Genomic DNA, 43161 nt, shown 5'->3' on the forward strand with positions numbered 1-43161 from the left:
GATGTCCCGTTCGCTGTCGGAGACCTGGCCCCCGGTGACGAAGGCGTGCGCGAGGACGACGGAGCGGGTGCCGGCCGGGCGGGCGGCGAGGTCGGCGCGCACCCGGTCCATGGCGGCGGAGAGCACCGCGGTGTGGCCGCCGCGGGGGGTGGCGAACTCCTCGCGCACCAGCGCCGGTTCCAGGTACGGCAGCCCGTAGCACGCGACGTCCCCGGCGTCGTCCCGCAGCAGGACGGGCTCGCCCACGCCCGCCGGGTCGGTGCGCAGATGGACGCCCGCGCGGTCCAGCAGCCCGGCGCCGACGCCGAGCCGGCGCGCCGAGTCGTGGTTCCCGGAGATCATGACGACCGGCACGCCGAGCGCCCCGAGCCGGTGCAGCGACCGGTCGAACAGCTCCACGGCGGCCAGTGGCGGCACCGCGCGGTCGTAGACGTCCCCGGCGACGAGCACGGCCTCGACCCCGCGCTCGGCCACCACCGCGACGAGGTGGTCGAGGAACGCGGCTTGGGCGTCGAGCAGGCTGACCCGGTGGAACGAGCGGCCCAGGTGCCAGTCCGAGGTGTGCAGGAAGCGCATGAGGCCCGACTGTAGCGGCGGGGTACGACAACCCGGGCGGCCACGCGCCTCTCACCCGGAGCCGTACACCTCGTCGCCGGGCCGCAGTTCGGCGCTCCCGGCGGTGGCGTCGGCCAGCCAGGAGCGGAAGTCGTCCAGTTCGCCCGCGGGCACGGCGACCTCGACATCGACGCTCTCGCCGTACGCCACGCCGCGTACGTCGCGCCCCGCGGCGTGCAGGTGGCCGAGCACCTTGCCGGCCCGCCCGTGGTCGACGGTGACGGTGACCAGCCGCATCCGCAGCCGCGTCACGGTGCCGAGCGCGTCCACGGCGGCGCCGACCGCGCCGCCGTAGGCACGGATGAGGCCGCCGGCGCCGAGCTTGGTGCCGCCGAAGTAGCGGGCGACGACGGCGACGGCGTAGCGCAGCTCGCGGCGGAGCAGCAGTTGCAGCATGGGCAGCCCGGCGGTGCCGCCCGGCTCGCCGTCGTCGCCCGATTTCTGCACGCCGGCGTCCGCGCCGATGACGTAAGCGAAGCAGTGGTGCGAGGCGTCGGGGTACGCGGCGCGCACCCGGGCGAGGACGGCCTGCGCCTCGGCCTCGGTGGCCGCGGGGGCGAGGGTGCAGACGAACCGGGAGCGGTTCACCTCGGTCTCGTGCACGCCCTCCCGGGCGACGGTCAGGTACCCCTCGCGCATCCCGCCACCCTAGCCGCGCTCCCGGGCACCCCCGCCCCGGGCCGCCCGGGGAATCCGGGCCGGGGCCGCGTCGTTGTAAGGATCATGTACGCAGACCAGGAGACCATCCGCAGGATTCTGACCTCGACCGGCGACACCTGGGCGGTGGTCGGCCTGTCCAACAACCCCTCACGTGCGGCCTATGGCGTGTCCCGGGTGCTCCAGCGCTTCGGCAAGCGCATCGTCCCGGTGCACCCGAAGGCGGAGACGGTGCACGGCGAGCAGGGATACGCCTCGCTCGCGGACATCCCCTTCCCCGTCGACGTGGTCGACGTCTTCGTCAACAGCGACCTGGCGGGCGGGGTGGCCGACGAGGCGGTCGCGGCGGGTGCGAAGGCGGTCTGGTTCCAGCTCGACGTGATCGACGAGGGCGCGTACGAACGGGTGCGCGCGGCCGGTCTCGACATGGTGATGAACCGCTGCCCGGCCATCGAGATCCCCCTCCTCGGCTGAGCGGGGGCCCGGCGGATCAGGCGCCGAGGCCGTCGAGGACGACGGCGCCCGGCAGTCCGGCCAGCGCCTTGCCGGGGACGATGAGCTTGCCGCGCCGCCGGCCGCTGCCGACGACCAGGTGCGGCGCGTCCGCGACCCGGGCGTCCACGAGGATCGGCCAGCTCTCCGGCAGCCCGACCGGGGTGATGCCGCCGTACTCCATGCCGGTCTCGGCGGTGGCGGTGTCGGCGGGCGCGAACGACGCCTTGCGCACACCGAGATGGCGCCGGACGGTGCCGTTGACGTCGACGCGCGTGGTCGACAGTACGACGCAGGCGGCGAGGGTGACGTTCCCGCCGCGCTTCCCGGCGACGACGACGCAGTTCGCGGACTGCTCCAGCAGGTCCTGCCCGTAGGTCTCGCAGAAGACGGCCGTGTCGGCGAGCTCGGGGTCGGAGTCGACGTGCACCAGCTCGGCGGCGGGGACGGCACCCTGCCAGCCGCGCAGGGCCGCCGCCACGGGGTCGCCGAGCAGGTCGAGGCGCTCGGTGGCGGGGGCGGCGTCGTCGAAGTCTCCGATGGGTGCGCGCATGTCCGTGACCCTAACCCGCCTCAGCGCGCGGGCGGTACCGAGACCGCCATCACCAGCTCCACCGGGTCCTGGCCCTCGTTCCGGTACGCGTGCGGGGCGCTCGCCTCGAAGCTGGCGGACGTGCCCGCGGGCACCAGGTGCGGGGTGCCGGCGACGACGAGCGTCAGCTCGCCCGCGGTCACGTGCAGCAGCTCGGTGGTGCCCGCGGGGTGCGGGTCGGAACCGCTGCCGTCGCCGGGCATGAGCCGCCAGGACCACATCTCGAACGGGCCGGGGCTCTGCGTGCCGACGAGCAGCCGGCTGGCGCTGCCGGCCTTCGTCGTCCACATCCGCACGGCCCGGTGCGGCGGCACGAGCTGCACCTCGGGGCCGTGCTCGTAGTCCAGCAGCGTCGTGATGCTGATGCCGAGGGCGTCGGCGAGCTTGACCGTCGTGCCGACGCTGGGGTTCGTACGCGCCTGCTCTATCTGGATGATCATCCCGCGGCTGACGCCCGAGCGGCCGGCCAGCGAGTCCAGGGTGAAGCCGCGCTCGTTGCGCCAGTGCTTGAGATTCCTGGCGAGCGCGTGCGTGAGGACGTCGAAATCCGCCAAGGCCCCGTCCCACTCCGTCCATTATTTTTGATGCGGTCGTCCAGTGCACTGAACTACACTGCGGAGAACCGCAGCGTTCATCACAGTGTACTCGGGGGGCTTCGTCGTGACCGCACTCTTCGCCCTGGCCACCAGCATCCTCTACGGACTGGCCGACTTCGGCGGCGGGGTGCTCAGCCGACGCACCCCCGCCCTCACCGTGGTCGTGCTCTCACAGATCGCCGCGACGGTGGTGCTGGGCGCCGTGGTGGTCGCGACCGGCGCCTGGAGCGAGGCCGGTCCGCTGCTCTGGTTCGCGGTCGCGGCCGGCGTCGCCGGGCCGGTCGCGATGATCTGCTTCTACAGCGCGCTGGCCCAGGGCCCCATGGGCGTGGTCTCGCCGCTCGCCTCGATGGCCGTGCTGGTGCCGTTCGGCGTGGGCCTCGTGGCGTACGGGGAGCGGCCCGGCCCGGTGCAGTACGCGGGCGGGGCCATCGCGCTCGCCGGCGTGGTGCTGGCGTCCGGTCCCGTACGGGGTGCGCCGGTGGCGCGGCGGACGCTGCTGCTGACGCTGGGCGCCGCGGCGGGCTTCGGCGCGGTCTTCGCCTTCATCGCCGAGGCGTCCACGACGGTCACGGGGCTGTTCCTCGCGCTGTTCGTGCAGCGAGCGGTGAACGTCGCGGTGGGCGGGGCCGCGCTGTACGCGGCGGTGCGCCGGGGCGGCGCCGCGCTGCCGGAGGGCGGCTGGGACACGATACGGGCGGCGGTGCCGGGGCTGGTGTTCGTGGGCCTGGCGGACGTGGCGGCCAACGGGACGTACGCGATAGCCGCGCAGCACGGCCCGGTGACCCTGGCGGCGGTGCTGTCGTCGCTGTATCCGGTGGTCACGGCGCTGGCGGCGCGGGGCGTGCTGCGGGAGAAACTGCGCGCGGTGCAGGCGGCGGGCGCGGGTCTGGCGCTGGCGGGGACGGTGCTGCTGGCGTCGGGCTGAGGCTGTTCGCGGTGCCGGGCGCGGCTCAGAAGTGGTTGCGGATCGTGTAGAGCAGCAGTCCGAAGGCGTGCAGGGACAGCACGACGGTCAGGACGATCCGCAGCTTGCGGTCCGTGGTCATGCGGCGCCTCTCCTCGGATGTCGGCCGGTCGCGGTCATGTCGCGGTCTCCAGTGTGCCCGGGGGCGCCGGGCGCAACGGCGGGTGCCAGCCGGACTCGGGGTTCCAGCGGCGTACGATCCGGGCGGGCGCACCGGCGACGACCGCGTGGTCCGGCACCTCGCCGCGCACCACGGAGCCGGCGGCGACGACCACGTTGCGGCCGAGCCGGGCGCCGGGCAGGATCAGCGCGCCCGCGCCCAGCCAACTGCCCGCGCCGATCTCCACCGGCGCGGAGCGCGGCCACTGCTTGCCGACCGGCTCGTGCGGATCGTCGTAGCTGTGGTTCGTCGAGGTGACGTAGACGTAGGGGCCGCAGAAGACGTCGTCGCCGATGGTGACGGGCAGGTCGGCGATCACGTGGCTGCCCCGCCCCAGCACCACGCCGTCACCGAGCCGCACGGCGGTGTCCGGGCCGAGCGGGGCGTCGGGCGCGAGGCCGACGGTGAGCGTCACCTGCTCGCCGATGATGCAGTGCGCGCCCAGCTCGATCCGGCGCTCGCCGAAGATCGTGCCCTGCGGGAAGGCGAGGACCGTGCCGGCGCCGAGCCGCCGGAAGCGGTACGGTCCTGGGCGCGCCGCGCTCACCGCGCCGGTGCTCCGCACCCACCGCCAGCCGCGGTGCACGGCGCGCGAGAGCAGCCTGCTCGTCACGGAGTTGCGCTGCGGGTTCGGCACCCGGTCACCGTACCCCTCCCCCCTCTCGCCTACGCTCTGAGCGAGCGCGGCCGCGGTCCCGGACGGCGACGGGCCGCCTGCGGCTCACCAGGACGTATGACGGCGGGCGGCGAGGGCCGCCGCGAGCACCGGGAGCGGACGACATGTCAGGACGGCCGGAGCCGCTGATCGCGGCGGTGGGCGGGCGGGAGCCCGCGGTGGACCCGAAGGCGTACGTGGCCGCGACCGCGGTGGTGGTCGGGGCCGTGACCCTCGGCGCGGAGGCCAGCGTCTGGTACAACGCCGTGCTGCGCGGCGACTGCGAGTCGATCTCCCTGGGTGCGGGCAGCAACGTGCAGGACAACTGCACGGTGCACGCGGACCCGGGCTTTCCGGTCGTCATCGGCGAGCGCGTGACCGTAGGCCACAACGCGGTGGTGCACGGCTGCACCGTCGGCGACGACGTGCTCGTCGGCATGGGCGCGACGCTGCTCAACGGGGCCGTGATCGGCGCCGGTTCGCTGGTGGCCGCGCAGGCGCTGGTGCCGCAGGGCATGGAGGTGCCGCCGGGCTCGCTGGTCGCCGGGGTGCCGGCGAAGGTGAAGCGGCCGCTGACCGACGAGGAGCGCGAGCACATCCGCCTCAACGGCGCGGGTTACGTGGCCCTGACACAGGTGCACCGCGAGTCCCTGGGCGGCTGAGCCGCCGGATCCCGGGGCGCGGCCGCCGGTGCGGTCCCGGCCGCCGGCGGGTACGGCACCCGCGGCGGCGGCCGGGTCCGCGACCGCAGCCCTCAGTCGTTGGGGCGCAGCGTCCACAGCACCGTCATCCGCCCGCTGACGGCGCCGTCCCCGCGGACGATGTCGACCTCGACCGGGAACTCCGGCCGCTTCCCGGCGTCGAGTTCGGCCACGACCTCGGCAACCGGCCGGCCCAGCCGCGCCTTGGCGGTGACGTCGCCCCTGGCGACCTTCAGGAAGTCGATCTCCGCCCGCACCGGCAGCGGCACGGCCCGCCCCATCTGGTCGCCGAACGCGGCGAGTACGACGGCGCCCGTCGCCGACTCGGCGAGGGTGAACATCGCGCCGGCGTGCGGGCCGCCGACGTGGTTGCGGTACTCGGGCCGATCCGGGAGGCGGAGGGTGGCGGCCTCCGGGGTGATCTCGTCGTAGATCAGGCCGAGCGTGCGGACCATGGGAACCGATGCCTGAAGGAGCTCGCCCAGCGGCGGCATGGTGTCTGACATGCGGCCACGTTACCAACGGGTAATAAGTGTGGCCACTCCCCGTCGCCAGCTATGTTGTTCCGCATGTGGCCAGGACAGCAGCCCGGGGGCGAGCAGCACCAGCAGCAGCCGAACCCGTATCAGCAACAGCCCGCCCCGCACGGCCCGCAGGGCTACGACGGACAGCAGCAGTACCAGCAGCAGGAGCAGTGGGGCCAGAGCGCGCCGCCCGGTGCGCCCGTACCCGGCAAGAGCGGCACGAGCCCCCGCGTGGCCGTCGCCATAATCGGCGCCGTCGCCGTGATCGCCGCGGCGGCCGTGACGGGCGTGGTGCTCCTCAACGAGGACGACGGCGGCGGCGGCCAGGCGAGCCCCGGGGGCGGCGGCGGTTCGCCCTCCGCCTCGTCCTCCCCGTCGCCGTCGGAGAAGCCCGTACTGCAGGACGACCCCGACAACCCGCGCGGCGTCGCCGACGACCAGAAGATCGAACCCGTCGTCTCCGGCTGGAAGGCCGTCTTCAACGCCAAGCGCCACAACGTCTACGACGTGCCGCCGGAGTGGGAGGTGCAGTCCCCGACCATGACCATCGGCTTCGAGGACGACTCCGGCCCGCTGGTGTCGATGACGGGGGCCGCGCTCTACAAGGACGGCATCTGCAAGTACGCCAGCCGCGCGGGCGCCGGCACCAAGGGCGGCATCGGCGCGAAGAACACCAAGGAGGCCGTCGAGAACGAGGCGGGCGCCTGGGCCGAGGCCGCCTTCAACACCAGCAAGAAGGCGACCGTCAAGCAGACCGAGCCGGTGGCGTTCTCCAGCAAGCACGGTCTGAAGGGGCACATGGCCACCGCGACCGTCACCGGCGTGCCGCGCGAGACCAAGTGCTCGGCGGACGGCAAGGTCGTCGCGTTCACCTACACCGACGTCAAGGGCGAGTTCGCCACCTGGGTGCTGTACACCGACACCGGCGTGGACGACGAGGTGCCCGAGGACACCATCGCCAAGATCATGGACAGCCTGCGCCCGCTGGAGGGCTGAGCGCGGCGAATTCCGGTTGCGGCGGTCCTGTGGGCCCGGCATAGTCCGCGGGTGACCCGTCCCCCCGCGCCCGACGCCGATTCCCCGCCGGATCCCGTACGGGCCCCCGCAGCCGCCTCCGGGCCCGCGCCCCGCCGCCGCTGGGCGGGGCGCAACTACACGCTGCTCTCCCTCGCCGCGGTGATCACCAACCTCGGCGCCTCCGGCGCGCTGATCGCCTCGGCGTTCGCGGTCCTCGAAGCCGGCGGCTCCGCCACCGACGTCGGCCTGGTCGCGGCGGCGCGGACGACGGCGCTCATCGTCTTCGTGCTCGTCGGCGGGGCGGTCGCCGACCGGATCCCGCGGCACCGCGTGATGGTCGTCGCGAACACCGTCAACTGCACCTCGCAGGGCGTCTTCGCGGCGCTGGTCATCACCGACCAGGCGCACGTGTGGCACATGGTGCTGCTGTCGGCGATCGGCGGTACGGGGCACGCGTTCTTCGCCCCCGCCGCCGAGGGCATGGTGCTCTCCTCTGTCACCGGCGAGCAGGCGGGCCGCGCCTTCGCGCTCTTCCGCGTCGGCATCAACGGCGCCGGCATCGGCGGGGCCGCGCTCGGCGGCGCCATGGTCGCGGCCGTGGGGCCGGGCTGGGTGCTGGCCGTGGACGCAGGCGCGTTCGCCGTCGCCGCGGCGCTGCGGGCGTTCCTCGACGTCAGCGGCATCCCCGAGCGGGAGCCCGGCGGCAGCATCGTCGCCGATCTGAAGGTCGGCTGGCGGGAGGTGACGGGACGGCCCTGGCTGTGGTCGATCGTCCTGCAGTTCGCGGTCGTCAACGCCGTGGTGGCCGCGGCAGAAGCGGTGTACGGGCCGCTGGTGGCCCGCGAGCACCTGGGCGGCGCGGGGCCGTGGGGCCTGGCCATGGGCGCCTTCGCCGCCGGGACGCTGGCGGGGGCGCTGGTGATGACCCGCTGGAAGCCGCGGCGGGTGCTGCTCGCCGGGGTGCTGTGCGTCTTCCCGCTCGCGCTCCCGCCCGCGGCGCTGGCGGTGCCGCTGCCGGTGTCGTGGCTCGCGGTGGTGATGTTCGTCTCCGGCGCGTGCATCGAGGTCTTCGCGGTGGCGTGGATGATGGCGCTGCACCAGGAGATCCCCGAGGACAAGCTGTCGCGGGTCTCGTCGTACGACTGGCTCGGCTCGATCGCGCTGATCCCGGTCACCACCGCGCTCGCCGGGCCGATGCAGGACCTGGTGGGCCGGTCGGCGGCGCTGTGGGGCTGCGCGGCGCTGGTGGTCGTGCTGACGGCCGCGGTGCTGTGGGTGCCGGACGTACGGCAGTTGCGGCGGCGTACGGAGCACACGGCGGCCGGATCCGCGGGCGGCGGGGACCGTACGGACGCCGGGGACGGCGCGGGCGGCGCCGCGGACGCGGAGCAGCCGGCCGGTCAGCCGATCGTGAAGGCGCCGTCCGGCGGCTCGGGCGACGGCACGGCGTCGGCGTCCCCGACCGGCTGAGCGCCGGCCATCAGCCGCCGCAGCGCCGGCCCGTACTCGACGCGGGCGGGGAACGGGTCCGCCGCGGTGCGCCGGGCCAGCTCCGCGAGGGGCAGCCCCCAGCCTGCCTCCGCGCCGTGCTTCGCCGCCACCACCAGGATGTTGCCGAAGCGGCGGCCGCGCAGCACCGAGGGCTCGGCGATCAGGCACAGTTCGGGGAAGACGGCCGCGGCGGTGGCCAGTTGGGAGCCGAGGAAGCGGAACGGCGCGCTGTCGGCGAGGTTCGCGACGTACAGCCCGTCCGGGCGCAGCGCGCGGGCGGCGGCGCCGACGAACTCCAGCGACGCGACGTGCGCCGGCACCCGCGCGCCGCCGTAGACGTCGGCGATGACCAGGTCGCAGCTCGCCGCCGGGCGCCGCTCCAGCGCGGCGCGGGCGTCCAGGGCCCGTACGGTGACACCGCAGTCCCGCGGCAGCGGCAGGTGCTCGGCGACCAGGGCGATCACCCCGCGGTCGGACTCGGCGACCTCCTGCCGGGAGCCGGGCCTGGTCGCCGCCACGTACCGGGGCAGGGTCAGCGCGCCGCCGCCGAGGTGCACGGCGTCCAGCGGGCGGCCCGGCGGGAAGCCGAGGTCCACGACGTGCGCGAGCCGGCGGGCGTACTCGAACTCCAGGTGCGTGGCGTCGTCGAGATCGACGTACGACTGCGGGGCGCCCTCGACCGTGAGCAGGTAAGCGCGCGGGCGGTCGACGTCCGGCAGCAGCCTCGCGGTGCCGCCGTCCACCGCGGCGACGACGGGGACGGGCTCCTCCACACCGGCCATTGTGGCGGAGGAGGCCCGCCTTCCGTACCCGGATGCGCGGATGCGCGGGTACGGAAGGCGGGCGGCGGGCCGGGCCCGGCGTGCGCCGGGTCAGTCCACGCCGGTGACGGTGCCCGCGCCGACGGTGCGCCCGCCCTCGCGGATCGCGAAGCCGAGGCCCGCTTCGAGCGGCACCTCGCGGCCCAGCTCGACCGTCATCGCGACGGTGTCGCCGGGCCTGGCGACGGCCGTACCGCCGAGGTCGACGTCGCCGACGACGTCCGCGGTCCTGATGTAGAACTGCGGCCGGTAGCCGGTCGAGACGGCCGTACGCCGGCCGCCCTCGGCCGCGGACAGCACGTACACCTCGGCGGTGAACCGCCGCCGCGGCACGACGCTGCCCGGCGCGGCGACGACGTGACCGCGGCGCACCGCGTCGCGCGCGACGCCGCGCAGCAGCAGCGCGACGTTGTCGCCGGCCTGCGCGGAGTCCATCGGCTTGCCGAAGGTCTCCAGGCCGGTGACGACCGTCTCCACCTCGGCGCCGAGCACCTGCACCCGGTCCCCGACGCGCACCGTGCCGCGCTCGACGGCACCGGTGACGACCGTGCCGCGTCCCGTGATGGTGAGCACGTTCTCCACCGGCAGCAGGAACGGCGCGTCCAAGTGCCGCTCGGGCATGGGCACGTACGTGTCCACCGCGTCGAGCAGGTCCACGACCGCCTGGGTCCACGCCGGGTCGCCCGCGAGCGCGCGCAGCCCGGAGACGCGGACCACCGGAACCTCCTCGCCCGGGTAGCCGTGCTTGGTCAGCAGCTCGCGGACCTCCAGCTCGACGAGGTCGGTCAGCTCCGGGTCGCCGGCGTCGGCCTTGTTGAGCGCGACGACCACGTGCCGGACGCCCACCTGACGGGCGAGCAGCACGTGCTCCGCGGTCTGCGGCATGACGCCGTCGATCGCGGAGATCACCAGGATCGCGCCGTCGAGCTGGGCCGCGCCCGTGACCATGTTCTTGACGTAGTCGGCGTGGCCCGGCATGTCGACGTGCGCGTAGTGGCGGGTCGCCGTCTCGTACTCGACGTGCGCGATGTTGATGGTGATGCCGCGCACGGACTCCTCCGGCGCCCGGTCGATGCGCTCGAACGGGACGAAGGTGCCGGTGCCGCGGTCGCTGAGCACCTTGGTGATCGCGGCCGTCAGCGTGGTCTTGCCGTGGTCGACGTGCCCCATCGTGCCGATGTTGACGTGCGGCTTCGTGCGCACGTACGCCTGCTTGGGCATGGTTCTTCCTCGCGGATCGCAGTGGCTGCGCGGACCCCGGGCCTGGCCGGCCCTCCCCCGCTGGGGTCCGCTGGAGCGATCACGGGAAGGGGCGGATTCGGGCGCCGTCGGCTGCGGCTGCCGGCACTGCCGCGAGTGCGGCCGGCACAGCCTTCGGCGCGTCCGCTGCCGCGGACGTGTGCGCGAGGAAGGCGTACCGGAACATGCCCACCATGATCGGGTACGGGTCCCCCGCACGTCGACCGGTTTTTTCCGCCCGCGGGCGCGGAACTCGGCGGGCGGTGCCGCGGTCTCAGAAGTGCTTGAGCGCCTCGCGTACGGACAGCGGGGACAGTTCGGCGCGGTGGGCGTCGACGAAGACGCGGACGGCCCGCGGATCGGTCTTCGCGTACTCGCGCAGGCACCAGCCGATGGCCTTGCGGACGAAGAAGTCGCGGTGGCCGGCGCGGCGCAGGCAGTAGCCGAAGAGCCGACCTTCGTCGGTGGCGTCCTTGAAGCGCAGTTGGTGCAGCAGGGCGGTGCGGGCGACCCACAGGTCGTCGTCCTCGATCCACTGGTCCATGGCGCCGGCCAGCGCGGGATCGGCGGCGACGAGACCGCCGACGACGTGCGCGGCGAGCGCGTCGACGGTGTCCCACCAGGAGGTCGTGACGATGAGGTGGCGTACGGCGGGCAGCGACCCCGGGGAGCAGCGGCGCACGTGGCGGCGGAGGTAGTCGACGGCGAAGTAGTGGTACTCGCGCTCCGGGAGCCGCCAGCAGCGCAGCGCGATCGCCACGCAGTCCGCCTCGGCGGGACGCGCCGTGCCGGCGAGGACGGCGCGGGACAGCTCGCGGCGGCGGGGCGCGGGGATGCCGAGGAACGGGGCGACACCGCGCAGGTAGGCGGCCGACCGCGCGGCGCGCTCGGGGTCGGCGGCCGCCGGGTAGGCGGCGGTGAGGCGGTCGAGAACGGTGTCGGCGAGGCGACTTCCGGGGACCACCGGGACGCCCGCGCCCGCCGCTGCTTCCGGGGCTGCCGAGGCGTCCGGGGCTACGGCGGCGCCGGGGTGCTGCTGGGCCATGACGCCCACGATAGCGACCGCAGTTGAGGGGGACGTCACGGTGCGGTGACGGCCCCGTCGGTTAGGCTCCCACCGTGCCCGAAACCGCCGAGGCGCCCGTCGTCGGCCGCGCCGTCCGCTGCGGCCGGGCTCTGCTGTCCCCCCGCTCCCGGCTCGCCCTGCTGCTCGCGCTGCTCGCCGGCGCGGCGGTCGTGGTGATCGTGTGGCGACCGCACCGGCTGCTGGTCGACGGCCTGCCGCCGCAGTTCACCGGCCTGTCCGCGGTGCTCCTCTTCGCCGTCGCGTACGGGCTGTGCACCGCGGCTCTCGTACCGCGGCCGCTGCTCAACCTCGCCTCCGGCACGCTCTTCGGCGCCCAGGCGGGCCTGGCCGGATCGGTGTCGGGCACGGTGCTGGGCGCGGGCGTCGCGTTCGGGATAGGCCGGCTGCTCGGCCAGGACGCGCTGCGCCCGCTGCTGCGCGGGCGGCTGCTGACGGCGGCGGACCGGCAGCTCAGCCGGCACAGCTTCCGCTCGATGCTGGTGCTGCGCACCTTTCCCGGCGTGCCGTTCGCGGGCGTGAACTACGCCGCCGCGGTCTCCCGGATGAACTGGACGCCGTTCCTGGTGGCCACCGCCGTGGGCTGCGTGCCGAACACCGCCGCCTACGTGATCGCCGGCAGCCGGGCCTCCGACCCGCTCTCCCCCGTCTTCCTCGGGGCCCTCGGCTTCATCGTCGCCAGCATGGCGGGCGGCGCCGCGGTCGCCATGCGCCGCCGCCGGCGCGCGGGCCGCCGGGCCGCACCGGGCGGAGTGACCTCTTCCGCCACGCCCGCGGAAGAGCCCGCCGCCGGCTCCGCGGGCATGGCCGCAGCCGACCCTGGGGCCACGCGTCTCATGTCGGGGCCTTAACATCTCCTCCAACCCGTCGGCCGAACTCAAGGACATGTGCAGCCCCGTATGAGCTGGATCGAAGCAGTCATCCTCGGACTCGTCCAGGGGCTGACGGAATTCCTGCCGATCTCCTCCAGCGCCCACCTCCGGCTCACGGCGGCCTTCGCCGGCTGGGAGGACCCGGGCGCGGCCTTCACCGCGATCACCCAGATCGGCACCGAGACCGCCGTGCTGATCTACTTCCGCAAGGACATCGCGCGGATCGTCTCCGCGTGGTTCCGCTCGCTGACGAACAAGGCGATGCGCTCCGACCACGACGCCAAGATGGGCTGGCTGGTCATCGTCGGCTCGATCCCCATCGGGGTGCTGGGGCTGACGTTCCAGGAGTCGATCGAGGGCCCGTTCCGCGATCTGCGGCTGATCGCCACCACGCTCATCGTGATGGGCCTGCTCCTCGGCTTCGCCGACTGGCGCGCCTCGACCGGTGGCGGCCGGCACCGCGCGGCGGTGCAGCGCAAGGAGCTGACGGACCTCAACACCCGCGACGGCCTGCTCTTCGGCTTCGCCCAGGCGCTGGCGCTGGTGCCCGGCGTCTCCCGGTCGGGCGCGACGATCACCGGCGGCCTGCTCCTGAACTACAACCGCGAGGCCGCGGCCAGGTACTCGTTCCTGCTGGCCATCCCCGCGGTGCTCGCCTCCGGGCTCTTCGAGCTGAGGAAGGTGCCCGGGGCGACGCACATGAACTGGGGCGCGACCGTGGCCGCGACCGTTATCGCGTTCCTTGTCGGATACGCCGTAATCGCGTGGTTCATGAAGTTCATTACGACCCGGAGTTTTGCACCCTTTGTCATCTATCGCGTGCTGCTGGGCATCCTGATTTTCGCCCTGGTCGCGGCCGGCGTCCTGGAGCCGGACGCCGGCGACGCGCCCCACTGACCCGCGCGGGCCGGCGGGCCGCCCCGCGGCGTCAGAACGACGCTTCCGTCAGGCCGTCCTCCGCCGCGCCGCGGCTGAGGACGGCGGCCCGTACCCGCGCGTGCACGTCCGGGTACGTCTCGGGCGTCGCGGGCACCACGCGGAACGGCGGCCCCGTCTCCGAGTGCTGGGCCAGGAACTCCGCGCGGGTCACGCTCCAGCCGTCGCGGGCCGGGGTGAAGGTGAAGCGGGCCGCGGAGCCCTCGTTGCCGCGGTACATCGACGGGATGAAGCTGGCGACCTGGTCGCCGAGGCCGTAGACGACCCAGGTGCCGTTGACCTTCTCGTACGGCTGCGGCACGTGGTTGTGGGTGCCGACGATCAGGTCGATGTCCTTGCGGCCGCCGCTGCGCGAACGCGTCAGCCGGTCGGCGAGCCGACGTTGGGCGAGGTCGGGCTCCTGCTGCCACTCGGTGCCCCAGTGCAGGCTGACGACGACCACGTCGGCCCCCGCCCGGCGGGCGGCGCGGGAGTCGGCGACGACCTGGCGGGGGTCGAGCATCGCGAGGGACCAGGGCGCGTCGGCGGGGACGCCCGCGTTGCTGCCGTAGGTGTACGAGAGGTGGGCGACCCGGGCGCCGCCCGCGGACATCAGGGCGGGGCGGCCGGACTCGGCGCGGGTACGGGCGGTGCCGGCGTAGTGCAGGCCGGCGTCGTCGAAGGCGTCCAGGGTGCGGCGTACGCCGTCGGTGCCGGAGTCGAGGGCGTGGTTGGAGGCGGTGGAGCAGCCGTCGTAGCCGACGTCGCGCAGCGCGGTGGCCAGGCCCGGCGGGGACTGGAACGACGGGTAGCCGGTGAACGGGCCCTCGCGCGGCCCGAGCGGGGTCTCCAGATGGCACAGCGCGAGGTCCGCCGCGGCGACGGTGGGCGCGAGGGCGGCGAACATGGGGCGGAAGTCGTACTCCTCTCCCCCGGCGTCCGTGGCCGCCTGCGTCATGATCGAGGGGTACGGGATGACGTCGCCGGTCGCCAGCAGCGTGAACGGGCGGGCGCCGGGCCCGGGTCCGGCCGCGGCGGACGCGGCGGACGGGCCGGCGGGCGCGCAGCCCGCGGCGAGCAGCGCCGCGGCGGCGGCGAATGCGGTGGCGGAGCCTGCGGCTGCGGTGAGCCGGGTACGGCGCCGGGGCATGGGCGCCCCCTTCGTACGGTCGGAGCACGAACGGAAGCAGCTTGCCCTTTTTGTATGATTAACTGCTTATCACTTCGGACGTGTCCCGCATACGGGTGGCGAAATCAACCCGCCCGGCCCACCTCGCGGACGATCCGCTCGCACAGCTCGTGGGTGGCGAGCGCGTCCCGCGCACTCAGCACCTCCCCCGCCCGTACCGCGTCCAGGAACGCCAGCACGACCTGCTCGATGCCGCGCTGCCGGGCCACCGGCACCCAGTCGCCGCGCCGCCGGACGCTGGGCTGGCCCTTGTGGTCCACCACCTCGGCGAGGTTCCGCACCTCCCGCTTGGTGTCCTGCCCCGACACCTCCAGGACTTCCTCGGTGGAGCCGGAGAGCCTGTTCATCGCGCCGACGGCGGTGAAGCCGTCGCCTGACAACGTCAGGACGACGTGGTGCAGGAGCCCGTCGCGGACGCGGGCGCGCACGTCGACCATCTCGACGGGGCCGGGGGCGAGGAAGCGCAGCGTGTCGACGACGTGGATGAAGTCGTCGAAGACCATCGTGCGCGGGTCCTCGGGCAGCCCGACGCGGTGCTTCTGCAGGATGATCAGCTCGCGCGGGTGCTCCAGGCACTGCGCGTAGCCGGGTGCGTAGCGGCGGTTGAAGCCGGTCATCAGCGAGACGCCGCGCTCCTCCGCCAGCCGTATGAGACGTTCGGCGCCCGCGAGGTCGTACGCCAGCGGCTTGTCGACGTAGACGGGGATGCCCGCGTCCAGCAGCGCGGTGGCCAGTTCGACGTGCGCCTCGGTGGGGGCGTGCACGAACGCGGCGTCGAGGCCGGCGGCGAGCAGCGAGCCGAGGTCGCGGTGGCGGTGCGCGTGCGGGATGCGGTGGGCGTCGCCGACGCGGTCGAGGGTGGCGGGGGTGCGGGTGAGCAGGTGCGGCTCGACGCCGGGCAGCGAGGCGAGGACCGGCAGGTACGCCTTCCGCGCGATGTCGCCGAGCCCGATGACGCCGGCCTTCAGGGGCGTGGCTCCCTCGGTCATGTCCGCTCCCGTCCCCAGCCGTCGGCCCGCGGGCCGCGGCGCAGGTGGACCTGCGTCAGGGCGCCGCCTGTGCGGGGGAAGCATACGGGCCGCCCCGGTCGGCGCCGCCGCCGGGCGGCCGCCAGTCCGCGATGCCGTCAAGGCCGCGCAGCACGACGCGGGGGCCGAGCAGTCCCACGCCGCGGATGAGGGCGTTGCGGGTGCGTACGGCGAGCGGTCCCGTCACGTTGATCAGCCGGCCGGCGCGGGCGGAGCGCAGCGCCACGGCGCGGGTGCGCGGGAGGCGGTCGCGGGTGTAGCGCTCCAGGGCCTCCGGTACGGCCGCGGGGTCGGCGGCGGCGTGGTGGGCGAGGACGACGCCGTCCTCGACGGCCTGGTTGCCGCCCTGGCCGAGGTTCGGGGTCATGGCGTGGGCGGCGTCGCCGAGGAGCGCGACCCGGCCGCGGTGGAAGGCGGGCAGCGGCTCGGCCAGCCAGCGCACGTCGTGGTGGAGCACCCGGCCGGGTTCGGCCGCGTCGAGGACGGCGGGCACCGGGTCGTGCCAGCCGGCGAAGCGGCGGCGGAGTTCGGCCAGTTCGCCGTCCGGGGCACGGCGGCCCGCGGGTGCGAGCGCGGCGGCGTAGGCGTACACGCGGCCGTCGGCGAGCGGCTGCGTGCCCCACAGCTCCCCGCGGCCCCAGGTCTCGTGCGGCGCGAACGCCACGGGGCGCTCGGGCAGGACCAGCCGCCAGGTGGTGAAGCCCGCGTACGCCGGGCCGGGGTGGCCGGGGAAGAGCACGCGGCGGGCCGGGGAGCCGATGCCGTCGGCGGCGACGACGAGTTCGGCCTCCAGCACGCCGTCCGGCACCGCGACGCGCGCCGGTCTGCCGGGGCCGCCCGGGTCCTCGATCTCGGCGGCGGCTTCGGTGCGGATGGCCCCGGCCGGCAGCCGGGCGGTGAGCAGCGCGGCGAGGTCGGCGCGGTGCACGAGGGCGATGCCGCCGCCGAACCGCTCGGCCACGGCCGCCGCGTCGGTACGGGAGAGCCAGCGGCCCTCGGGCGTACGCAGCCCGCCGCTCCCCTCCCAGGCGGCGAGGTCGCGCACGGCGTCGCCGGCGCCGATCGCGTCCAGGGCGCGCTGGGCGTTGGCGGCGAGGGAAAGGGCGGCACCGACGGGCTCGATCGAGGCGGCCTTCTCCAGGACGGTGACGGACCAGCCGCGGCGGTGCAGCGCGGCGGCGGCCGTGAGCCCGCCGGGTCCTGAGCCGATGACGAGGGCGCGCGGCTGCTTCAAGGGAGCCTCCCGGAACTACATCTGTAGTTACGCGGCCGAGGGTAGCACGCGTGCGACTACGGGCGTAGTGAGGACCGGCGCGGGCGATAGGTTGAGGCCGTGCCCGACCCGAACACCCCTGCCCCTGCCGCCGGTCCGCCCGCGCCCGCCGCGTCTGCCGCCTCGCCCCCGTCCCGGCAGGAGGTCATCGCCGACGCCGCCATCGCGCTGCTCGCCGAGCGCGGCATGCGGGGCCTGACCCACCGCGCCGTCGACGAGGAAGCGGGCCTGCCGCAGGGCTCCACCTCCAACCGCGCCCGCACCCGGGCCGCCCTCCTCGAACTCGCCGTCCAGCGCCTCGCGGAGCGCGAGGGCGGGGTGCTGCGGGTCGGCGAACTGCCCCCGCCGGGCGCCGACCCGGGACCGCTCGCCGACGCACTGGCCGGACTGCTGCACCGCTTCCTCACCCGGCACCGCACGCTGCTCGTGGCCCGCTACGAAGTCGCCCTGGAAGCCACCCGGCGCCCCGAGCTGCGGGCGATCTACGACCGCGCGGGCACCGCGTTCGCCGACGCCGCGCACGCGCTGCTCGCGGCCTGGGGCTCCGCCGACCCCGAGCGGCACGCGCAGGAACTCATCGCCTGGACCGACGGCATGATGTTCCTGCACACGGCGGGCCGGGTGAACGGGTCGCGCACGCCGACCAGGGCGCGGCTGCGCGCCGGGTACGAGGACCTGCTGCGCGGCATGCTCGGCTGCTGACCGCCGGGCGGAGGCGGCAACTCCGCGGGGCGGGCGTCACCCTTGCGGGGAGTACCGGGGCGGCGCCGGGCGCAGCAGTGTGGCCGGGTGCGCTCCACTCCCGCGGCCGGCGCCCTGCTGACCGGCCTCACGACGCTCGCCGCCGTCGCCGGCTGCGTCGCCGTCTCCCCCGACCCCGGCACCGGCCCGGGCGCCCGGCACGGCCCGGGCGCCGGGTGGCCCGCCACGGCCGCGCCGGGACTTGTCGCGCCGCCGCCGCCGGGGCGCGAGGAGCTGGCGACGATCGGCCCGGCGCCGCGCCCGCGGCGCACTTCCGCGGCACCCTCACCGGCACCGTCCGCGGGCAGGGACACGGACACGGTGCGGCCTGACGTGTCCGCCCCGGACGGCTCCCCGCCGGCGCCGCAGGCACCGGCCCCCCGTACGGCGCGGGACCGCCCGGCCCGTACGGCACAACCGGCCCCGCCGCCCCCGGAGTCGGCCGACTCCGGCGGGGCCGTCGATCTGTGCGCCCTCGCCGGGGACTACGGCCGGTGGGCGCCCGGCAGCCGGGAGGAGGCGGCCTGCGCGGAGTACTTCGAGCGCTAGGCGCCGCGCCCCGGCCCGGGACCCGCGACGCCCGGCCCCCTACCCCCGAGGACGAATCCCCGGCCGGGACTCAGCCCCCGGCCGCGGCCAGGTCCGGGATCCGCCAGTCGATCGGCGCGTGCCCGTGCGCCGCCACCGCCTCGTCGATCTGCGAGAACGGGCGCGAGCCGAAGAACTTCTTCGCCGACAGCGGCGACGGGTGCGCCCCCTGGACCACCACGTGCCTGGCGGTGTCGATGAGCGGCAGCTTCTTGCGGGCGTACGCGCCCCACAGCACGAACACCGCCGGATCGGGCCGCTCCGCCACGGCGCGGATCACCGCGTCGGTGAACTCCTCCCAGCCCTGGCCCTTGTGCGAGTTCGCCTCGCTCTCGCGCACCGTCAGCACCGCGTTCAGCAGGAGCACGCCCTGCTCGGCCCACGGCATCAGATACCCGTTGTCCGGGACCGGGTGGCCGAGGTCGTCCCGCAGTTCCTTGAAGATGTTGCGCAGGGAGGGCGGGGTGCGCACCCCGGGACGCACCGAGAAGCACAGCCCGTGGCCCTGTCCCGCCCCGTGGTACGGGTCCTGGCCGAGGACGAGCACCTTCACGCTCTCGTACGGCGTGGCGTCGAGGGCGGCGAAGACCTCCTCCCGCGGCGGGTACACGGGGCCGCGGGCGCGCTCCTCCTCGACGAACGACTCGAGGCGCGTGAAGTAGGGCTTTTCCAGCTCCTTGCCCAGGGCGTCCTGCCAGGACGGGGGCAGCATCGGGGACACGGGTGAGGGACCTCCGGGTCGGTGCAGAAGATCGGTTCAGTGGGTCGTTGCGCAGTGGACAGTACCGCCGGGCACTGACAACTCCCCTACCAACTGGTCTTCTTGTACAGCTCCCACATCCGCATGATCGTCGAGGCGTCCAGGCTCCACTCCACCCCGGCCACGTCGTCGTCCGCCGCGATGTACTGCCGGGCCTGCCACAGCGGCAGCAGCCGGGCGTCCTCGGCGAGGATGTCCTGCGCCCGCGAGAACTGCTCGTTGACCCCGGCCCGGTCCGCCTTCCGGCGCGAGGCGGGCAGCAGCTCGTCGGTGATCTCCGCGTTCTCGTACGGCGTGCCGAGGGCGTTGCGGGCGCCGGTGAAGGGGGCGATGTAGTTGTCCGGGTCGGGGAAGTCGGGGGACCAGCCGCGGCCGAAGACCGGGTACTCGCCCTTGTTGTACGCGGCGGCGAACTTCTCCCACTTGCGGCCCTTGACCGTGATCTCGAACAGCCCGCTGTCCTCCAACTGCCGCTCCAGCTCCTCGAACTCCCGCGCGGTCACCGAGCCGTACCGGTCGGTGGTGTACCAGAACGTGAGCGGCACGGGCTCGGTGACGCCCGCCGTCTGCAGCGTGACCGCCGCGGCGTCGGGGTCCGGCTCGCCGTAGCGGTCGAAGAACGGGGTGGTGTGGCCGGTGATGCCGCGCGGGATCATCGAGTACAGCGGCTCGGCGGTGCGGCCGTAGACCTTGCGTACGAGCGCGTCGCGGTCGATCACCTGGGCGACGGCCTGGCGTACGGCGAGGCTGTCGGCGTACTCGTGCTCGGGGTTGAAGACCAGGTAGTGGATCTCCGGCATGACCACCCGGCTGAGTGCGATCGACCCCTTCTCGTCCGCCGTCTTCTCCAGCTCCGGCACCCGGTCGGGCGGCAGCCCGCGGTACGTGACGTCGATGTCGCCCTTCTTGAGCGCGTCGGTCATCGCGTCGGAGTCGTCGAAGTAGCGGATGCTGACGGAGTCGTTGCGCAGCTCCGCGTCGCCCAGATAGCGCGAGTTGCGCTCCAGCTCGGCGACGGACCCCTTCTTGTACGACGCGAGCGTGTACGGACCGGAGCCGACCAGGGTGCCGGGGTCTGCGAGCTCGTCCGCCGGGTACTCCTCGGGGTCGACGAGCGAGGTGGCGGGCGCGGCGAGGATGAAGGGGAACGTGGCGTCGGGGCGCTTGAGCTGGAAGGTGACGGTGCGGTCGCCTTCGGTCTCGACCTTCTCCAGGCTGTCCAGCAGCCCCGCGGGACCGGTCTCGGCGTTGATGGCGAGCACCCGGTCGAAGGAGTGCTTGACGGCCGCGGCGTCGAGCGGGTTGCCGTTGGAGAAGGTGAGGTCCTCGCGGAGCTTGCAGCGGTAGGTGCGGCTGTCGGCGCCGGTGAAGCCGCAGCTCTTGGCCGCGTCGGGCTGCGGCACCGTGCTGGTGCCGGCGTAGTGCATGAGCGTCTGGTAGACGTTCCGGTACAGCTCCCAACTGCCGTCCCAGGCAGCCGCGGGGTCGAGCGTGCTGGGCGCGCTCGTCGTACCGACGTCTATGTGCCGCTCGTCGTCGCCCGACGCCGACAGCGTGCCGCAGCCGGCCAGCATCGAGACGGGTATCAGCACCGCGGCGACCCGCCGCGGGCCCGACCGGAAGAACACGTGCCTGTCCCCCTCCTTGCACCTGTTCGATGGGGTGCGCAGACCCTACCCCACGGCCGGTGGATCACGGATCCCCCGGGACGGCGCTGTGACCCGGGGGAACGCGTGGGGCATGTGTGACTGCCGGTTCAGCTCCAGCCGGCGTTGAGGAAGATCCCGCCCTCGATGGCGAGCGTCTGCCCGGTGATCCAGCCGGCCTCGTCGGAGAGGAGGAACGCGGCGGCGCCGCCGATGTCCTCGGGCACTCCGAGCCGGCCCAGCGGGTAGCCCGCGGCGGCCTCCTCCTCGCGGCCCTCGTACAGCGCGACCGCGAACTTCGTCTTCACCACGCCGGGCGCGATGGCGTTGACCCGGACGGCGGGCGCGAACTCGTGCGCGAGCTGCAGGGTCATGTTGATCATCGCGGCCTTGCTCATGCCGTACGCGCCGACGAACGGCGACGCCGAGAGCCCGGCGACGGAGGAGACGTTGACGATCGCGCCGCCGTGCTCGCGCTGCCACGCCTTGTACGTCTGCTGGGCGAAGCCCAGGGCGGACAGCACGTTCGTCTCGTAGACCTTGCGCACGGCGTTCAGGTCGACGTCCGCGATGGGGCCGAACACGGGGTTGGTGCCGGCGTTGTTGACCAGGTAGTCCACCCGGCCGAACGCCTCCATGGTGCGCGCCACCGCCTCGGCCTGGTGCTCCTCGTCGTGGGCCTTGCCGGGTACGCCGATGGCCCGGCCGGCGCCGAGCCGCGCCACGGCCTCCTGCAGCGCCTCCTCGCCGCGGCCGGTCACACACACCCGGTGGCCGCGGGCGACCAGGGTCTCCGCGATGCCGTAGCCGATGCCGCGGCTGGCCCCGGTGACCAGGGCGACCCGCCCGCTCTCCGCGGCCTGCGGCGCGCCGGTGCTCTCCTGCTGCGTCATGTTCTCGTCCCCCGGCCTCAGTCGAGCGGCCCGCCGGCCACGTACAGCACCTGGCCGGAGACGAAGCCGGCGTCCTCGCCCGTGAAGAAGGCGATGGCACCCGCGATGTCGTCGGGCTGGCCGACGCGTTGGACGGGGATCTGGGACGCGGCCGCGGCCTGGAAGTCGGCGAAGTCCATGCCGACCCGGGCGGCGGTCTGCGCGGTCATCTCGGTGGCGATGAAGCCCGGGGCGACGGCGTTGGCGGTGACGCCGAACTTGCCCAGCTCCTTGGCGAGGGTCTTGGTGAAGCCCTGCAGCCCGGCCTTGGCGGCGGAGTAGTTGACCTGGCCGCGGTTGCCGAGCGCGGAGCTGCTGGAGAGGTTGACGATGCGGCCGAAGCCGGTGTCGACCATGTGCTTCTGGCAGGCCCGGGACATCAGGAACGCACCGCGCAGGTGCACGTTCATGACCGTGTCCCAGTCGTCCTCGGCCATCTTGAACAGCAGGTTGTCGCGGGTCACGCCGGCGTTGTTGACGAGGATGACGGGCGGGCCGAGTTCGGCGGCGGCGCGGGCGACGCCGGCCTCGACGGCGGCGGCGTCGGAGACGTCGCAGCCGACGGCCAGCGCGGTGCCGCCGGCTTCGGTGATCTTCCCGACGGTCTCCGCGCAGGCGCCCTCGTCGAGGTCGAGCACGGCGACGGCGCGCCCCTCGCGGGCCAGGCGGACGGCGGTGGCCGCACCGATGCCGCGCGCGGCGCCGGTGACGATCGCGACCCTTCCGGTGGTGGACATGCTGGTGTTCTCCTCGCGCTGGCTGGGGCCGGGGCGCCGTCCCACGATCGGTGAGCAACCGCTTAGTAGGTACGGCTCACGTGACGCTAGAAGTCCGGCCCCGCCGTGTCAACGGGGCGCCGCGGCGGGGTGTCCGTGCGCGGGTGCGCCCCGGCCCGTACGCCAGGTCACACGGGCACGCGCACCAGCAGCCCCAGCAGCCGCTCCACCTCCGCCTCCGGGTCCTCGGTCAGCCCCGAGTGCACCGGCCCCGGCTGCACCACCGTGCTGCGCGGCGCGACGAGCCAGCGGAACCGCCGCCCGGCGTCGTCCCCGGCCGCCTGCCCGGCCCGCGCACCGCCGCAGCCCACCTCCTCCACCGCGCGCAGCGCGGCCCGCACGCCCGCGAGGTCCACCTCGGGGTCGAGGGCCAGCAGCCGGCGCTCGTCGAGGTCGGTGCGCGCGCACAGGTAGGAGTGGGCCCGGCAGTACACGAGCACCCCGGCGTTGATCTGCTCGCCGCGTTCGACCCGCGGCACGACGCGGAGCAGCGCGTACTCGAAGACCTCGCGCCCGTTCATCGCGACCCCCTCCGCGGTGCCCTGCCCGTCAGCCACTCCGGCGCCTTCGACGGCCCGTCCGCGCTGGGCTCGCCGACGGCGATCCGCTCCCCCACCCGCGGCGCGCGGGCGGCCAGCGTCTCGACGTACGCGGCCCGCACCTCCGCCGGCGACCCGAACCCCGGCTCGTCCGCCAGCCACTCGTCCGGCACCTCGGCGACGGTCTCGGCCAGCAGCCCGGCGGTCACCCGCGGTGCCAGCTCCGCCGCCGCGGCGGCCACGTCGGGCCCGAAGGGGGCGAGCGCGTGGTCGGAGGCGTCGTACGGCTTGTCGGCGGCGGCCGCGGCGGAGGGCCAGTTGTGGTGCCAGATCAGGGTGGCGCCGTGGTCGATGAGCCACAGGTCGCCGTGCCAGACGAGCATGTTGGGGTTGCGCCACGACCGGTCGACGTTGCCGACGAGCGCGTCGAACCAGACCACCCGGCCGGCTTCTCCGGCGTCGACGCGGAAAGCCAGCGGATCGAAGCCGAGCGACCCGGGCAGGAAGTCCATGCCCAGGTTGAGCCCCCCGCTGGCCTTGAGCAGCGCCTGCACCTCTTCGTCCGGCTCGGAACGCCCGATGACCGGATCGAGCTGCATCCCGACCAGATCCGGCACCCGCAGCCCCAGCCGCCGCGCCAGCTCCCCACTGATCACCTCGGCCACGAGCGCCTTGCGGCCCTGGCCGGCGCCGGTGAACTTCATGACGTACGTACCGAGGTCGTCGGCCTCGACGACACCGGGGAGCGACCCACCCTCACGCAAGGGTGTGACATAGCGGGTCGCGGTGACTTCTCGCAGCATCATCCCAGGCCATCCAACGTTTCCACCTTGCAATCGACGGAGGACACGGTGAAGACGGGACGCGGAGATGGGCTCCGATCAGCCCTGGGGAGAATCTGGGGAGTTTCCGCTGGCATCCTGACCCTCCTGACTCCCCAGCAAACCGTCGATGGCGGTGCGCCCTTTACTTCCGGCCTCCGGCATGAAGTGAGCATAGTAACTGAGTGTGATGGCCGGGGAGGAATGCCCGAGCCATCGCGCCAGCGTCACCACGGACTCCCCCGCCTCCAGCATGAGCGAGGCATAGGTGTGGCGCAGTACGTGGAAGCCGTCGCTGGGAGCCGCCTTCCACTGCCATGGCTTCGCATCCGCGTCAAGCGGCGGGATGATGCCGGCCTTGGCCAGTGCGGGCTTCCACGTGTAGGTGTTCCACGTGTTCGCCGTCACGGCGTTGCCGAATCGTGTGCTGAGCAGGAGGGAGGACGTCCTCCGAGGCCGGTCGGCCCCCGGCTTCTCCCAGGGAAGCTCCACCTCCACCGGCGAGAACACCTCGGCATGTCGCTGCAACTCTTCGGCCACCGAGGAGGGCATGTCAACGGTCCGCGTCTTCGAGCCCTTTGGAAGAGCGAAGTACGGCTTCCCGTCCAACGTCTGCACTTGCCGGCGGACATGGAGGACACCGCGGGGATAGTCGACGTCAGCCGGGCTCAACCCGAACACCTCCCCCTGACGCAGCCCGCAACCCAGCCCCAGGACTACCGCTATACGGCTCCGAGGGCTGATCACCTCCCGCACGCGGAGTGCCGTCGCTATTTTCCAGGCTGCACGGCGCTGCTTCGGACGCCTGGGCCACCGAACAGACTTCGCGTACATGGGGTTCCTGACAAGCCGCTTGTCGTCAACAGCCGTCGCCAAGATGCTGGACAACAGGGACAGGACCCCCCGCTGGTAATCCACGGAATTGACCGTGGATTCTAGAATGACGATATAGGCTCGAAGTTCCGATGCCGTAATGCTCCTCAGCGGGAGGTTTCCCAAGTGCGGAACTATGTGAAGTCGCACTCTCCTCTCCCGGTCCTTCAGGGTCTTCGGAGCACCCCCTGCGCCTGGAGCCCAGTGCAGCGCAATGTAGTCGGCAAGGGTGATGGATCCATCGCGCGGATCCACGAACTCGCCTCGTTCTTCGTCAGTGGATGCCCGACGGGCCCACGCCTTTGCGTCCTCCAAGGTATCAAATGACCTGTCCCGCACTCCGGGTATACCGGCGACACGGTAGCGCGAGCCCTTGCCGTAGCGAGCGGTTCGCTCCCTCCTTCCCGTGATCGGATCCTTCTTCTTCCTGACCCAGCGATCTTCGATGTAACCAGCCAGCTAAGTCTCCTCATATGGGGTGAGACGAAAATTCCATGGAATTACCCATCTCAGAGATTAGAACTACGGTCCAGCCGTTGCTGTGGTCTGCTGCTCACCGGGTTCAGCGCCGAGTTGGAACGGGAATCAGCTTGTTCCTGGGCACTGATCCAGGCGTCGAGCGACTCTCGCCGGTACATGACACGGCCGCGACGGCCCATGCGGAAGCTCGGCGGACCTTGCCGCCGGTGCCTCCACGCATAGAGCGTTTGAGGTGAGAGACCGAGGTATGTGGCAGCTTCGTTCACGTTAAGGAACGCGGCTCGCAGAGGATCTGTGCGGGCGGACATGGATGAGTGCTCAGGTTGCGAATCTACTGACACTAGCTTCTCTTCGAAATGTGACGGGGTTGCAGCCAGGGTGCACCGAGTCGGCGCTCGGCCCGCCCTCGCCATGGGGACACATCAATGGTCACGACAATTCCCGGTTTGGCAAACCGGCGATCGTGGTCTATGTTGCGCTCCAGGCGGACGGAGCAGAGAGCAACTCAAGCTCGCTCGTCGGCATTTCACCCGAAGCCCCATGCTGCAGATCCGACAGCAATGAGAAGATTCATGGGACCCATGTGCGCAAGTTAATCTAGAGTAGGTTGCGGGTAGATCAGGTCCACGCAGCAGCCTGCAACGCACAGGGTCACGGTGACTGCGAAGTCGAACGGGCGGAACAAGTAACCGAGCTGTTGCAGGTTGCCATGCCTAAAGCAGAGGTATCCAGTCCTTCCAGATTCTTTCTTGTCTGCCCAGGGCGAATGAAAACTCCGCCCCAGAGGGAGGCGCTCCGTCTCGTCGGATCAGCGAAGCGAAGGTATGACCAACTCCGCAGCCTCCCACGGGACTTCCTCTGCGGCCGCGGGTCGACTACTCGTACGCCCCCGTCCGACGGGCGGCTTCCCAGCGTGCCCACTCGGTGACATGCCACAGCTCGGTCGCCATCCTTCGATTGCAGTGAACCACTGCCGAGCCGTGGCCACGCATCGGCAGTGGGTCGGGGGCGGGCGGGCCGCTGCACGCAGCGTGCTCAGACCGCGATGACGGCGTGTCCGCGCTGAATCGGCCCCGACTACTGAGCTTCACCTTGACCACCGGCCTGGAGTACCGATCCGCGCATCACCGGCCAACACCGGCGGCCATCGCAAGTCAGGGCGTCAATGCGAAGATCACCGATGGGGTGACCTCCAGGCCGCGCCACTCGTCTTCAGCGGTCCCGGGCTTCGGCGGCCAGGCGCCACTCGGTGGCCGGGCGGCGGCAGGTCGGCGGTGCGCCGCGGCCCGATGTCGAGTTCGACGTCGGCGGGCTGGGCCGCGTGCCGCGACCTCGATGATGACGGCGGCGCCGAAGACCGCAGCCGTGAAGTCCACTGTTCGCCGGCAGCCCATGGGGCCGATCCGCGATGCACGCTCGAAGGTAGCCCCTTCGAACACAGCATCGCCTCGGAAGTTCGCCCCGCCGAACCAGACATCACGCTCGAAGGCCGCCGCGTCGAACCGGACGTTGCCCCGGGGAAACGGACCGGCCGACGAGGCCGGAACCGCGCCCCGGGCCGACTTCACCACCCACCTCGCCGCCGGAATGCGACGCTACACCGCCGCCCGCGACTGGCCCACGGTCTTCCAACTCCCTCCCTACGCACCCGACCTCAACCCGTTGAGGGCATCTGGTCCGTGCTGCGCCGCCCCACCATGGCCAACCGCGCCTTCGCCAACCCCGACGACCTCATCACCACCGTCCGCCAAAGGCTACGCCGGCTCCAATACCGCCCCGACGTCCTCGACGGCTGCTACACCGGCACAGGACTCCGACCCGCACCACCATGACAACATCACGCATCCAAGGCCAGTAACCTGAGAAGTGAGGATAAAACGATCTGATTTGCCCCGCGGGGGCGGTCTTGCCTGCTTCTCCTGCTCCATCAGCCAGAAGGTGGCCTGAAGCTCTTGGGACGTCCCCATGAGCTGGTGAATAGATAGATCCACCACAGTGGGTTGACAAAGTTGAACCACCAGCGTTTCCGATTGGCTAGGTGCCGCGCGTGAAACTCTTCCTGCTCCGCGACTGTGCCGATTTTTTCGGCATCCGCCAAACCGAAAACAGGCACGAGGTCACGAACTGTGGGTGGCAGCCAGAGGCGGTGGGTGTATACCACCCAGGCACCTTGCTCCCTTGCCTGTCTGGACGGCCAGGTATCGATTCGAGCACCATTGCAGCACAGACGGATGCCTTTAGGCTCCAGATGGCCTCTGGCCTGCCGCAGGGCCTCGAAAAGGTCGGGGCCTACAGCTTCGCACTCCACGGCGGTTGATGACTCGATCTTCAGACACCAGGCGCCCTCGTGGTTCTCGACGGTTGCGGTCCACGCCACAGGCATTCCATCCACAAGGGCATGGAGACTGATCCGCTCCATCATCCGGAATACCAAGGGTTCTTGATCACTCGCCCAGCGGGCATCCCCCAGGCCCACCATTCTGCTTGGACGATCTTCGATGGGTCAATCCCTCCCATGAACGCTATCTCACGTTCGTTTGTAAACACACCGCTCATATAACCGCGGGTACCATCGAGCGCCTTATTCACGTTGACCCCCTGGCCAAGATTCCGGATCCCATACACCCAGCTTCCTTTGAGTCCGGCGCTCTGCGGAAAAATTTGCCGCTTGGCGCGCACTGAGACTTGTTCCCACAAATGCAGACGGAATGTCTGCTGTAGCGTACGCCCTGAGGTCCGTGCTGGTCCCCCAGGGGCGGAACCCTGACGCGTACACAGTGATAGGAGGCCGCAGATCGCCCCGATACACTCGTGCCGGTGCTGCAATTGATTTCATAGGACACCGCAGCCGCCGCCTCTGCGACACCGATGTCAAACTCGCTGCCGGGGTGCAGGCCCATCCGGCGGTACAGCCGTGCGGCGTCGCCGGGGAGCGCCGCGTACACCTGGCCAAGTCTGGTCTCCATGGAGGTCTCCTCATCTGCTTCTGTGAGATACGAGCTGGCCGTGGCAACGCTCCAGCCGGGCCGGGTGACGAGCAGCGCCGCGCTGACGAGCACCGCCAGCGGGAAGCGGCCGCAGGAGAGGACCAGTTCGCGGGCGGCGGCGGTATCGGCGGCGACGTGCTCGTGCCCGGCCGCGTTGCCCAGCAGTTCCATGGCCGAGTTCGTGTCCAGGGGACCGAGCTGGACGAACTCCGCGCCCTCCAGCACCAGGGGCCGGAGGTGCCAGCGGCTGGTCACCACGCAGGCGCTGCCCGCGGACGCGGGCATCAGGGGACGGACCTGGGCGGCCGACACCGCGTTGTCGCACAGGACGGCAATACGCCTGCTGGCCGTGACCGAACGGAAGTGCGCCACCTGGCCGGGGAGGTCGACAGGCACGTACTCGGGAGCCACGTCGAGCGCTTGGAGGAAGCGGGGGAGCACCTGGCCGGGGACTGTCGGGTCGTCCCCGTGGCCTTCCAACTCCGCGTTGAGCTGGCCGTCCGGGAAGTCCTCGGGGCTGCGGGCGACACCGCCGGCAGCCCTTCTTCGGGGCCGGCCCGCTGTCCCGGCGGGTGCGCTCGTCTGCGCCGTTCATCAGCCGGAGGCGAGGGCTCAACTCAACCGAAACGGGGCACAGCGTTGTCTGGACGATCCAGCCACGCCACGTGCCCGCCGCCGGTGGCCACGGTCAGGCCGAAGCAGTCGATCGGGGGGCGGTTCTCGATGGTCCACCAATCCATACCTCGTTCGATCGAGGTCCACAGCTCCCGTGCGCCGTCTTGGTGGACCCGGCCCAGTTCGTCGTCCGGTGCCCACGACACCGAAGCCCAGGAGCGATCGCCTTCGGACAGGCTGTAGAACCAGGCGTCGACGGCGCCGTCCGGCCGGTGGGTCACGGTGTGCGTCGCGTCCGGAACGACCAGCCCGAGCATGAATGCGGCGTCGGTGTCGGTCAGTTCCTCCGGGCTCAGGTCGGTCGTTGACTCGCGTACGGTCGCGGGCCATGGGTCGGGGAGGTGCTCCGTGTGGCGGGGCCACCCGTCCACCTGGGCGCGGGTCTTCATGACTTCTACCGGGCGCAGGAAGTCGCCGCTGGCGAGCTTGCCGTTGCCGTCGTCGGCCACGGTCAGCCCCACGAGGGCGTCCTGGTCGCTGAACGGGGTGTCCCACCGGGCCAGGATGAAGCCGTCGGGGCGGACCTGCTCGATCCAGGGGGCGGGGATCTGGCGTAGGCCGCGTGTGGCGATGATGCGGTCGTACGGCGCGTCGGGCGGGTCGCCGTCCAGGCCGACGTGGGCCGCCCCGGTGGGCCGCAGTCCGGTCGTGGACAGCCGTCGTCGCGCACGCTCGGTGACGACGTTGCCGACGCCGAGGCGGTGTGCGAGCAGGCCGGCGTTCCACCCGGTTCCCGTGCCCGTCTCCAGCACGCGCATGCCGGGCTCGACATCGAGGTCGCTGAGCATCGACATCAGCAGCGAAGGCCGCAGTGACGAGCTGGTCGGGGCGGTGCCGGCGCTGCGGCCGGTGTGGGTGCCGTCGTCCCACTGGGTGATGAGCGTGCAGTCGGTGTCGGCGTAGTGGTGCCAAAGGCGCGGGTCGGTGGTGCGGTCGATGCCGTCGCGGATCGTGCCGGTGACGGGGTCGTGGGCCCAGATGCGTTCTGGCAGGAAGGCGGCGCGGTCGACGGCAACGAAGGCCGGCGCCCAGTCGGAGGTCATGGCCCCGGACCGGATGAGGGCGCGGCCCAGTTCCTCCCAGCCGGGTCGCACTCCGTCCGGGTAGGCCGGGGACTCGGTGCGTGTAGAGGTGCCGGCGAATCCGTCGTCGGGCATGGTCCATACCTCCTTGATGTCGATGCTGGGGGCGGCGCCCGGGTGAAGGTGTACGGCCGGCGCGTGCAAGAGCGTTTGAACGCGCCGGCCAGCCCGGTCTGCCATCTGTCCGGCAGTTGGGTCGCCCGCTCCCGGTCAGGTCGCTGTCCGGAAGGGGAGTTCACAGGTTGTTGCTGGCGCGCCGGAGATGAAGCGCGGAGCCGGCGCCCCCGCGCGGGACGCGCTCGGAGTTGCCCCGGCCGCGTCCGGGGGACCGCGGCCGGGGCTGATGCGGATGGATGGGTCAGACGGGTGTTCCGCAGGAATGCGCCGGAGCCGGCGCGCACTCGGTGCGCCCGGCGGCCAGCGTGCGGGCGAGTGACGCGGCGATGGTCAGCCGTGGCAGTTCGCACTGGAGCCAGTCGTGCTGGCCGGCCGGATTCAGGTCCACCAGCCACCAGCAGCCGTCCCTGTCGACGAGGAGATCCAAAGCGGCGTAGACGAGGTGGTAATGGTCCATCAGCGCACGAACGCCTGCCCGTACCGCCTCGGGCACTTCGGTGTAGCTGTAGGTCAGGGCCTCGTAGTCGGCGCGGAAATCGTTGCGAGAGGCTGGGCTGTGCGCATCGATACGGGCCGCGTGCATCTGGTGACCGACGACGACGAGACGAACCTCGTGGTCTTTGGTGATGGTGTGCTGTAGCTGATGTGCGGCCAGAGCGAGGGAGTCATCGAGCCGGGATGCTTCGATGGGAGTGGTGAGCAGCAGCCGGTGTGTGCCGTCTGCGTGGGTGATCATCGGGGTTTCCAGCGCCTTGAGTGATACCCCGTAGAGGTCTCGGCGAAGTGGCGTGCGCCGGTGGGGTGGTTGCCGATCCAGGTGGGTGGGACCGCCAGGCCACAGCGCCGGGCCACGGTCAGCGCCTGGGGCTTGTTCTGCGCGGCCAGGGTGTTGCGTAAATGGTTGACGTGCAGGCAGTCCAGCGAGCCGAGCACTCCGGTGAGCGCGACGGTCGATTCGCGGCTGATCCAGTCGGCATCCGCGCGCTGGAGACCGTCAGGGGCGCCGGTGGGCCGCGGGTGCCACCAGTAGATCGCCCCGATCTCCTTAAGGTTGACCTCGCGCCCGTGCGCGTGCAGCGTGCCGTGCCAGCCGCTGCGATCAAGCGTGGCGTCCTGGTGGACGTGTTGCGGGAAGTCGGCCAGGTCGAAGCGGACCACTGGTACGTTCATCTCGTTGAGCTGAAGGATGACCCGGTCAGCCGACACGTCGCCTTGGGTGGTGATCACGCAGACCGGACGGGCTCGTCCGATCTGCGTGAGGTTGCTCTGCTTCACCAGGTGCCCGTTCCCAACCGGCCGGCCTGGCGCGCGAGAGTGGCGGTCAGCACAGGTCTTCGGTCTCCGACTCGTTGGGCATTCCGAGATCATCGTTTCCACCCCGGCAGGTAATGGTGATGGCGCAGGTGGTCTCGGCCTGTGGGGTGCCGTTGGGCAAAACGCTGACCTGACGCGCCGGGTCGTAGCCGCCGCCCACGGCTCCGTGCGCTTTCGGGGTTGCGGTCGGTCGCTTGGTGACACAGAGCCGGAGCGCCAGGGGCGCCGGCTTCGGCGATGTGGTCAAGTACACGAAGAATCCTCCAATGGGATGGACCGGGTTGGGATGAAGCAGCCTGCCGCTTTCCGGGTCAGGGACGCGGTGCTGGAAATGCGCTCCGGGCGCACCGGGGCCGCTGGTAAGGAGCGCCGGGCGGCGGCTGCGGAGTGGTGCCCGCCGTCAGTCCCGTAGACGGCTGGCAGCGAACGCCTTCGTGCTGCCCCGCCTGTCGGTTCGGCGCGGGGGCTAGCTTCCGGGTGCTGTGCTTGCCAGTACGAAGAGGCAGATGGCGATCACGGCAACGGCGAGCCAGGCGAACGGCCACAGGCTCACCGGTCACCTCCGCGCTGCCCGATCAGCAGATGGGCCTGGCTGACCTCGCGGAACCGCTCGGTCGGATCCCAGGCGCGCAGCAAGGCTCGAAGGTCGGCCTCATACGCCGCCTGCCCCTCGCCAAGCAGCGGGCGGCCGTCAGGTCGTGCGTGCGTCCCGGGTGGGCCCGCGAGAGCCACAGGGGTGTCCCGTCCGGGGCGGCCAGGACCTGCACATTCATCCCGTGCCTGCGGTGCTTCATGGAGTAGTACGGCTCATCTGCGGCCACCCGGTCGGTGGCGATCAGCGTGTCGTCGAGGATGACGAAATCCTCGGGTGGCAGGTCGTGCAGGGCCTCATGCAGGCTGGGTGCGCGCTCGGCGAGCAGCTCGACGGTCTCGGCCACGTAGCGGCCGGCGGTCGCGGTCGAGACGTCGAACCCGGCTGCGACTCCGGCAAGCGTGGTGTTCGTACGCAGGGGGACCAGGGCGAGCAGGGCCTGGCGGAAGCAGCTCAGCTTGCGCCAGCGGGATTTCAGCTCACACCTCCGGGCGTAGATGAGCCACGAGACGTGCTCGACGACCTCGTGCGGGACATCGAGCATGGCACGATACGGGACCAACAGGGCTCCTGGGTCGAAACGTTGATGAGTGAGATCACCAGCGCAACGACCAGGGGCCCTGCCGCGTCACGTCCCCACTCTCACCCCACCGACACAGGATGAGAAGCGTTCACTGATGCGAAGGCGGCGCAAGCGACCCCTCCGTCAGCCAAAAGGAAAGGCTCCGCCGTGTAGGCGGAGCCTTTCAGCGCGGGCTCACCCGCTCCGTATAAGCATTACGACATGACCCCTTGATCGGAACTTCCTCGGCCCCTGGGGGCAGCACCCCGTCGTCCACGGCCCCGGATCGCCCGAACGGGTGAATGATGGACGATGGGACTGACGGTCGGGCGGCGTGAGCGGGGCGGAGGACCGCGACTGATCGATGCGCATTGCGTGAGCCGGGTGCGGAACTGGGCGGTTGCCGCGCCAGCCTGAGCTGCGCTTTTCCGCTGTGGCGAAAGGGCGTTGTGACCGCTTCCGATCAAGTGAAACGGTGGCTGGCACCTGGGGGGAGCACGCCGCGTGCGCCGTCGTGCAGGCCCGTACGCGCGCTCCCGCCGGGCAGCCGAGCACCGCCAATGATCGAGGGGGAAGCACGTGAATATCCGCACGAATCGCATGCGGTCAACCGGGGTGATCATCGCCGCCTGTGTCACCGCGGCAGTGGCTGTGAGCGCGTCGCCGGCTTCGGCGAAGACCTCCGACGGCTACATCCGCGGCTACGACATGTGGCAGGGCGACTGGTCCGACGAAGGAATCATCTCCGCCAGCGAGTACAGCAGTTCCGGCGCCACCTGCATGTGGCAGCGCATCCTCGTGGCCGAAGGCGCACCCAAGACGAACGGCATCCTGTTCAGCAACGCCGACATCGACGGGCACTTCGGCCCGAACACCACCCACGCCACCAAGTGGCTCCAGTGGAAGTACGGCCTGGTCGACTCCCCTTCCAAGGCCGACGGCCGGGTCGGACCCAACACCTTCAGCAAGGCGGAAGACAAACTGGTCAAGACCGGCGGGTCCACCACCCCCGGCTCCACCGTTACCTTCAGCTTCAAGGGATGGCGCAGCAGCACCACCATGGTGCGCGACGGCGAGGGTAAGTACCTCTTCTCAGCCGGCGCCAGCGGAACGAAGGCGGCCAGCTACAACAGCAACCCCTGCGATTGACCGTTCGCCTCTGCGCGCAGCGCTGATGCCCGCCGGCCTGTATGACGTCTCCAGGGGAAGACCGGCGGCGTCAGCCTGCTTGCGGAGTGCGGAACATGCCTCTCCAGGCCGAACCTGGACGCCTTCTTCACCAAGTTCTTGTGCTGTCGCCAGGTTGAGGGCAACGGCGTTGCGGGGTTCGGAGGTTGTCCCCACCGCGGACGGCACGTGGTGGGGCCCCCCGCTCACGGTCACTCCCTAGGAGCCCCTTGGGAGGTCCCTGGCCAGCCTGCCTGAGCTGACAAGCGGGGCCATCTGAGCCGACCCACTGGGAGAGGACCGCCGGGGACCGGCACGAGACCAGGGTGAAGGTGCTCCCTCGCGGTGGCAATGGGCCGAACGGCCCACCCGGGTTCCCCGCGGGCTCCGCTTCCCGCCCCGAACCAGCCGCGGCCCGCGCGTTGCGCCTCGTCGGCCTGCCAGAAGGGAGCAGTCCCCATGCCGCTCACGCCTGAGCAGGGCGACGCCATCGCCGAAGCCCAGAGCCAACTCATCGCGGCCTACGACGACACCCTGCGCGCCATCACCGCATGCACATCGCGCTGGCACCCGCCCTCTACCCCACACCCGCAGCGCCTGCAGACACCGACGCCGCCGGCGCCCTGTCGCCGTCCACTCCGGCCCCATGGCCCAGGGCGCACCCATGACGAACCCGAGCGCGTCCGGCAGAATGCCCCTCACATACCGATTCAGGGGGGATCATGCGCACCCGAATCAGCCTTGCCGTCGCCGCGGCCGGCTTAGCGCTCGGACTCACCGCCTGCGGTAGCAGCGACGCCGGCGACGGCAACGTAGCCGACTGCAAGTCCGCCATTGCGGAGCAGATGCAGGCCGCGGCCGACACCGACGCCGAAGGCCACCGGCCCGCCGCCTGCATCGGCATCGACGACAAGACCCTTCAACGCATCGCCGGCGAGCTCCTCGAGGATGAACTGGGCGAGTTCGAGAAGGAGCTGGAGGAGGCCGAAGTCATACGCTGATACGCGATAGGGGGTGGCTCCCGTGGCCCGCGGCATCCGTACCGGGCGCCCCTACCGCCGTCGAGGCCGCCGCCCACGCCACCCGGGCCCGCGAACAGCTCTCCGGCGGCCCCGCCCGCATCAGCGCCGCGACCATCCACAGTTGGGCCAACCTCGGCCACCTCGGCCGGGCCGGCCTCGATGAGCGCGAGCCGTCACCCGCGGGCCGCCGGAGTGCTCCCCGCAGGCGCGGGGCCGTTCCGGCATAGCCGGGCCGGGAGGAGCCCCAGGACGAGGGCTCCCCGCAGGTGCAGGGCTGTCCCGAGTCTGGCCAGCCTCTTCCTCGGGAAGAGTGCTCCCGCAGCCGCGGGGTTGGTCCCGTGGAGCACCACGTTGTCCCGCATGATCCGCTGCTCCCCGCGCCCGCGGGTTTGGTCCTGCTCGGTGACTGCCCGCCTGGTCCTATGGCTGTCGTCTGCGCGCTGCTGGGCTGAAGGCACGCGTCTTCGAACGGCGCGGCCAAACGCAAGATCGAGTGGCACTCGGGCCAGCAGCGGGCCAGCTAACGATCTCTGCGACTCTCCGGAGCGCGGACGCTGATGAGAACTCAGCAGGAAACCGCAGGTCGAAACGATCCCTCTGAGAGGTTTCCAGGTGGGGCGGGTGGGACTCGAACCCACGGCCGACGGGTTATGAGTCCGCTGGGCCTGCTGGCAACGGGCCGCTTCCTGAGCCCTGCCCCGTCGAGGCAGCCTGGAGGGCACCGTACGGGCGTAGTCGCTCCGCATGCTTGTGGTGGCCGCTGACTTCGGCTCCCGCCACCACGAGTTCGGCCACACATGCTTCTGACGTCGGCGCGGCGCGAAGCCGTCCGGGTGTGCGACCATCGCGCCCGTGAACGATTCCCTCGGTCGCAACCCCGCGCTGTCCCCGCTCGTCGGCCGCGCGCAGGAGCTCAGTGCGCTGGCAGACGGTGTGCGGCGGCGGCCGGGTGTGGTGCTGGTAGAGGGCGAGGCCGGGGTCGGAAAGAGCCGACTCGTGCACGAAGTCCTCGCCTCCGACGCCGTACACGGGCTACGCGTGCTGGTCAGCCGGTGTCTGCCGGCGGGCGAACCGTCCTCGTACGGGCCGGTGCTGGACGCACTGGGCACTTTGCTCGACCGGCCCGCTCCCCGTGGTACAGGGCTGCGCGGTCTGAGCCCGGTCACGGGTGTGCTGCGGACGGCGTTGCCCGAGCTGGCGGAGTTGCTGCCGGAGCCGCCCGCGCCCGCGGGGGATCCGCGTACCGAACGGCAGCGGCTCTTCCGCGCCGTGCGCGAACTGGTCGCCGCCGTCGGGCCGGCCATACTCGTGGTGGAGGACCTGCACTGGGCGGATACCGGCACCCGCAACCTTCTGGGCTACCTGCTCGCGGCGCCCCCGCCCGAGTTGGCGGTGGTGCTGACGTACAGGTACGAGGACCTGACGGGTTCGGCCCCGCTGGCCGGCGCGTACCACCCGCCGCCGGGCACCGCGGGTGTGCTGCTCCGGCTCCGCCCGCTGGACCGAGCGCAGGCCGGGGAACTGGCGGCGGCGGTGCTCGGGTCGGAGGCGGTCCCGGCGGAGTTCGCGGCGGAGCTGCACGAGCGAACGGCCGGGATCCCGTTCGTCATCGAGGAAACACTGCGGGCCTATCGGGGCGCGGCGACCGGTGAACTCTACGCTCCCGCAAGGGCAAAGCACGTGCCACCCGGCGCGCCCGGCCTGTACGGAGGTTCGCTGGCCGACATCGGGGTGCCCGTGCTGCTCCGCGAGGCGATGGCCGAGCGGCTGGCCAAGCTGCCGCCCTCGGCTACCCGGCTGGCGCAGGCGGCGGCCGTGCTCGGCGTGCCGGCGCCGGCCGAGTTGCTGGCGCGCGTGGCCGGGCTCGCGCCCCGGAGCTGCCGCAGTACGCTTGGCCGCCTGCTGGACAGCGCGGTGCTGCACACCGCGGACGCCGGCGCTGTCGCCTTCCGGCACGCGCTGGCACGGCAGGCGGTGTACGAGACGGTGCCCGCATCCCGCCGCCGCGAGCTGCATCGGCGGGTGTGCGAGGCGCTGCGCGAGCAGGAGCCGACACCGCTGGTGCAACTCGCCGAGCACAGCGAGCGCGCCGGGTTGCAGACCGACGCCCTGCGGTATGCCGAGCAGGCCGCGGACAGAGCCGCGTCGGTGGGCGACTCAGGAACAAGCACCCGGCTGCTCCAGCGCCTCCTCGCCGCGCCCCACCTGTCGGACGCCGACGTCAACCGGCTGGCGCTGAAGCTGGGCAAGGTCGCCCACACCGGCCTCGACCAGCGCGATCCGGTGGCCGTGCTGGACCGGCTGGTGGGCGATCCGCGGCTGTCCACGATCACCCGCGGTCGGGTGCGGCTGTACCTCGGCCTGCTCCTGGTACGCCAGGAAGGCGCGGCACGGGCCGGCCGCCGCGCCCTGGAGACCGCGCTCGGCGAGCTGCCGGCGAACAGCGAGCACGTATCCACGGGTGTCGCCATCCTCGCGCGGCCGTTCCTGGGCACGACCCCGTATGCCGAACTGGAGCCGTGGACGCGGCAGGTGGAGGATCTGCTGGAGACGGCGGGCGGCGAGCAGCGGCTGTCGCTCCTGGCGAGCCACCTGTGCTCGAAGCTGCACGCAGGCGACCGCAGCGCGCTGCCGGGCCCGGACCCGGCGTCGGGCGGGGAGCCGGATCTCGGCCTGCCACCCGCCCGGGGTATCGCCGAGTTGCGGCAGCAGGCCCGCATCTACTGCAATCTCGCCGACGCCTGCACCGCCATCGGCCACTACGGCACTGCCCACGCGCTGCTGGAGCGGGGCGTACGGGCCGCGGACGAGGCCGGGGCGCTGTTCATCCGCAGCACCGGCGAGTCCACGCAGGCCCGGCTCGACTGGCTCCGCGGCGACTGGGACGGCCTGGCGGAGCGGGCCGCCGCGCTGCTGGAGGAGTACCGCGACCTGCTGCCGGTGGCCGGTGAACTCTCCCTCGTGCTCGGCTCGCTGGCCGCGGCGCGCGGTGACTGGGCACGGGCACTGCGCTGGTTCACCGCCACGGGGGTGGAGGCGCCGCAGGATGCCATCACCCCGGTGGTCCTCGGTGGGTACGCGGGTCTGGTCAAGGTGCGCCTGGCACTGGGCGAGCCGGCACACGCGTGCCGCGACGCGGACCGAGGGCTGGCGCTCGTACGGGCCAAGGGCATCGGCACGTGGGCGGGGGAACTGCTGCCGCTCGCGGTCGAGGCGTACCTCGCGGCCGGCAGGAAGGCGGATGCCGCCGAGGCGGTGGCGTCCGTGGCGGACACCGTCGCCGGCCGAGAGGCGCCGCTTACCGCCGCCGCGCTGGTCGAAGCGCGGGGCCGGCTGGCGGCTGCGGACGCCGATCACGCGCGAGCGGCAGCCGGGTTGCAGGCGGCGCAGCGGGCGTACGAGGACTTGCGGGCGCCGTACCTGGCGGCACGTGCTGGCGAGTGCGCAGTGATGAGCCGGCTGGCGGGCGAGGGCGGCGGAACGCGCCGGGAAGCCGAGCCGGGTCGGGGGACCCGGCCCCGCTCAACAGGCGGATCCAGGCGGGTGGGCGAGGCAACTCCGGTGAGCGAGGCCGCTGACGGCGCCGGGCCGGCGGTCGCTCAGCTCCCTGGTCTGCTGCGCGTGTACGACCGGCTGGGCGCCACCGTCGACGCCTCCCGCTGCCGCGCCCTCATGCGCGCCCACGGCGCCCGCCCCGTCTCCCGCCGCGGCAGGCGCGGTTACGGTGCGGAACTCTCGCCGCGCGAGCGGGAGGTGGCGCGGCTCCTCGCGGACGGGCGCTCGAACCAGGACATCGCGCAGGTGCTGTCCCTGTCACTGCGGACGGCCGAGCACCACGTGGGGCGGGTGCTGCGGAAGCTGGGCGCGGTGACGCGCACGGAGCTGCGCGGTCGGGCGATCGACTGACGCGCGCCCCGCCACCGGCCACTGCCCACCCGCCACAAGCCGCGCTCAATTACTCAACGCATCCGTGATTGTTTAACCCACTCCCTCCGGTCAGCCTGTTCGGCGGCACCATGCTCTCTCCCCCCCGTCCCGGACCGAAGGAGTTCACGTGTCACAGTCCAGACGCCTGCTGCTCACGCTGTGCCTGGGAGTCGCCGTGTCGGCCCTGGCGGCGCCAGCGGCGGTATCGGCACCCCCGCCCCAGCCCGGGCAGCAGCAGGAACAGCGGCATGGAACTATAGGCTCCGGCGGCCCCGAGGCGCTGGCAGGCCGCTACGTCGTCGCACTCGACGGCCAACCCGCCCTGGGCGCGGCCGCATCCGCCACGGTGCGTGCCGAAGCGCAGGCCCTGACCGGCGAGCACGGGGGCACGGTCGGCCGGGTTTACTCGGCGGCGCTCCGCGGCTTCGCCCTCCGGGCCAGCCAGGCGGAGGCCGCCCGCATCGCCGCCGCTCCCGGCGTCGCCTCCGTCTCCGAGGACGCGCTGGCGCACGCCGCCGACGAGCAGCCCAACCCTCCGTCGTGGGGGCTGGACCGCATCGACGGCACGCAGGACAACACGTACACGTACGCCAACAGCGGCGAAGGCGTCACCGCCTACGTCATCGACTCCGGCGTGGACCTGGACCACCCCGACTTCGAGGACCGGGCCCGCAGCGGCTACGACTTCTCGGACAACGACTCCGACGCCTCCGATTGTCAGGGGCATGGCACGCACGTCGCCGGCACCGTGGCCGGGAAGCAGTACGGCGTCGCCAAGAAGGCCGACGTCGTCTCCGTGCGCGTGCTCAACTGCCAGGGCACCGCCCCCTGGTCGACCGTGATCAGCGGCATCGACTGGGTGGCCCGGAACGCCGCCGAGCCCGCCGTGGTCAACATCAGCATCTCCGGCGGCACCAACACCGAGACCAACCAGGCGCTCCAGAACCTGGTACGCAACACCGGCATCCCGGTCGCCGTGGCCGCCGGCAACGAGAACCGCGACGCCTGCCAGAACAGCCCGGCCGCCGCCCCCGAGGCCCTCACCGTGGGCTCCGTCGACAGCAGTCTCCGCCGCGCCTCGAACTCCAACTACGGCACCTGCCTCGACCTGTTCAGCACCGGCGTCGGCATCACCTCCGCCGCCAACGGCGGTGGCAGCCGGCAGGACAGCGGCACGTCCATGGCCTCGCCGCACGTGGCCGGCGCCGCGGCACAGTACCTCGCCGCGAACCCCTCGGCGACAAGCCAGCAGATCCGTGACGCCATGGTGCAGGCAGCCGCCGACGGCACCGTCACCAACCCCGGCAGCGGCTCGCCCAACCGGCTCCTCGACACCGCCGACCTGATCCCCACCGACCCGCCCGGCAACCCGGTCGCCGACTTCACCTCCCAGTGCCCCGCGGACAGCAGCACCTGCACGTTCGACGGCACCGCGTCCACCGACCCCGACGGCACGGTCGCCTCGTACGCCTGGGACTTCGGTGACGGCCGCAAGGGCACCGGTGAGCGTCCCACGCACACGTACGCCTCCGCCGGCACGTACCAGGTCAAACTGACGGTCACCGACAACGACGGCAAGACGGGCTCCGTCACCAAGAACGTCACCGCGGGCGGCCCGCCGCCCACCGCAGACCTCGTGAACGGCGGCTTCGAGAACGGCACCGAGGGGTGGCACGAGGACGCCACGATCGTGACCACCAGCACCCGGGCACGGCCGCACACGGGCCGCGGCTACGCCTGGATGATGGGATACGGCCGCACCGCGACCGAGAACCTGGAGCAGCGGGACATCACCGTGCCTGCCGGCGGCGCGACGCTCTCCCTCTGGCTGCACGTCACCACCGCCGAGCGCGGCACGACGGTCTACGACACCCTCGCGGTGAAGGTCGACGGTACGACCGTGGCCACGTACTCCAACACGAACGCCACGTCGGACTACGTACGCAAGACCGTGGACCTGTCCGCGTACCAAGGCCGGTCGGTCACCCTTTCCTTCACCGGCAAGGAAGACGCCAACCTCGCCACCACCTTCCTGCTCGACGACATCGCCTTCGGCTGACGAACACGGCCGGAGCACCGCACCGCCCGCCCGCGCGGTGCTCCGGCCGCATCCAGCCGCGCCCCCACAGCCGAGCCGCTTCGTCCCCCGACGGGCCGCCCCACACCCTTGCGGATCCCTTGCGCACAAGCGGATTCATGGCGGGCGCTCCCAGGACAGCGCAGCCTTCGAGGCTGCCGCTCCATCCCCCACCTATGAGAGGACACCTCATGAGATTCCGAACCCTGCTGCGCACTGCGGCCACCGTCGCCGTGATCGCGTCCGCCGCACCGTCCGCGTACGCCGCGGGGCCCTCGTCCGAGGCCCCCGCGCCGGGCACGAAGATCGTCGGTGGCGGGCAGGCGACCGAGAACTACCCGTTCATGGGCTCCATGCAGATACGCGGACGCCACGGCTGCGGCGCCTCGCTGATCGGCAGTCAGTGGATGGTCACGGCCGCGCACTGCGTCGCCAACCAGTCGGCGCCGTCCCTCCAGGTCCGCGTCGGCTCCCGCGACCACGCCACGGGCGGCACACTGTCCGGCGTCGCCCAGATCGTCCGCCACCCACGCTACAGCGGCTCCGTCGGCCCGTACGACATCGCACTGCTGCGCCTCAGCCAGGCCGTCAATCACCAGCCCGTCGCCATCGCGGACGGCTCCCCGCCCGAAGGCACGGCGACGCGGCTGCTGGGCTGGGGGCAGGAGTGCGGGCAATACCCGGGCTGCGGTCCCGCACCGCGCATCCTCAAGCAACTCGACACACGGATCAACCCTGACGGGATGTGCGCCGCCGGCTTCAATCCCGCCAACGAGCTGTGCGTGTACGGAACACGGACCCAGACGGCCTGTTACGGCGACTCGGGCGGGCCGGCGCTGGTCAGGTCCGGCAGTGTGTGGCGACTGGCCGGTGCCACCAGCCGCGCGGGCCAGAACCACCAGACCTGCGGGGTCGGCGACGCGGCGATATACACCGACGTGACCGCGCACCGGGAGTGGATCCGCTCCACGACCGGCATCACCGGCTGAGCTCTCGCGGCGGTGGCGCCGCTCACCGCTGCGGCGGCGGGCGGCGCCACCGCCGCCCATCGTGCGGACGCAAATCGCCAGCCCATTGCCCCGAGCGTCATCGTCCCCGGCGAAGCGAGGCACGCCGGCTCGCCCCGTCCCGGTCTCGATCCGCGCCCAACTACCGGGTGCACCCGCAATTGTTTAACTCCCCCGCACCGGCCAGCCTGGCTACCGCGGATGGCCGTCCCAGCGATGCACACGTCCGCAGTGCCCGTCCTCTGTCAGCCGGCCCTCATGCACGAGGTGGTCCCCATGCACGTCGGTCGCGAACGAACTGTGTACCGGCCCTGCGACGATCGCGCACCCAGACAGCAGCCGACCCCGGCGCGACCTGCCGCCCCGGCGCTGTGGGCTTCGGCCCTGGCGCTCGAAAGCGCCGGCGACTGTCCCGCAGCCGCCCGCACGGCCCGGCACGCCGCCGCAGAACTCCGCGCCACCGCCGGGCACCACGACGCGCCCGGCGCGCTCATCTGCGACGGCTTCGCGGAACTCGCCGACGGCACCGTGGAACGGGCCCTCCAGGCACTGGAGGCTGGCATCACCTGGGCGGAGCGGGAGAGCACACCGTTCTGGCTCGCCACGGCCCTCGCCCTCAGCGGACGGGCCGAGCTGATCCGCAGCCGCCTGCCGCGGGCCGCCACCAGGCTCTGGCATGCGCACGCGCTGGCCGCACGGCTCGACTCCGACGACCCGTACCTCCCGCCGCGTACGGTGCTCGCCGCGGACCTCGCCGAGGCGCTGGCTCGTACCGGCTCGGCGCGCCGTGCCGCCGAGGTGCTGGCCGAGGCACGCCGAAACACCGCCCGCGGCACGGACCAGCCAGCCCTCGACCGGGCCGCCGCCACGGTTCGTACGACGCAGGGCTCCCCGCGGGCCGCGGCCGGCGAACTGCGCAGGTCACTGGCGACAGGCCGGCAGTCGCCGCTCGAACGGGGCCGGGGGCACGCCGCGCTGGGCTGGATGGAGCGCCGGGCCAGGCGCAAGGCGGCGGCCCGGAACGCTTTCGAGGAGGCCCTCGTGCACTTCACGGCAGCCGGCTGCAGGCCATGGCTCCTGCGCACCCGCGTGGACCTCGCCGACTTGGACGGCAGCACACGCCCGCTCAGCGCCGTGGAGCGCGCCGTGCTCGCCCGGGTCACGGAGGGAGCCAGCAACCGTGAGATCGCCCGAACGGTACACCTGTCCGTCAAGGCGGTGGAGGCCAACCTCACCCGGCTCTACCGGCGCTACGCCGTCACCAGCCGCCTCGAACTCGCCCAAGTCCTCCGAAACCCCCGAGCCGACGCGGCGACGGAGACCTAGCGGCGGCACCGAACGTGCTCCCCCACCGCGCCCCCGGGGGAGCACAGCGCCCCGGGACCCCGCTTGGGGACGAGGGTCCCGGGGCACCCACAGGCGGTCCTGCATGCCTAACCGGGGACGCCGTCGGGCGGCATCCGGGGCGGCAGCACCTAGGTGTATTGCCCTGAAGCGTTGTTGACGCGGGTGATGGGTGGTTGGCCGTCGAGTGCGGTGTGGCATCGGTGGTGGTTGTAGTTGTGCAGGAAGTGGGTCAGGGCTGCTG

Annotated in this window: 43 protein-coding genes, 1 tRNA gene and 2 pseudogenes (1 of these 46 only partly in view); 16 read left to right on the forward strand and 30 right to left on the reverse strand. The window is 72.3% G+C overall.

The window, feature by feature from the left end; all coding sequences use genetic code 11:
* Positions 1 to 576: the start of an exonuclease SbcCD subunit D gene (locus ACFYVJ_RS26635; RefSeq protein WP_388896277.1), read on the reverse strand. The gene continues 594 nt to the left of window position 1, outside the view; the window shows 576 of its 1170 coding nt (coding positions 1–576); the start codon lies at positions 574 to 576; its stop codon lies off the left edge, out of view.
* 51 nt (positions 577 to 627) lie between these two features.
* On the reverse strand, positions 628 to 1254 hold the full coding sequence (locus ACFYVJ_RS26640) for a YigZ family protein (RefSeq protein WP_388896280.1): 627 nt from the start codon (positions 1252 to 1254) through the stop codon (positions 628 to 630).
* 84 nt (positions 1255 to 1338) lie between these two features.
* On the opposite strand from ACFYVJ_RS26640, the gene ACFYVJ_RS26645 reads away from it, so the two are divergent.
* Complete coding sequence (locus ACFYVJ_RS26645) at positions 1339 to 1746, forward strand: CoA-binding protein (protein WP_101425942.1); 408 nt, start codon at positions 1339 to 1341, stop codon at positions 1744 to 1746.
* A gap of 16 nt (positions 1747 to 1762) precedes the next feature.
* Here the strand turns inward: ACFYVJ_RS26645 and ACFYVJ_RS26650 are convergent, their stop codons facing one another.
* Together ACFYVJ_RS26650 and ACFYVJ_RS26655 are read right to left on the reverse strand one after the other, a co-directional pair.
* Complete coding sequence (locus ACFYVJ_RS26650) at positions 1763 to 2317, reverse strand: YbaK/EbsC family protein (protein ID WP_388896282.1); 555 nt, start codon at positions 2315 to 2317, stop codon at positions 1763 to 1765.
* 20 nt (positions 2318 to 2337) lie between these two features.
* Complete coding sequence (locus ACFYVJ_RS26655) at positions 2338 to 2910, reverse strand: helix-turn-helix domain-containing protein (RefSeq protein WP_388896285.1); 573 nt, start codon at positions 2908 to 2910, stop codon at positions 2338 to 2340.
* Between the two features lie 106 nt (positions 2911 to 3016).
* Between ACFYVJ_RS26655 and ACFYVJ_RS26660 the strand changes: the two genes are divergently transcribed.
* Entirely contained in the window at positions 3017 to 3880 is an 864-nt protein-coding gene (locus ACFYVJ_RS26660; protein WP_388896288.1) for an EamA family transporter, read from the forward strand.
* 155 nt (positions 3881 to 4035) lie between these two features.
* On the opposite strand, the gene ACFYVJ_RS26665 is transcribed toward ACFYVJ_RS26660, so the two are convergent.
* Positions 4036 to 4716 (reverse strand): acyltransferase, encoded by a 681-nt coding sequence (locus ACFYVJ_RS26665; protein ID WP_388896290.1) that lies wholly within the window; start codon positions 4714 to 4716, stop codon positions 4036 to 4038.
* 143 nt (positions 4717 to 4859) lie between these two features.
* Here ACFYVJ_RS26665 and ACFYVJ_RS26670 point away from each other — a divergent pair, with 143 nt between their 5' ends.
* Complete coding sequence (locus tag ACFYVJ_RS26670) at positions 4860 to 5396, forward strand: gamma carbonic anhydrase family protein (protein ID WP_388896293.1); 537 nt, start codon at positions 4860 to 4862, stop codon at positions 5394 to 5396.
* 92 nt (positions 5397 to 5488) lie between these two features.
* On the opposite strand, the gene ACFYVJ_RS26675 is transcribed toward ACFYVJ_RS26670, so the two are convergent.
* Positions 5489 to 5941, reverse strand: a complete 453-nt coding sequence (locus tag ACFYVJ_RS26675; protein ID WP_388896295.1) for a DUF4442 domain-containing protein — start codon at positions 5939 to 5941, stop codon at positions 5489 to 5491.
* Positions 5942 to 6004: 63 nt separating this feature from the next.
* Here ACFYVJ_RS26675 and ACFYVJ_RS26680 point away from each other — a divergent pair, with 63 nt between their 5' ends.
* Both ACFYVJ_RS26680 and ACFYVJ_RS26685 read left to right on the forward strand, forming a co-directional pair.
* Positions 6005 to 6955: a hypothetical protein gene (locus tag ACFYVJ_RS26680; RefSeq protein ID WP_388896298.1), complete on the forward strand. Its 951-nt coding sequence runs from the start codon at positions 6005 to 6007 to the stop codon at positions 6953 to 6955.
* A gap of 51 nt (positions 6956 to 7006) precedes the next feature.
* Entirely contained in the window at positions 7007 to 8446 is a 1440-nt protein-coding gene (locus ACFYVJ_RS26685; protein WP_388896300.1) for an MFS transporter, read from the forward strand.
* On the opposite strand, the gene ACFYVJ_RS26690 is transcribed toward ACFYVJ_RS26685, so the two are convergent.
* The 3 genes from ACFYVJ_RS26690 to ACFYVJ_RS26700 all read right to left on the reverse strand — a co-directional run bounded on the left by ACFYVJ_RS26690 (position 8377) and on the right by ACFYVJ_RS26700 (position 11572).
* The gene (locus tag ACFYVJ_RS26690) at positions 8377 to 9240 is read right to left on the reverse strand and encodes a spermidine synthase (protein WP_388896303.1); all 864 of its coding nucleotides are present in this window, start codon (positions 9238 to 9240) and stop codon (positions 8377 to 8379) included. The two genes, ACFYVJ_RS26685 and ACFYVJ_RS26690, sit on opposite strands and share 70 nt — an antisense overlap.
* Before the next feature lie 99 nt (positions 9241 to 9339).
* Positions 9340 to 10509, reverse strand: a complete 1170-nt coding sequence (gene tuf, locus ACFYVJ_RS26695) for an elongation factor Tu (RefSeq protein ID WP_388896306.1) — start codon at positions 10507 to 10509, stop codon at positions 9340 to 9342.
* 292 nt (positions 10510 to 10801) lie between these two features.
* The gene (locus ACFYVJ_RS26700; RefSeq protein ID WP_388896309.1) at positions 10802 to 11572 is read right to left on the reverse strand and encodes a DNA alkylation repair protein; all 771 of its coding nucleotides are present in this window, start codon (positions 11570 to 11572) and stop codon (positions 10802 to 10804) included.
* Positions 11573 to 11646: 74 nt separating this feature from the next.
* On the opposite strand from ACFYVJ_RS26700, the gene ACFYVJ_RS26705 reads away from it, so the two are divergent.
* Together ACFYVJ_RS26705 and ACFYVJ_RS26710 are read left to right on the forward strand one after the other, a co-directional pair.
* On the forward strand, positions 11647 to 12462 hold the full coding sequence (locus ACFYVJ_RS26705) for a TVP38/TMEM64 family protein (protein WP_388896311.1): 816 nt from the start codon (positions 11647 to 11649) through the stop codon (positions 12460 to 12462).
* Between the two features lie 48 nt (positions 12463 to 12510).
* Entirely contained in the window at positions 12511 to 13380 is an 870-nt protein-coding gene (locus tag ACFYVJ_RS26710; protein WP_388896314.1) for an undecaprenyl-diphosphate phosphatase, read from the forward strand.
* A 31-nt stretch (positions 13381 to 13411) separates the two neighbouring features.
* Here ACFYVJ_RS26710 and ACFYVJ_RS26715 read toward each other — a convergent pair whose 3' ends face one another.
* From ACFYVJ_RS26715 to ACFYVJ_RS26725, 3 genes are all read right to left on the reverse strand, one after another.
* Positions 13412 to 14548, reverse strand: a complete 1137-nt coding sequence (locus ACFYVJ_RS26715; protein WP_388896317.1) for a CapA family protein — start codon at positions 14546 to 14548, stop codon at positions 13412 to 13414.
* A gap of 104 nt (positions 14549 to 14652) precedes the next feature.
* The gene (locus tag ACFYVJ_RS26720) at positions 14653 to 15555 is read right to left on the reverse strand and encodes a Gfo/Idh/MocA family protein (RefSeq protein ID WP_388896387.1); all 903 of its coding nucleotides are present in this window, start codon (positions 15553 to 15555) and stop codon (positions 14653 to 14655) included.
* A 76-nt stretch (positions 15556 to 15631) separates the two neighbouring features.
* Positions 15632 to 16849: an FAD-dependent monooxygenase gene (locus tag ACFYVJ_RS26725; RefSeq protein ID WP_388896321.1), complete on the reverse strand. Its 1218-nt coding sequence runs from the start codon at positions 16847 to 16849 to the stop codon at positions 15632 to 15634.
* 99 nt (positions 16850 to 16948) lie between these two features.
* Between ACFYVJ_RS26725 and ACFYVJ_RS26730 the strand changes: the two genes are divergently transcribed.
* On the forward strand, positions 16949 to 17590 hold the full coding sequence (locus tag ACFYVJ_RS26730) for a TetR/AcrR family transcriptional regulator (protein WP_388896324.1): 642 nt from the start codon (positions 16949 to 16951) through the stop codon (positions 17588 to 17590).
* An 87-nt stretch (positions 17591 to 17677) separates the two neighbouring features.
* Positions 17678 to 18178, forward strand: a complete 501-nt coding sequence (locus ACFYVJ_RS26735; protein ID WP_388896327.1) for a hypothetical protein — start codon at positions 17678 to 17680, stop codon at positions 18176 to 18178.
* A 70-nt stretch (positions 18179 to 18248) separates the two neighbouring features.
* On the opposite strand, the gene ACFYVJ_RS26740 is transcribed toward ACFYVJ_RS26735, so the two are convergent.
* From ACFYVJ_RS26740 to ACFYVJ_RS26775, 8 genes are all read right to left on the reverse strand, one after another.
* Positions 18249 to 18929 (reverse strand): uracil-DNA glycosylase, encoded by a 681-nt coding sequence (locus tag ACFYVJ_RS26740; RefSeq protein WP_388896390.1) that lies wholly within the window; start codon positions 18927 to 18929, stop codon positions 18249 to 18251.
* Between the two features lie 95 nt (positions 18930 to 19024).
* Positions 19025 to 20551 (reverse strand): ABC transporter substrate-binding protein, encoded by a 1527-nt coding sequence (locus ACFYVJ_RS26745; RefSeq protein WP_388896393.1) that lies wholly within the window; start codon positions 20549 to 20551, stop codon positions 19025 to 19027.
* Positions 20552 to 20733: 182 nt separating this feature from the next.
* Positions 20734 to 21516 carry an SDR family oxidoreductase gene (locus ACFYVJ_RS26750; protein WP_388896330.1) on the reverse strand — a complete coding sequence of 261 codons (783 nt, stop codon included), beginning with the start codon at positions 21514 to 21516 and terminating at the stop codon, positions 20734 to 20736.
* Positions 21517 to 21533: 17 nt separating this feature from the next.
* Positions 21534 to 22292, reverse strand: a complete 759-nt coding sequence (gene fabG, locus ACFYVJ_RS26755) for a 3-oxoacyl-ACP reductase FabG (protein WP_388896333.1) — start codon at positions 22290 to 22292, stop codon at positions 21534 to 21536.
* Between the two features lie 167 nt (positions 22293 to 22459).
* A complete protein-coding gene (locus ACFYVJ_RS26760; protein ID WP_388896396.1) occupies positions 22460 to 22852 on the reverse strand; it encodes a DUF3037 domain-containing protein in 393 nt (130 codons plus the stop codon).
* A complete protein-coding gene (locus tag ACFYVJ_RS26765) occupies positions 22849 to 23673 on the reverse strand; it encodes a HipA family kinase (protein ID WP_388896399.1) in 825 nt (274 codons plus the stop codon). Before ACFYVJ_RS26765 ends, ACFYVJ_RS26760 begins: the two co-directional genes overlap by 4 nt.
* Positions 23674 to 23751: 78 nt before the next feature.
* Positions 23752 to 24879: a tyrosine-type recombinase/integrase gene (locus tag ACFYVJ_RS26770; protein ID WP_388896335.1), complete on the reverse strand. Its 1128-nt coding sequence runs from the start codon at positions 24877 to 24879 to the stop codon at positions 23752 to 23754.
* A 194-nt stretch (positions 24880 to 25073) separates the two neighbouring features.
* Positions 25074 to 25457, reverse strand: coding sequence for a helix-turn-helix transcriptional regulator (locus ACFYVJ_RS26775; protein WP_388896338.1), 384 nt, complete (start codon positions 25455 to 25457; stop codon positions 25074 to 25076).
* A gap of 1266 nt (positions 25458 to 26723) precedes the next feature.
* On the opposite strand from ACFYVJ_RS26775, the gene ACFYVJ_RS26780 reads away from it, so the two are divergent.
* The gene (locus ACFYVJ_RS26780) at positions 26724 to 26876 is read left to right on the forward strand and encodes a hypothetical protein (RefSeq protein WP_388896340.1); all 153 of its coding nucleotides are present in this window, start codon (positions 26724 to 26726) and stop codon (positions 26874 to 26876) included.
* 95 nt (positions 26877 to 26971) lie between these two features.
* Here ACFYVJ_RS26780 and ACFYVJ_RS26785 read toward each other — a convergent pair whose 3' ends face one another.
* From ACFYVJ_RS26785 to ACFYVJ_RS26820, 8 genes and pseudogenes are all read right to left on the reverse strand, one after another.
* Positions 26972 to 27466, reverse strand: a complete 495-nt coding sequence (locus ACFYVJ_RS26785; RefSeq protein WP_388896402.1) for a hypothetical protein — start codon at positions 27464 to 27466, stop codon at positions 26972 to 26974.
* Positions 27463 to 27723, reverse strand: a complete 261-nt coding sequence (locus ACFYVJ_RS26790) for a hypothetical protein (RefSeq protein ID WP_388896343.1) — start codon at positions 27721 to 27723, stop codon at positions 27463 to 27465. The genes ACFYVJ_RS26785 and ACFYVJ_RS26790 overlap by 4 nt, the downstream gene beginning before the upstream one ends.
* Positions 27626 to 28024 carry a hypothetical protein gene (locus ACFYVJ_RS26795; RefSeq protein WP_388896345.1) on the reverse strand — a complete coding sequence of 133 codons (399 nt, stop codon included), beginning with the start codon at positions 28022 to 28024 and terminating at the stop codon, positions 27626 to 27628. The genes ACFYVJ_RS26790 and ACFYVJ_RS26795 overlap by 98 nt, the downstream gene beginning before the upstream one ends.
* Positions 28025 to 28648: 624 nt before the next feature.
* Entirely contained in the window at positions 28649 to 29863 is a 1215-nt protein-coding gene (locus ACFYVJ_RS26800) for a protein-L-isoaspartate(D-aspartate) O-methyltransferase (protein WP_388896347.1), read from the reverse strand.
* A 283-nt stretch (positions 29864 to 30146) separates the two neighbouring features.
* Positions 30147 to 30641, reverse strand: a complete 495-nt coding sequence (locus tag ACFYVJ_RS26805) for a hypothetical protein (protein WP_388896350.1) — start codon at positions 30639 to 30641, stop codon at positions 30147 to 30149.
* Positions 30638 to 31180 carry an MvdC/MvdD family ATP grasp protein gene (locus tag ACFYVJ_RS26810; RefSeq protein WP_388896353.1) on the reverse strand — a complete coding sequence of 181 codons (543 nt, stop codon included), beginning with the start codon at positions 31178 to 31180 and terminating at the stop codon, positions 30638 to 30640. Before ACFYVJ_RS26810 ends, ACFYVJ_RS26805 begins: the two co-directional genes overlap by 4 nt.
* A 46-nt stretch (positions 31181 to 31226) precedes the next feature.
* Positions 31227 to 31472 (reverse strand): hypothetical protein, encoded by a 246-nt coding sequence (locus ACFYVJ_RS26815; RefSeq protein WP_388896356.1) that lies wholly within the window; start codon positions 31470 to 31472, stop codon positions 31227 to 31229.
* A gap of 430 nt (positions 31473 to 31902) precedes the next feature.
* Positions 31903 to 32414: pseudogene (locus ACFYVJ_RS26820) on the reverse strand (transposase family protein); the annotation flags it as partial.
* Positions 32415 to 32952: 538 nt separating this feature from the next.
* Between ACFYVJ_RS26820 and ACFYVJ_RS26825 the strand changes: the two are divergent.
* On the forward strand, positions 32953 to 33522 hold the full coding sequence (locus tag ACFYVJ_RS26825; protein WP_388896359.1) for a Tat pathway signal protein: 570 nt from the start codon (positions 32953 to 32955) through the stop codon (positions 33520 to 33522).
* A 740-nt stretch (positions 33523 to 34262) separates the two neighbouring features.
* The gene (locus ACFYVJ_RS26830; protein ID WP_388896362.1) at positions 34263 to 34541 is read left to right on the forward strand and encodes a hypothetical protein; all 279 of its coding nucleotides are present in this window, start codon (positions 34263 to 34265) and stop codon (positions 34539 to 34541) included.
* 634 nt (positions 34542 to 35175) lie between these two features.
* Here the strand turns inward: ACFYVJ_RS26830 and ACFYVJ_RS26835 are convergent.
* Positions 35176 to 35262, reverse strand: a tRNA-Ile gene (locus tag ACFYVJ_RS26835).
* Between the two features lie 152 nt (positions 35263 to 35414).
* Between ACFYVJ_RS26835 and ACFYVJ_RS26840 the strand changes: the two genes are divergently transcribed.
* From ACFYVJ_RS26840 to ACFYVJ_RS26855, 4 genes are all read left to right on the forward strand, one after another.
* Positions 35415 to 38468, forward strand: coding sequence for an AAA family ATPase (locus ACFYVJ_RS26840; protein WP_388896365.1), 3054 nt, complete (start codon positions 35415 to 35417; stop codon positions 38466 to 38468).
* Between the two features lie 148 nt (positions 38469 to 38616).
* Positions 38617 to 40548 carry a S8 family serine peptidase gene (locus ACFYVJ_RS26845; protein WP_388896368.1) on the forward strand — a complete coding sequence of 644 codons (1932 nt, stop codon included), beginning with the start codon at positions 38617 to 38619 and terminating at the stop codon, positions 40546 to 40548.
* A 209-nt stretch (positions 40549 to 40757) separates the two neighbouring features.
* Positions 40758 to 41555 carry a S1 family peptidase gene (locus ACFYVJ_RS26850; RefSeq protein ID WP_388896371.1) on the forward strand — a complete coding sequence of 266 codons (798 nt, stop codon included), beginning with the start codon at positions 40758 to 40760 and terminating at the stop codon, positions 41553 to 41555.
* Between the two features lie 294 nt (positions 41556 to 41849).
* Positions 41850 to 42899, forward strand: a complete 1050-nt coding sequence (locus ACFYVJ_RS26855) for a response regulator transcription factor (RefSeq protein ID WP_388896374.1) — start codon at positions 41850 to 41852, stop codon at positions 42897 to 42899.
* A gap of 149 nt (positions 42900 to 43048) precedes the next feature.
* Here the strand turns inward: ACFYVJ_RS26855 and ACFYVJ_RS26860 are convergent.
* A pseudogene (locus ACFYVJ_RS26860) lies at positions 43049 to 43161 on the reverse strand (IS481 family transposase); the annotation flags it as partial.

It is taken from the genome of Streptomyces sp. NPDC004134 (assembly GCF_042874195.1).
Lineage (GTDB): Bacteria > Actinomycetota > Actinomycetes > Streptomycetales > Streptomycetaceae > Streptomyces.

Bases quoted from the DNA above. Each gene is read 5' to 3' on its own strand.
- ACFYVJ_RS26640 (WP_388896280.1), bottom strand. From the start codon at position 1,254: ATGCGCGAGGGGTACCTGACCGTCGCCCGGGAGGGCGTGCACGAGACC.
- ACFYVJ_RS26645 (WP_101425942.1), top strand. From the start codon at position 1,339: ATGTACGCAGACCAGGAGACCATCCGCAGGATTCTGACCTCGACCGGC.
- ACFYVJ_RS26650 (WP_388896282.1), bottom strand. From the start codon at position 2,317: ATGCGCGCACCCATCGGAGACTTCGACGACGCCGCCCCCGCCACCGAG.
- ACFYVJ_RS26670 (WP_388896293.1), top strand. From the start codon at position 4,860: ATGTCAGGACGGCCGGAGCCGCTGATCGCGGCGGTGGGCGGGCGGGAG.
- ACFYVJ_RS26675 (WP_388896295.1), bottom strand. From the start codon at position 5,941: ATGTCAGACACCATGCCGCCGCTGGGCGAGCTCCTTCAGGCATCGGTT.
- ACFYVJ_RS26680 (WP_388896298.1), top strand. From the start codon at position 6,005: ATGTGGCCAGGACAGCAGCCCGGGGGCGAGCAGCACCAGCAGCAGCCG.
- tuf (WP_388896306.1), bottom strand. From the start codon at position 10,509: ATGCCCAAGCAGGCGTACGTGCGCACGAAGCCGCACGTCAACATCGGC.
- ACFYVJ_RS26700 (WP_388896309.1), bottom strand. From the start codon at position 11,572: ATGGCCCAGCAGCACCCCGGCGCCGCCGTAGCCCCGGACGCCTCGGCA.
- ACFYVJ_RS26710 (WP_388896314.1), top strand. From the start codon at position 12,511: ATGAGCTGGATCGAAGCAGTCATCCTCGGACTCGTCCAGGGGCTGACG.
- ACFYVJ_RS26715 (WP_388896317.1), bottom strand. From the start codon at position 14,548: ATGCCCCGGCGCCGTACCCGGCTCACCGCAGCCGCAGGCTCCGCCACC.
- ACFYVJ_RS26740 (WP_388896390.1), bottom strand. From the start codon at position 18,929: ATGCTGCCCCCGTCCTGGCAGGACGCCCTGGGCAAGGAGCTGGAAAAG.
- ACFYVJ_RS26745 (WP_388896393.1), bottom strand. From the start codon at position 20,551: ATGCTGGCCGGCTGCGGCACGCTGTCGGCGTCGGGCGACGACGAGCGG.
- ACFYVJ_RS26750 (WP_388896330.1), bottom strand. From the start codon at position 21,516: ATGACGCAGCAGGAGAGCACCGGCGCGCCGCAGGCCGCGGAGAGCGGG.
- fabG (WP_388896333.1), bottom strand. From the start codon at position 22,292: ATGTCCACCACCGGAAGGGTCGCGATCGTCACCGGCGCCGCGCGCGGC.
- ACFYVJ_RS26760 (WP_388896396.1), bottom strand. From the start codon at position 22,852: ATGAACGGGCGCGAGGTCTTCGAGTACGCGCTGCTCCGCGTCGTGCCG.
- ACFYVJ_RS26765 (WP_388896399.1), bottom strand. From the start codon at position 23,673: ATGCTGCGAGAAGTCACCGCGACCCGCTATGTCACACCCTTGCGTGAG.
- ACFYVJ_RS26775 (WP_388896338.1), bottom strand. From the start codon at position 25,457: ATGGCGAGGGCGGGCCGAGCGCCGACTCGGTGCACCCTGGCTGCAACC.
- ACFYVJ_RS26785 (WP_388896402.1), bottom strand. From the start codon at position 27,466: ATGATGGAGCGGATCAGTCTCCATGCCCTTGTGGATGGAATGCCTGTG.
- ACFYVJ_RS26795 (WP_388896345.1), bottom strand. From the start codon at position 28,024: ATGAGGAGACCTCCATGGAGACCAGACTTGGCCAGGTGTACGCGGCGC.
- ACFYVJ_RS26800 (WP_388896347.1), bottom strand. From the start codon at position 29,863: ATGCCCGACGACGGATTCGCCGGCACCTCTACACGCACCGAGTCCCCG.
- ACFYVJ_RS26805 (WP_388896350.1), bottom strand. From the start codon at position 30,641: ATGATCACCCACGCAGACGGCACACACCGGCTGCTGCTCACCACTCCC.
- ACFYVJ_RS26830 (WP_388896362.1), top strand. From the start codon at position 34,263: ATGCGCACCCGAATCAGCCTTGCCGTCGCCGCGGCCGGCTTAGCGCTC.
- ACFYVJ_RS26850 (WP_388896371.1), top strand. From the start codon at position 40,758: ATGAGATTCCGAACCCTGCTGCGCACTGCGGCCACCGTCGCCGTGATC.
- ACFYVJ_RS26855 (WP_388896374.1), top strand. From the start codon at position 41,850: ATGCACGTCGGTCGCGAACGAACTGTGTACCGGCCCTGCGACGATCGC.